We start from the raw sequence: 57,671 nt of genomic DNA on the forward strand, positions 1-57,671 counted from the left end.
CGCGTGGCAAATTTATCGGACAGCCTCGCGCCGCTCCAGCAGATGGGCGACAAGTCCTTGCGTGGAGGCGTCGCGCCCCTCGGCGGATTTTTCCCCCGAGACCACAGGCAGAAGCTCTGTCGCCAGTTCCTTGCCGAGTTCCACGCCCCATTGATCGAACGCATTGATGCCGAACAGCTGCGCCTCGACGAAGACGCGATGTTCGTAGAGCGCCACCAGCCGGCCGAGCGCATAGGGGTCGAGCAGATCATGGACGATGGTGAGCGACGGCCGGTTGCCGGAGAAGACGCGGTGCGGTGCCAGCCGGTCGACCTCCGCCTCATCCATGCCCTTGGCGGCGAGCTGCGCCTTGGCTTCGGCCAGGGAGCGGCCCTTCATCAACGCTTCCGACTGCGCCAGGCAATTGGCGAGCAGCATCTGATGCTGATGAACGAGATGCGGCTCGTGCCCCTTCACCGCGACGATGAATTCCACCGGAATGACATCCGTTCCCTGATGCAGAAGCTGGAAAAAGGCATGCTGGCCATTGGTGCCGGGCTCGCCCCACACCACTGGACCCGTTGGGCCCGACACCGGCCTGCCGCCCAGCGTGACGCTCTTGCCGTTCGATTCCATGTCGAGCTGCTGGAGATAGGCTGGAAGCCGGGCGAGGCGCTGGTCATAGGGAATGACGGCGCGGCTGCCATAGCCTGAGATGGCGCGGTGCCAATAGCCGATCAGGCCGAGCATCACGGCCAAGTTCTTATCGAGCGGCGCATCGCGGAAATGCACGTCCATCGCATGAGCCCCCTCAAGGAAGCGGCGGAAATTCTCCGGTCCGATGGCGATCATCAGCGGCAGGCCGATGGCCGACCAGATGGAGTAGCGTCCGCCGACCCAATCCCAGAAGCCGAACACCCGGTCCGGTGCGATGCCGAAAGCCGCCACTTTGTCGAGTGCCGTGGAAACGGCGGCGAAATGCGCCCCGACCGCCGTCTCGCCCAGCGCTTCGGCCACCCATTTGCGCGCCGTCTGCGCGTTGGTCATGGTCTCGATGGTGGTGAAGGTCTTGGACGCGACGATGATCAGCGTCGTCGCCGGATCGAGGGCTTGAAGCGTGTCGGCGATATGGGCGCCATCGATATTGGAGACGAAATGGGCGCGCGGACCGTCATGATAGGGAGAGAGCGCCAGCGTCGCCATCACGGGGCCGAGATCCGAGCCGCCGATGCCAATATTGACGATATCGGTGATCGGCTTGCCGGTCGCGCCCTTTATCGAGCCGTCGCGGATGCCATCGGCGAAGACGGCCATGCGGTTCAGCACTTCCTGAATGCCGGGCAGCACGTTCTCGCCGTCGACGAGAATTTTTTCGGAGGTCGAGTCCCGAAGAGCAACGTGCAGGACGGCACGGCCTTCCGAATTGTTGATCGGCTCACCCGCGAACATGGCAGCGCGGCGGCCTTCCACATCGGCGGCCACGGCCAGATCCCTCAGAAGGCGCATCGTCTCGTCATTGACCAGGCATTTCGACCAGTCGAGCAGCAGATCATCGAGATTAAGGGAATAGCGCGAGAAGCGCTTGGGATCAGAAGTGAAGGCGGCGCGCATATCCTTCGGCGCGCCACTTTGCCAATGGTCTTTCAATGCGGCTACGGCTTCGTCGACTTGCTGCTCGTTCCTGCTCATGACGCATACTCCCGAATCGAAAAGGTTTCGCGACACTAGATCAATATGCCTGAAAACGGGAAGGCCGAAGCGAGGAAATCTCCCCGCCCCGGCCTTTCGCTGAATAGTGCGGCGGAGCACTCCACCGCGAGATCGGTTCAGTGATTATCGCGCGGCAGGCCCATGTTCTGGGCGATGCGCTGGTATTTGACCGCAGGCTTCAGCACCATGCCTTCGGAAAGCTGGTCGATCATGCCGCGCTGGATCTCCTGCCATGGCGTCTGATGGGCGGGATACTGATAGCCGCCTGCGGCCATGAGTTCGGCACGGCGCTGCGCCAGTTCCTCGTCGGAGATGAGGATGTTGGCTGCGCCCTTTTTCAGGTCGATGCGGATGCGATCACCCGTCTTCACCAACGCCAGCCCGCCATTGGCGGCGGCTTCGGGCGAAGCGTTGAGGATCGACGGCGAACCCGAGGTGCCGGACTGGCGGCCGTCACCCACGCATGGCAGGGCGTGCACGCCCTTCTTGATGAGGTGGGCGGGCGGCTGCATATTGACCACTTCCGCGCCGCCGGGATAGCCGATCGGGCCGGAACCGCGCATGATCAGAATGGAATTCTCGTCGATGCCGAGCGCCGGATCGTCGATCTTGGCATGATATTCCTCAGGCCCGTCGAAGACATGCGCGGTGCCCTCGAAGGCATCCGGGTCTTCCGGGTTCGACAGATAGCGGTCGCGGAATTCCGGCGAGATGACGCTGGTCTTCATAATCGCGCTGTCGAAGAGATTGCCCTTCAGGTTGATGAAGCCGGCCTTCTCCTTCAGCGGATCGGCGAAGGGGCGGATGACCTTGGTATCAAGATTTTCCGCGTTGCGGCAGTTTTCGCCGATGGTCTTGCCGTTGACCGTCAGCGCACCCGGATGTGGCAGCTTCCCGGCCATCATCAATTCGTTGACCACCGCCGGCACGCCGCCGGCATGGTGGTAGTCCTCGCCCAGATATTCACCGGCCGGCTGGAGATTGACCAGCAGCGGGATCTCGTGGCCGACCGCCTGCCAGTCGTCGTTGTCGAGCTTGACGCCGAGATGGCGGGCGATGGCGTTCAGATGGATCGGCGCGTTGGTCGAGCCGCCGATGGCCGAGTTGACGACGATGGCGTTCTCGAAGGCCTCGCGCGTCATGATATCGGAGGGGCGCAGGTTCTCCTGCACCATCTCGACGATGCGCCGGCCCGTCTCATAGGCGATCTGGCCGCGCTCGCGATAGGGCGCGGGAATGGCCGCGCCACCCGGCAGCTCCATGCCGAGCGCCTCGGCGAGCGAGTTCATCGTCGTTGCCGTGCCCATCGTGTTGCAATAGCCGACAGAGGGGGCGGAAGAGGCGACGATATCAATGAATTCCTCATAGTCGATCTCGCCGGCGGCAAGCCGCTCGCGCGACTTCCAGACGATGGTGCCCGAGCCAGTACGCTCGCCGCGATGCCAGCCATTGAGCATTGGGCCGACAGAAAGGGCGATGGCCGGGATGTTGACGGTGGCCGCGCCCATCAGCATGGCCGGCGTCGTCTTGTCGCAGCCGACCGTCAGCACCACGCCGTCGAGCGGATAGCCGTAAAGCACCTCGACAAGGCCAAGATAAGCCAGGTTACGATCCAGCGCGGCGGTAGGGCGCTTGCCGGTTTCCTGGATCGGATGGACCGGAAATTCCAGCGCCACGCCGCCGGCGGCCGCGATGCCGTCGCGCACGCGCTTGGCGAGTTCCAGATGGTGGCGGTTGCAGGGCGAGAGATCGGATCCTGTCTGGGCGATACCGATGATCGGCTTTCCCGAGCGCAATTCATGGCTCGTCAGCCCGTAATTCAGATAACGCTCGAGATAGAGCGCGGTCATGCCCGGATTGTCGGGATTATCGAACCATTCCTGCGAACGGAGCGTTCTGGTCTTCTTTTCACTCATGATTTTTGCTTTCCTCACCCGCCGTTTCCCGGCCTCGCCTTTGCCGCCATGGATAGGGCAAACGGCGTCAATCGGCAACAAGTATTACTAAATGACTTTTGGATCACCGCGCGCCATTTGGACGCGCCGGAGACGCCGCGAGACCGGTACATGGCAAAATTCGGCCGGAAATTCTACATTACCCGTCATGACTGAACCCAGCATGGACTTGACAGGAGAAGAGCGGATCGCCGCGCCGCGCGAGGCGGTCTGGCGGGCGCTGAATGATCTCGAGACGCTGAAAGCCTGCATCCCGGGATGCGAATCGCTGGAAAGGCGCTCATTCACCGAAATCGACGCCGCCTTGGGCATGCGATTCGGTCCGCTAAAGGTGAGGTTCCAGGGCGAACTGGAGCTCTCCAATCTCAACCCGCCTGTTTCCTACACGATCTCAGGCGCGGGCAAGGGCAGCATCGCCGGCTTCGTCCATGGCAGCGCCGATGTGATGCTGATCGAGGAGGGCAGCGAAACGGTGCTGACCTATGTGATCAGAGGCAATGCCGGCGGCAAGATCGCACAGCTCGGCACGCGGCTCATCAGCGCCAGCTCGCGGAAGCTGGCGGACCGGTTTTTCTCCAATATCGGCAAGGCGGCGAGCAATGGCTGGTCCAAGACATAGATGTCATTCTTGACCAGTTGATAAAAAATTTGACCTTTTGAGAAAATATGTCATCCTGCCCATAACGGACAAGGCGAAAGAATATCGCCACCGGGAAACAGAGCGCAGCGCTTCAAGGAACGGCGCGGCTCAAGCAAATGGGAGATGCACCTCATGGCATCAGCAGGACCCGGACTAACCGAACGGGGGGTGGCGGAATCGGCCAGCTTTGAAACCGAAGCCCCGGATATCAGAGCGGGCAGGCTAAACGCTGCCGCCTATGACCAGGTCTTCGACGATCTGCACCCGCCGCTGACGCGGCATGAAGCCTTCGTCGAGGCGGACCGCTGCTATTTCTGCTATGACGCACCGTGCATGAATGCCTGCCCGACGGGCATCGATATCCCCCTCTTCATCCGCCAGATCGCCGCCGACAATCCGACCGGTTCGGCCAAGACGATTTTGGCCGAAAACATTCTCGGCGGCATGTGTGCCCGCGTCTGCCCGACCGAGACGCTGTGCGAGCAGGCCTGCGTGCGCGAGGCGGCGGAAGGCAAGCCGGTGAAGATCGGCCTCCTGCAGCGCTACGCGACCGACCATCTGATGGCGGAAGACAAGCATCCCTTCACCCGCGCAGCTCCGACGGGCAAGCACGTCGCCGTGGTTGGCGCCGGGCCAGCCGGATTGTCGGCGGCGCATCGCCTTGCCCAACACGGCCATGAGGTGACGATTTTCGAGGCGCGGCCGAAAGGCGGCGGGCTCAACGAATACGGCATCGCCGCCTACAAGACCGTCGACGATTTCGCCCAGAAGGAACTCGATTTCATCCTGAAGATCGGCGGCATCACCATCGAGTACGACAAGGCGCTCGGCCGCGACATCAGCATCGAAGCGCTGAAGGCCGGCTATGACGCGGTGTTCCTCGGCATGGGCCTGCCCGAGGTCAACGATCTCGGTCTGGAAGGCGAGGATGCGGATGGCTGCATCGACGCGGTGGACTATATCGCGGCACTGCGCCAGAGCGATGATCTTTCCGCCCTCCCCGTCGGCCGCAACGTGGTGGTGATCGGCGGCGGCATGACGGCCATCGACATCGCCATCCAGATCAAGCTGCTGGGTGCGGAGAACGTCACCATCGCCTACCGGCGTGGGCGCGAAAGCATGAACGCCAGCGCCTATGAGCAGGAGCTGGCGCAGACGCATGGCGCCATCATCCGCCACTGGCTGCAGCCAAAAGCGCTGAAGCACAATGCTGCGGGCGCCATCTGCGGCATCGAACTCGAATATACGGCCCAGCCGAACGGTAAGCTCACCGGCACGGGCGAGACGCTGACGCTTCCCGCAGACCAAGTGTTCAAGGCGATCGGCCAGAGCTTCGACGCCCATCCCCTCGCCGGTTCCGGCATCGGCCTGGCGAAGGGTCGCATCAGCGTCGATGCGGAACGCCGCACCTCCGTGGAAGGCATCTGGGCCGGCGGCGATTGCGTGGCGGACGGACAGGATTTGACGGTGGCTTCCGTGCAGGACGGCAAGCTCGCGGCGGAATCCATTCACCGCGCCCTGATGCGGATTCCCGATCAGATCGACGGATTTGCCGAAGCGGTGCTTGCCGGCGGTATCAGCAGCCCTGCCGAACACTTGCCTCAACCGGACGGCTCCGCCCGTCCGACGGCGCGCTAGAAACGGAGAAGGACCACAATCATGGCTGATCTCTCCTGCAATTTCCTCGGCATCAAATCCCCCAACCCGTTCTGGCTCGCTTCCGCGCCGCCGACCGACAAGGCTTATAATGTCGAGCGCGCCTTCAAGGCCGGTTGGGGCGGCGTCGTCTGGAAGACGCTCGGCGAACAGGGCCCGCCGGTCGTCAATGTCAATGGGCCGCGTTATGGCGCGATCCATGGGCCGGACCGCAGGCTCCTCGGCCTCAACAATATCGAGCTCATCACCGATCGGCCGCTGGACGTGAATTTGCGGGAGATGAAGGAGGTGAAGATGCGCTGGCCGGACCGTGCGCTGGTCGCCTCCATCATGGTGCCCTGCGAGGAGCGGGCCTGGAAGGCGATCCTGCCGCTGGTCGAGGAGACGGGCGCCGACGGGATCGAACTCAATTTCGGCTGTCCGCACGGGATGAGCGAGCGCGGCATGGGCGCCGCCGTCGGCCAGGTGCCGGAATATATCGAGATGGTAGTGCGCTGGTGCAAGCAATATACGCGCATGCCCGTCATCACCAAGCTCACGCCCAACATCACCGATATCCGCAAGCCGGCGCGTGCGGCGCATGCCGGCGGCACGGATGCGGTATCGCTGATCAACACGATCAATTCCATCGTCTCCGTCGACCTCGACGATTTTTCGCCCGTTCCCGCGATCGACGGGCGCGGCTCGCATGGCGGCTATTGCGGCCCGGCGGTAAAGCCGATCGCGCTCAACATGGTGGCGGAGATCGCCCGCGATCCGGAAACGCGCGGCCTGCCGATCTCCGGCATCGGCGGCGTCACCACCTGGCGCGACGCGGCCGAGTTCATCGCGCTCGGCTGCGGCAATGTGCAGGTCTGCACCGCCGCAATGACCTATGGCTTCAAGGTCGTGCAGGAGATGATCGACGGCCTCTCGGATTGGATGGACCGCAAGGGCTTCCGCTCCATCGAGGAGTTCCGCGGCATGGCGGTGCCGAACGTGACGGACTGGCAGTATCTCAACCTGAACTACGTCACCAAGGCGCGGATCGACCAGGATCTCTGCATCAAATGCGGTCGCTGCCACATCGCCTGCGAGGACACCTCACACCAGGCGATCACCGCGACGATCAATGGCGCCAGGCATTTCGAGGTAATCGACGAGGAATGCGTCGGCTGCAATCTGTGCGTCAATGTCTGCCCGGTCGAGGACTGCATCACGATGGAGCAGATCGCCGGCACCGACCCGCGCACGAAAGCGCCGATCCATCCGGATTACGCCAATTGGACGACGCACCCGAACAACCCGATGGCGAAGCTGGCGGCGGAGTAGGGATTTGGCCTTTCCCGTCAGTCGCGTGGTTTGATGCCGTTGAGGATGATGCCGATCACGGCCTGCGCCGTCTGCTCGTGGAAGCCGGGGCGGTTGACCTGCGAACCGAGGATAGCACGCACCTGCACGTCGAAATCCGCATAATGCTGGGTGGTCGCCCAGATCATGAAGATGAGATGATAGGGATCGACGGGCGCAAGCTTCCTCTCATCCACCCAGCGGCGGATAACGGTGGCCTTTTCATCGACGAGCTTTTTCAGATGGCCTTTGAGAAAATCGGAAATCGCCGGCGCGCCGTGCAAAATTTCATTGGCGAAAAGCCGGGAGGCCTCCGGCTTTTCCTCCGACATCTTCAGCTTGAGCGTGATGTATTTGCGCAACTCCTCGACCGGGTCGCCATCGGGATCGATGTCGTCCAGCGGGCGCAGCCATTCCTCCAGCGTATCCTCGAGAACCGTCACATAGATGTTCTGCTTGCGCGGAAAATAATAGAGCAGGTTTGGCTTCGACATGCCCGCCTTGGTGGCGATCTGGTCGATGGTCGAGCCGCGAAAGCCATAAGCGGAAAAAACCTCCAGCGCGGCATCGAGAATGATGCGCCGGTTGATGCCCTGGATACGGGTCGTGCCCTCGGATTTCGATCCACCCTTGCGTTTCAGCGCTGTGGCCATTTGACACCTTTCAATCGGCGGAGCACCTTCCGAAAGCGCTTGACCGCACCCCACCGCTCTTCTAGCCTGCATTTTGACCAAGTAGTCAAGTTTTTGATTGCGCGCCGCCCCCGCGCGGCGGGTCACGGGAACATAACAAACACAGCGGATAAATGCCGCAACCAGGAGGCAGGGCGCATGTCGGCTACGGCATCGAGCACCAATCATTTCGGCGCATCCCGGATGCCGTTCCCGGCCAATCGCCAGTTCCCAAAGATCATCTTAGAAAGCCGTATCGACCAGCTTTTTGGGATGCTGGGGGATAAGCTTCCACAGGATTAACCGCAAACATACCGGAGGGAATTCGATCATGGCGCTCAATGGCAATCTCAGGATCAACGGCGATCGGCTCTGGGAAAGCCTGATGGAGATGGCGAAGATCGGCCCGGGGGTGCGCGGCGGCAACAACCGCCAGACGCTGACTGACGCGGATGCGGAGGGGCGGCGTCTCTTCCAGACATGGTGCGAAGCGGCGGGCATGATGGTCACCGTCGACAAGATGGGGACGATGTTCGCCACCCGCCCCGGCACCGACGCGGAAGCCCTGCCCGTCTATGTCGGCAGCCATCTCGACACGCAGCCGACCGGCGGCAAATATGACGGCGTGCTGGGGGTGCTGAGCGGGCTCGAACTGGTGCGGACGTTGAACGACCTCGACATCAGGACGAAGCACCCGATCGTCATTACCAACTGGACCAATGAGGAAGGGGCGCGCTTCGCCCCGGCCATGCTCGCCTCTGGCGTCTTCGCCGGCGTGCACACGCTCGACTACGCCTATGCCCGCACTGACCCCGAGGGCAAGACCTTCGGCGAGGAGCTGAAACGCATCGGCTGGGTGGGCGAGGAGGAGGTCGGCGCGCGCAAGATGCACGCCTATCTCGAATATCACATCGAGCAGGGGCCGATCCTCGAAGCCGAGGACAAGCAGATCGGCGTCGTCACCCATTGCCAGGGTCTCTGGTGGCTGGAGGTGACGCTGACGGGCAAGGAGGCGCATACCGGCTCGACCCCGATGGACATGCGGGTCAATGCCGGGCTGGCCATGGCGCGCATCCTGGAGATGGTGCAGGCGGTCGCCATGGAGAACCAGCCGGGCGCTGTCGGCGGCGTCGGACAGATGTTCTTCTCACCCAATTCGCGCAACGTGCTGCCGGGCAAGGTGGTGTTTACCATCGACATCCGGACTCCTGATCAGGCGAAGCTCGACCGCATGCGGGCCAGGATCGAGGCGGAAGCACCTGCGATCGCCGAAGCACTCGGCGTCGGCTGCTCGATCGAGGCGGTCGGGCATTTTGACCCCGTCACGTTCGATCCGGTGCTGGTCGGCCGCGTCCGCGACGCCGCCGAGCGCCTCGGCTACAGCCATATGAACATTATCTCCGGCGCGGGCCACGACGCCTGCTGGGCGGCCAAAGTGGCACCCACGACCATGATCATGTGCCCCTGCGTCGACGGCCTCAGCCACAATGAGGATGAGGAGATTTCCAGGGAATGGGCGGCCGCGGGCGCGGATGTGCTCCTCCACGCGGCAGTCGAGACGGCGGAGATCGTGGAGTAGAGATGCTACCGTTGGCGCATGCCCCCTCACCCGTCTCGCTGCGCGAACCACCCTCTCCCCGGCGGGGAGAGGAGGTCGCCGGCATCACCGCTGCGCTCTTCTCCCCAGCGGGGAGAAGGTGGCCCGAAGGGCCGGATGAGGGGGGCTTTCCAGTGCGCAATTCAAGACAACCAGTTCCCAAGCGGAGACCGGGGGTCACACAGAAGGCCCGGGCACTCAGGGAGAACGAAACTGAAGCTGAGTACCGTCTTTGGGGTTACCTCCGGAACCGCTTGTTGAATGGGTACAAATTCTCTCGCCAGATCCTGCTCGGACCTTACATCGTCGATTTTGTTTGTCGGAAACAACGTCTCATCATCGAGCTGGATGGTTCTCAGCATGCAAACAGTCAGCATGACGTTATCAGGACCAACTGGCTAAACGCTCATGGCTATTCGGTTCTCCGCTTCTGGAACGATGAAGTTCTGAAAGAGCGCGGTGCGGTGCTAGACACGATCTGGACCGCTCTTGAAGGGCGCCTTTTCGCCAGATGTGAGGCTATGCGATTTTATCCTGCTCCGCAGTCCGAGAATGCCGCAAAAAGGGAGAAGCAATCATGACAAAGGTCATCAAGGGCGGCACGATCATCGCCGCCGACCGCAGCTACAAGGCGGATGTGCTGATCGATGGCGAGCGGATCGCGGCGATCGGCGACGATCTCACCGGTGACGAGGTGATCGACGCGACCGGCTGCTATCTGATGCCGGGCGGTATAGACCCACATACACATCTGCAGATGCCGTTCATGGGCACCTATTCCTCCGACGATTTCGACACGGGCACGGCGGCGGCGCTGGCCGGCGGCACGACGATGGTGGTCGATTTCGTGCTGCCCGGCGCGGAAGGCGGGCTGCTCGACGCGCTGCAGGAATGGTTCCAGAAGGCGGGCAAGGCGCGCACCGACTATTCCTTCCACATGGCGATCACCGGCTGGAACAAGCAGATCTTCGACGAGATGCCTGAGGTGGTGGAACGCGGGATCAATACCTTCAAGCATTTCATGGCCTATAAGGGCGCGCTGATGGTGAACGACGACGAGATGTTCGCCTCGTTCCAGCGCTGCGCCGAGATCGGCGCCATGCCGCTCGTCCATGCCGAAAACGGCGATGTCGTCGCGCATCTCCAGCAGAAGCTGCTTGCGGAGGGCAATAACGGTCCCGAGGCGCATGCCTATTCCCGCCCGCCGGAGGTGGAAGGCGAGGCCACCAACCGCGCAATCATGATCGCCGATCAGGCGGGCGTTCCGCTCTATGTGGTGCATGTCTCGTGCGAGGAGAGCCATGAGGCGATCCGGCGCGCGCGGCAGAAGGGCATGCGGGTCTTCGGCGAGCCGCTCGTCCAGCACCTGACCCTCGATGAAAGCGAATATAAGAACGAAAACTGGGACTATGCGGCGCGGCGCGTTATGTCGCCACCGTTCCGCGACAAGCGGCATCAGGACGGGTTGTGGGCGGGGCTCGCCGCCGGCAGCCTGCAGGTGGTGGCGACGGACCATTGCGCCTTTACCACCGAGCAGAAGCGCTTCGGCCTTGGCGATTTCACCAAGATTCCCAATGGCACGGGCGGGCTCGAGGACCGGCTGCCGGTGCTATGGACCAAGGGCGTGCGCACCGGGCGGCTGACGCCGAACGAGTTCGTCGCCGTCACCTCCACCAATATCGCCCACATCCTCAATATCTATCCCCGGAAGGGTGCGATCCTGCCGGGATCGGACGCGGATATCGTTATCTGGGATCCGGAAGCGAAGAAGACGATCTCGGCGAAGACGCAGAAATCGGCGATCGATTACAATGTCTTCGAGGGCATCGAGGTGACCGGACTGCCGCGCATGACGCTGTCGCGCGGGCGGATCGCCTATCGGGATGGCGAGGTTCTGGCGGAAACCGGCGACGGCCGCTTTATCGAGCGCGAGCCGCACGCGCCGGTCAATCGCGCTCTTTCGACGTGGAAGGAACTGGTGGCGCCGCGCAAGGTGGAACGCAAGCCCGAACATATGCCGGCGGGGGTCTGATGAATGTCGCTGCCGTCATCACGCGAGGGGATATGAACACCGCCGCTTCCGGCCTGAAACCCGATGGCCCGGTGATCGATGCGCGCGGATTGTCGCTTGTCTTCCAGACCAGCGACGGCCCGGTCCACGCGCTGTCCGATATCGATCTGACGGTCCAGCGTGGCGAGTTCGTCTCCTTCATCGGCCCGTCGGGCTGCGGCAAGACCACACTGCTCCGCGTCATCGCCGATCTGGAGCAGCCGACATCGGGCACGATAACAGTCAACAGCGTCTCGCCAGAGGAAGCGCGAAGGAAGCGCGCCTATGGCTATGTTTTCCAGGCGGCCGCGCTCTATCCCTGGCGCACGATTGCCGCCAACATCTCGCTGCCCCTCGAGGTGATGGGCGTGCCGAAGGCGGAGCGCGCCGCTCTGATCGAGAAGAACCTGGCGCTGGTCAACCTCACCGGCTTCGGCAAGAAATATCCCTGGCAGCTTTCCGGCGGCATGCAGCAGCGGGCCTCCATCGCCCGGGCGCTCTCCTTCGACCCCGACATGCTTTTGATGGACGAACCGTTCGGCGCGCTCGATGAGATCGTCCGGGACCATCTGAACGAGCAACTCCTGAAACTATGGGCGAAAACGCGGAAGACGGTGATCTTCGTCACCCATTCCATTCCCGAAGCGGTGTTCCTTTCGACGAAAATCGTCGTGATGAGCCCACGTCCCGGTCGCATCCACGAGATCATCGATTGCGATCTCGGCCCCGACCGTCCGCTTGAAATCCGCGAAACGCCGGCGTTTCTGAAAATCGCCCACCGCGTGCGGGAAGGCTTGAGGCTGGGGCATAGTTATGAGCAGTAGGGCGGGACAGGTTTCAGAGGGGAGCGCAACGTGACCTTCCTGCGCGACAAGTTCTTTCCGGTAACGACCGTTCTCATCATCATTGTCGCGCTCTGGTATCTGCTGGCGATATTCCTGAACGCGCCTTTCGAGCGCGACCAGGCGGCGCGGGCCAATACCACTATTTCGACCGACCAGCTCATCGCCAATACAATGCACCAGGAGCGACCGGTGCTGCCGGCGCCGCATCAGGTGGCGGAAGAGATCCGCAAGACTGTCTTTGACATCAGGCCGACCTCGAAACGCAGCCTTCTCTACCATGGCTGGGTCACACTTTCCTCGACGCTTCTGGGCTTCGTTATGGGCTCGCTCCTGGGCGTCCTGCTTGCCGTCGGCATCGTCCATTCGCGCACGCTCGACAAGAGCCTGATGCCGTGGATCATCGCCTCACAGACCATTCCCATCCTGGCGATTGCGCCGATGATCATCGTGGTCCTGAACGCGGTCGGTCTGACCGGCCTGCTGCCGAAGGCGATGATCTCTACTTACCTGTCGTTCTTTCCCGTGGCTGTCGGCATGGTGAAGGGCTTGCGCTCGCCCGAGATCATGCATCTCGACCTGATGCGCACCTATAACGCCTCGGCCTCTCAGATCTTCTGGAAACTGCGCTGGCCGGCGGCGCTGCCCTATCTCTTCACCTCGATGAAGATCGCCGTCGCCATCAGCCTCGTCGGCGCTATCGTCGGCGAGTTGCCAACCGGCGCGGTGGCGGGGCTGGGCGCACGGCTCCTCGCCGGCTCCTATTATGGCCAGACGGTGCAGATATGGGCCGCACTCATCGCCGCGTCGCTGATGGCCGCCGTGCTGGTGTCGCTGGTCGGGCTCGCCGCCCATCTGGTCAACCGGCGCATGGGCGCACGGGCGGAGGGGGCAAGGCCATGATCCAGCCGCTGCTTCTCGTCGTCGCCATCGGGCTCGTCGCCTGGTTTTCGGTGAGAAGCCTCGCGGGCCTGCGGCTTGCCTCGCCGCGCGGGCAACGGCTCGTCGATCTCGCCATTCCCATCCTTTTCGGCATCTGGCTGCTGGTGCTGTGGGAACTGATTGTCCGCGCCTTCGAGATCCCGTCCGTGCTCCTGCCGGCGCCATCGATGATATGGGCGCGCATCGCCTCGTCGGTGCCGACGCTTTGGGCCGATTTCCGCCAGACCTATCTCAAGGCCGTGCTGGCCGGCTATGCGCTCGGCTGCGGGCTGGGCTTCATCACCGCCATCATCGTCGACCGGGTGCCGTTCCTGCGCAAGGGGCTGTTGCCGATCGGCAATCTCGTCGCCGCCCTCCCCGTCGTCGGCATCGCGCCGATCATGGTGATGTGGTTCGGCTTCGACTGGCCGTCCAAGGCGGCCGTTGTCATCATCATGACCTTCTTCCCGATGCTGGTGAACACGGTGGCGGGGCTCGCCGCCTCGGGCGACATGGAGCGCGATCTGATGCGCACCTATGGCTCGAATTATTGGCAAACGCTCCTGAAGCTCCGCCTGCCCGCGGCGATGCCTTTCATCTTCAATGCGCTGAAGATCAACTCGACGCTGGCGCTTATCGGCGCCATCGTGGCGGAGTTCTTCGGCACGCCGATCGTCGGCATGGGCTTCCGCATATCGGCGGAGATCGGGCGGATGAATGTGGACATGGTCTGGGCGGAGATCTTCGTCGCCGCTCTTGCCGGCTCGCTTTCCTACGGACTGATCGCGCTTGTCGAGCGCGCCGTCACATTCTGGCATCCGTCATACAGGACATAAGAACACGGACTCCGTTCACATAAGGCGGAGCCGCCAACCAGAGGAGAACCGCAATGAAAAGAACAATCGCACTATCGCTCGGGCTTGCAATGACACTGACGGCGGGCACGGCGCTCGCAGCCGACAAGCTGACGCTGCAGCTCAAATGGGTGACGCAGGGCCAGTTCGCCGGCTACTACGTCGCCAAGGACAAGGGCTTTTATGAGGCGGAGGGTCTCGATGTCGAAATCAAGCCGGGCGGCCCGGATGTCGCCCCGCCGCAGGTGATCGCCGGTGGCGGGGGCCGACGTGATCGTCGACTGGATGCCCTCCGCGCTCGCCACCCGCGAAAAGGGCGTGCCGCTCGTCAACATCGCCCAGCCGTTCAAACGCTCCGGCATGATGCTGACCTGCCGCAAGGAGACCGGCATCACCAAACCCGAGGATTTCAAGGGCAAGACGCTCGGCGTCTGGTTCGGCGGCAATGAATATCCCTTCCTCTCCTGGATGAACCATCTCGGCATCAAGACCGATGGCGGACCGGAAGGCGTGACCGTCCTGAAACAGGGCTTCAATGTCGATCCGCTGATCCAGAAGCAGGCCGACTGCATCTCCACCATGACCTATAATGAATACTGGCAGGTGATCGACGCCGGCATTCCGGAGGACCAGCTCGTCGTCTTCAAATATGAGGATCAGGGCGTGGCGACGCTGGAGGACGGGCTTTACGTGCTCGAAAAGAGCCTGGACGACCCGGCTATGGTGGACAAGCTCGCCCGCTTCGTCAAAGCCTCGATGAAGGGCTGGGACTATACGAGGGAAAACCCGGACGAGGCAGCGGAGATCGTGCTCGACAACGATGCCTCGGGCGCACAGACCGAGAAGCACCAGAAGCGGATGGTGGGCGAGATCAACAAGCTGACCGAAGGCTCCGACGGCAAGCTCGACGTCGCCGCTGCCGACCGGACGGTGGAAACGCTGATGAGCGGCGGCTCCGACCCCGTGATCACGAAAAAGCCGGAAGGCGCCTGGACCACCAAGGTGATGGACGCGGTCAAGTAAGAAAAAACCTGTCCATCCCCTCGTCCTTCGAAGCTTCTTCGGAAACATACGCGATGCTGCGCTCGGCCTGAAAAGCCGGCGTTGAAGGTGCATTCCCCAAAAACGTCGTGGCAACCTTTGAGACGCAAGTGGTCTCCGGGGGAACCTTCGGGGATGCGTTGACATTGGCGGGATCGCTCTGCAAGATGACGTCTTCACCAGGGGTGTCCCGTCAAGGGGCTGAGATGCTGCTAGGCCGAGAAGGCAGTGCAGGGACCCTATGAACCTGATCCAGTTCATACTGGCGTAGGGACGGTGCGGATGTCCGGTGGCTACCTGGCTGCCATCTCTTCGGGTGTCCTTTCCCTCTTCCAGTCGGTGCTGGGTCTCCAATGCTTGCAAAGCGAGGAGCCTTACAATGACGTCTGCAACCACTCCGACGGTGACCACCGGGCCGTTGCCCGCCTCGACGAAAGTGCTCAAACCGGGGACGATCTATCCCGACATCCGTGTTCCCATGCGCGAGATCGCAGTGCATCCGACCGCCGGGGAGATGCCGGTGACCGTTTATGATTCCTCCGGCCCTTATACGGATAGAAGCGTCACGATCGACATCGAGAAGGGGCTGCTGCGCCTGCGCGAGCCGTGGATTGCCGAGCGGGGCGACGTGGAGCGGTATGACGGCCGCATCGTCAAACCGGCGGATAACGGCTTTGTCTCAGGCGAAAAGCTGACGCCGGAATTTCCAGTGCGCAACCGGCCGTTGCGGGCCAGGAACGGAAAGGCCGTGACGCAGCTTGCCTATGCGCGGGCAGGCATCATCACGCCGGAAATGGAATTCGTCGCCATCCGCGAAAATCTCGGCCGCGAAAAACTGAAAGGGACGCTTGCGCGCGACGGGGAAAGCTTCGGGGCTGCGGTTCCCGATTATGTGACGCCGGAGTTCGTGCGCGACGAAGTCGCGCGGGGCCGAGCCATCATCCCCGCCAACATCAACCATCCCGAATCCGAGCCGATGATCATCGGCCGCAATTTTCTGACGAAGATCAACGCCAATATCGGCAATTCCGCCGTCACCTCCTCCATGGCCGAAGAGGTGGAAAAGCTGGTATGGGCGACGCGCTGGGGCGCAGACACGGTGATGGATCTTTCCACCGGCCGCAACATCCACAATATCCGCGAGTGGATCATCCGCAATTCGCCTGTGCCGATCGGCACCGTTCCGATCTACCAGGCGCTGGAGAAGGTGCGCGGCATCGCCGAGGACCTGACCTGGGAGGTCTTTCGTGACACGCTCATCGAACAGGCGGAACAGGGCGTGGATTATTTCACCATCCATGCCGGCGTGCGGCTGCATTATGTGCCGCTGACCGTCGACCGCGTGACCGGCATTGTCAGCCGTGGCGGGTCGATCATGGCCAAGTGGTGTCTGGCCCACCACAAGGAGAGCTTCCTCTACGAGCATTTCGAGGAGATCTGCGACATCTGCCGCGCCTATGATGTCTCCTTCTCCCTTGGCGACGGTCTTCGTCCCGGCTCGATCGCTGACGCCAACGATGCGGCGCAGTTCGCGGAGCTGGAGACGCTAGGCGAACTGACCAAGATCGCCTGGGCCAAGGACTGCCAGGTGATGATCGAGGGGCCTGGCCATGTTCCCATGCACAAGATCAAGGAGAACATGGACAAGCAGCTCGAAATCTGCGGCGAGGCACCGTTCTACACGCTCGGGCCGCTCACGACCGATATCGCGCCCGGTTACGACCACATCACTTCCGCGATCGGCGCTGCCATGATCGGCTGGTTCGGCACGGCGATGCTCTGCTACGTCACGCCGAAGGAGCATCTGGGCCTGCCGAACCGCGACGACGTGAAGACCGGCGTCATCACCTACAAGATCGCCGCGCACGCCGCCGACCTCGCCAAGGGTCATCCGGCGGCGAAGGTGCGCGACGACGCGCTTTCCCGCGCGCGTTTCGAGTTCCGCTGGGAGGACCAGTTCAACCTCTCGCTCGACCCCGAGACGGCGCGGGCGCTGCACGACGAGACCTTGCCCAAGGAGGCGCACAAGGTGGCGCATTTCTGCTCCATGTGCGGCCCGAAATTCTGCTCCATGCGGATTTCGCATGACATTCGGGCGGAGGCCCAGAAAGAGGGTATGGCAGCGATGGCGGCGAAATACCGCGAAGGGGGCGATCTCTACGTGCCTGCGCAAGCGGAGACCTGAGCAACGACCCCTTACACACCCTATGCGAAAAGCTCGAATGACGTGAATTCGATACCTTGCAGCGCCTTGCGTCTCGATCGGACGCACGGCGCTGCAAGGCTATTCGACATTCAGATCAGCGACTGGTGCACGCCGGGTGGCGAGGCTTCTCGGCTGATCTGCGTGAATGCGGCATCAGCCTTGGACATGCCGCGCTACTCCGCCGGCGAAGGCCTTTGCGCTGCCTGCTCCAGCTCGCGCTGCAGACGGGCGTGCTCTTCGGCCTTCGGCTTGGTGAAACGGCCGAGCAAGAGATAGGCGACGGGCGTGACATAGAGCGTCGCTATGGTGGCAAGGCCGAGGCCGCCGACGATGACCCAGCCAAGTGCGATACGCGCCTCAGCGCCGGCGCCGCTCGCCAGGACCAGTGGCACGCCACCGAGCACGGCGCAGATCATGGTCATCGTCACCGGACGCAGGCGGATATTCGCCGCTTCCTCGATCGCCTCGCGCACGCTCAGTCCCTTGTCTCGCAGCTGATCGGCAAACTCGACGATGAGAATGCCGTTCTTGGCCATGATGCCGACAAGGAGAACGAGGCCTATCTGGCTGTAGACGTTAAGGCTCGTTCCGGTCATCAGCATGGCGAAGACGGCGCAGCCGAGGCCGAGCGGCACGGTGGCCATGACGATGAGCGCGCTGATGAAGCTTTCGAACTGGGCCGCCAGGACGAGCAGGATGATGACGATGGCGAAACCGAAGGTGATCGCAAGACCGTGCGAGGTTTCGCCCAGCGTCTGCGCTTCCGCCAGCGGGATGATACGCGCGCCGGAAGGCAGGAAGGGCGCGGCGATCTCCTGCGCGGCCTCATAGGCATTGCCGAGCGCAAAGTCCGGCCTCAGGCCCGAGGTGATGGCGACGGAGCGCATCCGCTGCTCGCGATCGAGTTGCGGCGGAACGGCTTTCTCGACCACTGTGGCGATGGAGGACATCGGGACATAGCGGCCGTCACCCGTCTTCATGAAGATATTCTCAAGATCGGTCGGATCGTTGATCGGGTTCGTCGTGGAGACTAGCTTCACATCGAAACTGCGATCGCCGATATAGACGGAGCCGATCTTGCGCCCGTCGAGAACGGACTGGATGGCGTTGGCGAGCCCGGTGATGTCGATGCCGAGGTCGGAGGCGCGCTCGCGGTTGATATCGACGGAAAGCTGCGGCTGCGTCGGCTCGACCGAAAGGCGCGGCTGCTGGAAACGAGGGTCCTTTTCCATCGCCGCGACGACATTCTGCGCCGCTGCCTGGAGCTTCTCGTAATCATTGCCGACGATCGCGAATTGCAGCCCATTGCCGGCGCCGCGGATACCGAGGCTGTTCGGCTGGGCGGCGAAGATGCGTATGCCGGTGATGGGCTCCAACCTCTTCTGCACGTCGGCCATGATCTCCTGCTGAGTGCGGCTGCGCTCGTTCCAGGGCGCAAGCCGCAGAACGGCGAAGCCGTTATTCGATGTGCCACCACTACCGGCAATGGCGAAGATACTATCGATTTCGCCGGAATCGCGCAGCGGCTGAAGCAGCGCTTCGATACGGTCGATCTGCGATTGCAGGAATTCGATGCTGATGCCCTGCGGCCCATTCAGGCGCAGGAAGGCGATGGAACGATCCTCGGTCGGCGTCAGTTCCTGGCGGATGAGCCCGTAAGCGCCATAGGAGGCGGCAGCGAAGAGGAGCGCCGCAATGACGACGATCAGCGGAGCCGAGAGGCAGGCATGGAGGCTCGCCCGGTAGAGGCGGGCAAGCAGACCACCGAAGCGCCTTATGGCGCCGGGTGAATGATCGATGTCTTCATGATGGACGGCGGCTTCGGTGAGGAAGCGCGAGGCAAGCATGGGGCAGAGCGTCAGCGCGACAACGGAGGAAAGCAGAACCGCCATCGCCAAGACAAAGCCGAATTCGCGGAAGAGCCCGCCCGTCTGCCCCGGCAGGAACGAGATCGGCACGAAGACGGCGACGAGCGTCAGCGTCGTGGCGATGACGGCGAAGAACACCTCCTCGGTGCCGAGCACGGCGGCGGCGCGCGGTCCCATGCCAAGGTTACGGCGGCGCACGATATTTTCGAGCACAACGATGGCGTCATCCACCACGAGGCCGGTAGCGAGCACGAGCGCCAGGAGCGTCAGGATGTTGATCGAAAAGCCCGCGAGATAGATGGCGGCGACCGTGCCTATCAACGCGACCGGCAGGGAGATAGCGGGGATCAGCGTGGCACGGATATCCCAGAGGAACAGGAAGATGATCGCCACCACGATCAGCACGGAGGCGATGAGCGCGATCTCGACCTCATGGATCGCGCCGTTGATGAAAGTGGCGTCATCGCTGGTAATGCGCAGTTCGACGCCTTGCGGCAGGTTGCTCTGCAGCCTGTCGACCGCGGCACGAATGCCTGTGGAGATTTCCAACGTGTTCGACTGCGCCTGCCGGATGATGCCGAGACCGATCGCGGAGCGGCCATTGGCCCGCACGGAGGAGGATTCGATATCAGGCCCCAGCGTCACATTGGCGACATCGCCTACCTTGGTGTGGCCGTTGATGAAGATATTCTCGAAGGCCTCGGGCGTCGTGATCGTGGCCGCGGCGCGTACGACGATCGATTGGTCGTTGCTCTTCAGCGAGCCCGCGGGGGTATCGAGCGCCATGGTGGACAGGGCATTGGTGACATCGGCGATGGTGAGGCCATAGCTCGCAAGCTTGGCCTGATCGATATCGATGCGGAAAATCTTGTCGCGCTCGCCGAACACCTGCACGTCGGCGACGCCGGGAACGGCGGCGAGGACGTCCTGTATCTCGTCCTCGACCAGCACCGTCATGTCCTGGACGGGCATGGTGTTGGACATGACCGCAAGCCGTACCACCGGATCGGAATTGGGATCGGCCTTGATGATGCGCGAGGCGTCCGCTTCCTCAGGGACATCGTTAGCGACGCGCGAAATGGCGTCGCGCATATCGGCTGCGGCGACATTCAGATCGACGCCGTCGTTGAACTCGACCGTCACGCGGCTGCGCCCGAATGACGAGGTGGACGAGATCGACTTCACGCCGGAGACGCGCGCCACGGCGTTTTCCAGAACCTGCGTCAGCTCGCGGTCGATGGTTTCCGCCGACGCGCCATCGAATGTGGTGCTGATCGAGACCACCGGGCGATCGACATCCGGCAGCTCGCGGATGCTGACGCCGGTAAAGGCGGCAAGGCCGGCGACGACGATCAGGACATTGATGACGAAGGCGAAAACCGGGCGACGAACGAAAAGCGCGGTGAAACCACCTTCATTGGAAACCGGGGAAGCCGGAGGGGCGGAGGGGCGATCATTCATCGCGGGCTCATCCGGCTCGATTTATGGGAGAGCCAAGGGGCTTTACTTCCGAGCCCTCGGGCGCGCCGCTCTCATCCCTCGTCATACGGACCGGGTTGCCGGCGCGCACGCTCTGCACACCCTGCGTGACGATCATGTCGCCTTCATGCACCTGCGCATCGACCAGAACGCTGGCGGTGTTGCGCTGGATGATCTGCACGGGAACCTTCTCGGCCACGCCGTCGACGACACGCCAGACATAGGCGCCGTCCGCACTCCATTGGATAGCCAGCGGATCGACCGATGGATAGCTATCGCCGGGGAAAAGGATCGTCACCTCGAAGGACATGCCGGCGCGCAGCATATCCCTGGGATTGGCGATCCCTGCGCGCACGCGCAGTGTCCGGCTCGCAGCGTCGATCATATTGTCGACGGCGCTGATCTTGCCCTCGAAAACCTGCCCCGGCATGGCGATGGCCGTGGCGGTGAGCGGCTGGCCGACCTTGATCTGCGGCGCATAGCGCTCCGGCACCCAGATATCGATCAGGATCTGCGACCGGTCATCGATGGTGGCGATCGAGGTCTGCGTGGTGACGAAATTGCCGGCATTGACCGGCAGGATGCCGATGATGCCTGAGATCGGCGCGGTCACCGTCCGACGGCTGAGCGCAAGGCTGGCCTCCTCCTGAGCAAGCTTGGCGTTGGCGACGGCGAGCTGCGCATCGACCATCTGCACCTCGGTGGCCGTATTGGTCGAGCGCAGCGTGGTGATGCGGCGCAAGGTGTTTTCGGCATTCTGCAGGGCGATCTTCGCCTTGTCGGCGGCGATCTGCTCGTTTTCGGCATCGAGCTGGGCGATAGGCTCGCCCGCCTTTACCCGCGCTCCGGCCTTGACCAGAAGCTTGGTCATCATGCCGCTTGTAAAGGGCGTCACTGAAACCGTCTCCAGCGCGCGGCCCGTGCCGATGGCGGTCAGCCGGTTGTTGATCGTTTCGCGTCCCGCGGGCTCGGCCACAACCAGCGTGGCAGGCCTGGAGCCACCATTGCGCTCGGCGTCTTCCTGCCGGCTTGCAGTCTGCGGCGCAGATCTCTGCGGCAGCCAGTCGATACCGACGCGCGCGAGAACCTGATTTGCGCCGGGGTAGAAATAGGCCCAGCCGGCGAGAGCAGCCAGAAGGAGAAATACAGTCAGGACCAGCTGTTTCCAGACTTTCATCGGCCACTCCGGTTGTGGGGACGCATAGGGCAACGCAACGCGTCGCCATCCAATTCGGCGCTGGCAATCATACTTCCAAAATTCGGTAGGGGATATGCGGTAAATGGCAGGGAAATTAATAGAGTATGATCGTGATCAATCAAGGGGCGCGGCCTTCTCTCATCGGTCGGAGCCTCATGGCAGCCTCGTTCAAATCATTCTGGGGCCGGGGCAATGTGACGGCAGCGACCCGACGCGTCCAATTAAATTTATGTAATCAAACGCCGCAGCCAAAGAAGCCCCTTGATATTGCTCATATAGTATGACTTTTAGATGCGCGACATGATAGGGCACCCGAAAGGGCGATAGCCGCGAAATTGGGAGGATGATGTGAATCTGGTTCAACTGGTCAGCGAAAAGGGCAAGAGACAGGTTGCGGCGCGGACGGAAGACGGCTTCCGGGTGGTCCGCCGTACCCGTTCGGTGCTGGAACTCGCCCATGCGGCAATCGATGCCGGCACGACGGTTGCCGCCGTCGCCGAAGAACGCGGTCTCGGCAAGGCGGTCGACGTGGACGCCGCTTATAATGAAGGACGCCTGCTGCCGCCGATCGATGCGCCCGATCCGGCCCATATCCATCTGACCGGAACCGGCCTCACACATCTCGGCTCCGCTGCGACGCGCGACGCCATGCACAAGAAGGTTTCGGCTGAGAAAGAGGAAAACCTCACCGACTCCATGAAGATGTTTCAGATGGGGCTCGAGGCGGGCAAGCCCGAAAAGGGTAAGACCGGCGTCCAGCCCGAATGGTTCTACAAGGGCAATGGCACGATGCTGGTCGCGCCCGGCGCCGCGCTCCTGTCACCGGCCTTTGCCGACGATGGCGGCGAGGAACCCGAGATCGCCGGCATCTATGTGATCGGCCCCGATGGTACGCCTTTCCGGCTCGGCTTCGCGCTTGCCAACGAGTTTTCCGACCACATCATGGAGCGGGTCAACTATCTCTACCTCGCCCATTCGAAGCTGCGCCCCTGCGCCATCGGACCGGAACTTCGGACAGGCAAGCTGCCGGCCCATGTCAGCGGCACGTCACGCATATTGCGCAAGGGCAAGACGCTCTGGGAAAAGCCGTTCCTTTCGGGCGAGGACAACATGTCCCACACCGTCGCCAATCTGGAGCACCATCACTTCAAATATGAGGTGTTCCGCCAGCCGGGCGATATCCACATCCACATGTTCGGCACGGCGACGCTTTCCTTCGCCGACGGCATCCGCACCGAGCCGGGCGATGTCTTCGAGATAGAAGCCGGCGAATTCGGCCTGCCGCTGCGCAACCCCTTGCGCAATTCCAAGGCGGAGAAGGTGAAGATCAAGGCGCTTTAAGCGCCGATCGGCACATTCTTGTCGTCCTCGCCACAAGGCGAGGATGACAAACGCGCTACGCGATTTTATACCCTCTCGCCCGCAAGGCTGCTCTTCTCCCGTTCAGCCTGCGCGACGCGCTCCGCGCCCTCGAAGATGACGAGCCGCATGGCGGTGCGAGCGGCCTCCGGATCCTGCCTGGCGATGGCGTCGGCAATGGCGCGATGCTTCTTGGCGGACGCCACGTGCCGTTCCGGGTCGGGAATGGGAGAACTTAATGTGAAGGCGGTGACCAGCGCCACCTCGATAAGCCCGCTGAGCGAGCGCATGAACGGATTGCCGGATGCTTCCGCAATCGTCAGGTGGAACTGCAGATCGCTATGGACGAAATCCTGCGCCGTATCGCTGCGGTCGCCCATGCGGTCGACCCAGCGGTAGAGCTCGGCAAGCTGCTTTTCGGTGCGCCTTTCCGCGGCGAGCGCGGCCGCTTCGGGCTCCAGCGCCAATCGCATCTCGGCCAGGCTCTCCATGAATTTCAGATCGACGCCCGCTTCGAAATGCCAGATCAGGATATCGGGATCGAACAGGTTCCATTGCGAGCGTTCACGCACCCGGGTGCCGATCTTGGCCTTGGGCTGGATCAGCCCCTTGGCGGCAAGCGTCTTCAGCGCCTCGCGCAGAACGGTGCGCGAAACACGGAAACGCTCCAGAAGCTCAGCGTCACCGGGCAGGATGCTGTTCTCGGCATAAAGCCCCTTGACGATGCCGAGCCCCAGATCATGCATGACATGCGCATGGTGGGTGCGCGACTGCGCCGACGAGCTGAAATCATACTGGCCAAGCTGCATCTTGTTGGTCACCCGGTGCTCCTTGCTTAATTTTGCAGCATGATCTTATCCGAAAAATCCACAATTTTTTGCTGCCGCTGACCTTCGGTTCAGGATCATGCCCTGGCTCCCCCCGCTATGCGCCTTTCCGACACAAACACAAGAACGCGTTGCAATGCAATGAACGCGAAAAGCAGTATCCCCACCACAATCTTGGTCCACCAGCTCGAAAGCGTGCCGTCGAAGACGATGTAGGTCTGGATGATGCCCTGGATGAGAACACCGAAGAAGGTTCCCGCGACATAACCGACGCCGCCCGTCAGAAGCGTTCCGCCGATGACGACGGCGGCGATCGTATCGAGCTCTACGCCGACGGCCGACAGCGAATAGCCGGCGGAGGTGTAGAGCGAGAAGACGATGCCGGCGAGACCGGAGAGAAAGCCGGACAGGGCATAGATGCCGATGGTGGTGCGCGCGACCGGAACGCCCATCAGCTCGGCGGACGTACGGTTCCCGCCGATGGCATAGACGTAGGACCCGAACTTGGTGAAATGAGCGATGATAATGCCGGCCACGAACACCGCCAGCATCAGGCCGCCGATGAAGGTCAGCCTGCCGCCGCCGGGCATGCGCCAATAGAGCCCCTGCAGGGCGGTGTAGAAGGGATGGTTGATCGGAATGGATTGCGTCGTCAGGACGAAGCAAAGTCCGCGCGCGAGAAACATGCCTGCCAATGTGACGATGAAGGCGGGCACGTTGAGATAATGGATGATGGCGCCCATGGCCGCGCCGAAGACAGTCGCGAAGACAAGCGCGATGGCAAAGGCCGGCAGCGGATGCATGCCGTGCTGGGTCACCAGAACGGCGATGAGCACGCCGGTGAAGGCGATGACCGAACCGACCGAAAGATCGATACCGCCGGATATGATGACGAAGGTCATCCCGACCGCGACGATGCCGAGGAAGGCATTGTCCGTCAGAAGATTGCCGAGAACCCGCGTCGACAGCATGTTTGGAAACTGGATCACGCAGACCGCATAGAGCAGCACACAGATCAGAAGCGTCGCGTAGAAAGGCAGAAGTCTGGTGTTCATGGGCTGATTTCCTGCCGTTCCGTCTTGTTTTCGGCCGGTGCCACCGGCCTCAGTTCGCGCTTCAGGAATATGCCGAAACCCGATGCCGAGGCGGACTGCGCCAGCAGGATCATGATGATGACCGCGGCTTTCAGGATGAGGTTATATTCCGGCGGAAAGCCCGAGATCAGGATGCCGGTGTTCATCGCCTGAATGATGATGGCGCCGAGGATCGACATCAGGATCGAGAAGCGGCCGCCGAGCAGCGAAGTGCCGCCGATGACGACCGCCAGAATGGCATCGAGCTCCAGCCAGAGCCCGGCATTGTTGGCATCCGCCCCGCGGATATCGGCGGCAACGATGATGCCCGCCAGCCCCGCGCACAGGCCACTGAAACCATAAACCATGAAGATGATGAGGCGGCTGTTGATGCCTGAGAACGTGCTGGCGCTGCGGTTGACGCCGATCGCCTCGATCAGGAGCCCGAGCGCGGTGCGCCGCACCAAGAGGATGGCGGCGAGCCCTACCACCGCCGCTAGAATGACGGGCATGGGAAAGCCGAGAAAGGCGCCGGTGCCGAAGAAGATGAGGCCGGGATCGTTGAAGGTGACGATGGTGCCCTCGGTGATGAGCTGGGCTATTCCCCGCCCCGCCACCATCAGTATCAGCGTGGCGACGATGGGCTGCAGGTCAAAGAAGGCAATGAGCAGGCCGTTCCACAGGCCGCAGGCGAGGCCGACGCCGAGCGCAGCCAGGATAATGACCGGCAGCGGATAGCCTTCGACGGCCAGCGTCGCCGCCACGGCGCCCGCCACCGCCATCACCGCGCCGACGGAAAGGTCGACGCCCTTGGAGGCGATGACAGCCGTCATGCCGATGGCAAGGATCGCCACCGGCGCACCACGATTGAGCACATCGATCAGACTGCCGAAGAAGCGGCCGTCCTGAAAGCGGATATCGAAGAAGCCGGGGAAAGCCAGATAATTGAAGAACAGGATGACCGCCAGCGACAGAAGCTGCGGCATGGCCTTTCCGAGGGAACCGGACATGAAACGGCTCATTGCGGAAACCTTTCATGTTCAGACGGAAACGCCAGCGGGACCGTACCCCCCTCTGCCCTGCCGGCCATCTCCCCCTCAAGGGGGGAGATTGGCTGACACTGCCCGCGGCCTTCATTCTGAGACGTCTGAGATTGGTCCCACGCGTCAATGACAGCGTGATCTCCCCCTTTGAGGGGGAGATGGCCGGCAGGGCAGAGGGGGGTGACAAACGGCAGCATTCTAGTGCGCCTTTTCGGTTTCTGCTGCAATCGTCCGCATGATCGTCCCTGCATTGATCTCCTTGCCGGTCAGTTCCGCCGTATGCTCACGATCGCGCAGCACACGGACGCGGCTCGAATAGGCGACGATCTCCTCGATTTCGGAGGAGATCACCAGCAGCGCCATGCCCTCGTCGCAGAGCCGGTTGATGAGCGTGATGATTTCCGCATGTGCGCCGACATCGATGCCGCGCGTTGGCTCATCGAGAATGAGGAAGCGCGGATTGGTGGCAAGCCAGCGGGCAAGGATGACCTTCTGCTGATTGCCGCCGGAGAGGAACTTGATCGGCTTTTCCATGTCGGAGGTGCGGATATCAAGCGCCTTGATGAAGCGATCGGCGAGCTCCGCCTGCTCGCGGCTCGACAGCCGGCGAAGCCAGCCACGGCGCGCCTGCAGCGCCAGGGCGATATTCTCGCGCACGGAGAGATCGCCGATGATCCCGTCTGTCTTGCGGTCTTCCGGACAGAGGCCAAACCCCGCCGCCACCGCCTCGCGCGGCGAATGAATGCGGATTTCCCTGCCGTCGATCGTAGCCTTGCCGCTGTCGGGCACATCGATGCCGAAGAGAAGCCTTGCGGTCTCGGTACGGCCCGAACCGAGGAGCCCGGCAACGCCGACGACCTCGCCCTCGCTGATGTCGAGATCGAAAGGCGCGATGCTGCGCGAAAGGCCGTAGTTGCGGAAGGAAATGCGGCGTGCCGAAGGAGGCGGCGCCGTGCGGTGCGTGGTATGAGTGACCTCAACGAGCGTACGGCCGAGCATCTTGGAAACGAGATCTATCTTGCTCAGCTCCCTGGTCAGCGCTGTGCCGGCAAGCCTGCCATTGCGCAGGATCGTCACGCGGTCGCTGACGGCATAGACCTGATCGAGGAAATGGGTGATGAAGACGATCCCCATGCCCCGCGCCTTGAGCTGGCGCATGACGGCGAAAAGCATCTCCGTCTCGTTTTTATCGAGGCTGGCGGTCGGCTCGTCCAGAATCAGGACCTTGCCCGAGAGATCGACGGCGCGGGCGATCGCGATCAATTGCTGCACGGCCACCGAATAGCGCGACAGATCGGCCGAGACATCGATGTCCATGCCATATTGCGCCAGCAATGCGCGGGCGCGCCTTTCCATTTCGCGACGGTCGACGAAGCCGAAGCGCTTGGGCTGGCGGCCGATGAAGAGATTTTCCGCGACCGGCAGATTGGGCAGGAGATTGACCTCCTGATAGACGGTGCCGATGCCGAGATGCTGCGCCTGCAGCGTGTCGCGCACCGTGATCTCCTGGCCCTCGAAGCGGATCACGCCGGAATCCGGGTGATGCACGCCGGTCAAAACCTTGATCAGCGTCGATTTTCCGGCGCCATTCTCGCCTAAAAGCGCATGAATTTCGCCGGCGCGGACCTCGAAATCGACGCCGGACAGCGCCTTGAAGCCGAGAAACGACTTATGAATATTCTCGACGCTCAGAAGCACATCGTGCTGCGGCGATCCTGGTGCAGCATTGCTCCCGGTAGGCGCGTTTTCCGTCATGCCGCCGCTCCTCCATACAGCATCCCCGCCGATGATCTTCGCCTGATTTCTGGATTCACCAATCGACAACCACTTCCCGACCGTCATCCTCGGGCTTGACCCGAGGATGACGGTGAGTTGGAGTGGCGAAGGTGCCTGGCAGGGCAAAGGGTACTGCCTCGCCAGCGGCTGGAAAAGATCAGTAGCCGAGGCCCTTCTTCTCCTCATAGACCTTCATCGGATCGTCAGCCTGCGTGTAGAGCTTCGATTCCGTCTGGATCCACTTCGGCGGCGCCTTGCCGTTGTCCTTGAATTCCTTCAGCGCATCGAAGGCAGGACCGGCCATGTTCGGCGTCAGCTCGACAGTCGCATTCGCCTCGCCATCGGCCATCGCCTTGAAGATATCGGGAACGGCATCGATGGAGACGACCAGGATATCCGTGCCCGGCTTGAGGCCTGCTTCTTTGATGGCCTGGATCGCGCCGACAGCCATATCGTCATTATGGGCGTAGAGGGCGCAGATATTCTTGCCGCCATTCTCCGCCTTGAGGAAGCCTTCCATCACTTCCTTGCCCTTGGAGCGGGTGAAGTCGCCGGTCTGGCTGCGGACGATCTTCAGATTGTCGTGCCCCGCAATGCCGTCCTCGAAGCCCTTTTTGCGGTTGATCGCCGGGCTCGAGCCGACGGTCCCCTGCAGTTCGACGATGTTGCAGGGCTTGTCGCCGACCGTCTTGACCAGCCAGTCACCTGCGACCTTGCCTTCATGAACGGTATCGGACGTGACAGCCGTCAGGTAAAGATCCGGATCGGAAGTCTCGATGGTGCGGTCGAGCAGGATGACCGGGATTTCGGCGTCCTTGGCTTCTCCAAGCACCGCATCCCAGCCCGTCGCCACGACGGGCGCAACGAAGATGCCGTCAACGCCCTGCGCGATGAAGCCGCGGATGGCCTTGATCTGGTTTTCCTGCTTCTGCTGAGCGTCGGCAATCTTGAGATCGACGCCGCGCTTTTCCGCTTCCTGCTTGGTGACCGAGGTCTCGGCGGCGCGCCAGCCGGATTCCGAACCGATCTGCGAAAAGCCAACCGTCAGATCAGCGGCACCGGCAGCGCCGGCGAATGCAACCGCCGCGGCCGTGGTCATCATCATGCGCTTCAAATACGACATTGTTTCCTCCCTTGTCGTCCTCCGTCCGGCCCCGGCGCACCATGCCCAGGCACGATGCGCGGATGCAAACTTACAGCCCTCCTCCGCACCTCCTCCGGGATGGCGCGGCACTGTAATCCTCCCGAACTCTCTCGTTATTATCATACAGTAATATAAATTGAAAAGGCGCTATTTTAATTTTTCGCACTCGATTGCGATCCCCTGCAAAAACCGGAAGAATAAAACAAGAAGAACGCAAAAACGCAGAAAAGTGGGATGGAAATCGCAATGAACAAGACGGAATTCGGTCATCTGGCGGGCGGGCAGACGGTCCATGCCATCGATATCGGCGGACCGGCACTCACCGCCCGTATCCTCACCTATGGGGCGACGTTGGCCGATCTCACCCTACCGGGCGAAAACGGGCCGCATTCGGTCATCCTGGGTTTCGACAGGCTCGAGGATTATCTGACGCAAACGGGTTATGTCGGCGCAATCGCCGGACGCTGCGCCAACCGCATTGCCGGCGGCCGGTTCACGCTCGACGGGGTCGACCATCAGTTGAGCCTCAACGAGAACGGCCGCACGCATCTGCATGGCGGCGTCGAAGGGTTTTCGCGCAAGCTCTGGAGCATCGCCGATGCCGGTCCGTCATCGGTTACGCTGACGCTCGTCTCGCCGCACGATGACGAGGGCTATCCGGGGGAGGTGCGCACCATCTGCCGCTACTCCATCGAGGGCCAGACGCTGACGCTGGAACTCATCGCCGAGACCGACCGCCCTACCCTCGTCAATCTAGCCGGTCACGCCTATTTCAACCTCGACGGTTCCGACACGATCCTCGACCATCGGCTGACCATTCCTGCCAAGGCCTATTCGCCTGTCGACGGCGATCTCATCCCGACCGGCGAGACCGCCGATGTCGCCGGCACCGCCTTCGATTTCAGCACGCCGCGCCCGATCCGCTCCGGCAGCCCACACGCCGAATACGACCATAATTTCGTCCTCGCCATGAAGCCCGCGACGGCGCCCCGCCCCGCCGCAAGGCTGGAGGGCCCGCAAAGCGGCATCGAGATGGAGATATGGACGACGGAGCCGGGACTGCAGTTCTATGACGGCAATTTCCTGCCGCTGCCGCAGCCCCTGCGTGGCGGACGACAGGGCCAGCGCTTCGGCGGATTGTGCCTCGAACCGCAGCGCTTTCCCGACGCCATCCACCATCCGCATTTTCCAGGATCGGTATTGCGGCCTGGAGAAATCTACCGGCAGGTGACGCAGTATGTGTTCAGCGAGGGGGATTGAGGCAGGTGGGTCGATCCGAGCATGTGTTGCTCAAACCAGATGCGACAACGGCACGGCCAGAATTGGCGTGGCTCGTTTCAATTTCAGATTCGACGGTCGCAAATGATTGTGCAATCTGGCATCCTTTGGGTCGCAATCATGATTGACCATAGGAAACGACAATGAGCGATCACCAAGAACACAACCCATTTGATGGCCCTCAGATGCAGGGAACGCATTACGAGCGGGCTGATATGTCAGGCGCTAATTTCGATGGCGTAAACCTCGCAGGCGCACGGTTTTACGCTGTTTTGACCAAGGCAAGATTCACCGACACCAATTTAAGCGAAGCGGTTTTTGACGATATCAGCCTTGCAGGTGCGCACTTCAACAATGTCAACCTGTCTGGAGCCGCCATCACGAATGCAAACCTATCGCGATTGACCATAAGAGGCGTCACGTTGGCAGATTCGGACATTGAAGATGCCGATTTGACGGGGATGCGGATCAATGGCGTTCTCGTAACCGATCTATTCATGGCCTATGAACAGGCGAAAACCTGAAGGCCATTTACTTCCGAGACAATGCGTAACGTTGCAAAATCAGGATTTCTGCGACAAACACAGCGAGGCGGTTTGGGGGATTGCGAATCTGATGACAGCATCGATCAGCTTCCGTGAGCGTATTGTGCTCTATGCCTGCTCACTTCGCTCACTTCTATTCGCATCGATGCAGTGACAGCGGTCTCATTCCCGCTTCAGCCTGGCAAACGCCACCGCAATCCGCGCCGCGAGGTCGGCATTGTTGAGCACCAGCGCTATGTTGGCCTGGAGGCTCGCGCCGTTCGACAGTTCATTGATACGGGCGAGCAGGAAGGGCGTCAGTTCCTTGCGCCCAATGCCGCGTACGGTCGCTTCCGCCACCGCTTCGGCAATCGTTCCGTCGATGAAGGCGGGGTCAAGCGCGGCGGCTTCGGGGATCGGATTGGCGACGAGGATGCCGGTGCCGGAGCCGAGTTCCCGGTGCAACCGCATGGCGCGGGCGATCTCCTCCGGCGTGTCGAGCCGGTGGTCGGCCTTGCAGCCGCTTGAGCGGGTATAGAAAGCCGGGAAATCATCGCTGCCATAGGCGATGACCGGGACGCGCTGGGTCTCCAGGAATTCCAGCGTCTTTGGGATATCGAGGATCGACTTGACGCCAGCGCAGACGACGGTGGTCGCGGTCTGGCCGAGCTCGGTCAGGTCGGCGGAGATGTCGAAGGTCGCCTCCGCACCCCTGTGCACGCCGCCGACACCGCCGGTGGCGAAGATGTCGATGCCTGCCAGGGCAGCTATGCGCATGGTAGCGGAAACGGTGGTGCCGGCCGAGCGCCCCTGCACGATGCTTGCTGCAAGATCGCGGCTCGATGCCTTCACCGCATCCTTGGCCTGGGCCAGCGTTTCGATTTCCCTATCCGCCAGACCGACGCGGATCCTGCCTTCGACCACAGCGGTCGTCGCCGGCACCGCACCGTGCGCACGGATCACCGCTTCCACTTTCCGCGCCATCTCGAGATTGGCGGGATATGGCATGCCATGGGTGATGATGGTCGATTCGAGCGCGACGAGCGGCGCACCATCGGCAATTGCCGCCTTGACCTCCTCGGTCGGGTGGAGAAGCGATGCGTTCACGGGGTAATCCTTTCTGGCTGAGCATGATCCCAAAAAGTTGAAGACTTTTTGGATGAGATCATGCGGCTAAAAAATGCGGTTCATATGGGCTGCGAGGAAGCGCGGCGAAAGAAGCGGATGGACGCTCGCCTCGCTCTCGGTGGTGAGGGTCGCCAAAAGCGAGCCGGTGCGCGCGCCTTCGGCGAGGCTTGCGCCGGAGAGGAGACGATAGAGCGTGCCGGCGATCATGGCGTCTCCCGCGCCCGTGACATCGACGGGCTCGGCCGGAACGGCTTCGATCTTCGTCATGCCATCGCTGCTCGATAACAGCATGCCGACCGCGCCCATGGTCAGCACCACTTCCGCGACGCCCCTCGCCCGCAGTGCATCCACTGCGGTTTCCGGAGACAGGCGCGGCGCATTCTCACCAAGGTCGAGGACCGCATGGGCTTCATCCAGGTTGAGGAAGAGAATATCCACGCCGGTCAAATCGTCGGGCAGCCGCCGGGCCTTGGGCGATGACACGGCGTCGATGGCGAGCCTGAAGCGCGCGGCCTGCTTGCGCGCGATCAGCGCGGCAAGCGTCTCTGCCGGCAGATTGCAATCGGCGAACACGAAAGCGGCGGCGGCCAGATGCGGCCAGACGCGGTCGAGATGGGCCGGCTGAAACAGGTCGAAGATGCCCATATCGGCGATGCCCAGCGCCAGCTCGTTCTCCGGCCCCAATATGGCCGCATATTCGGCGGTCGGCGCCTCGCCCGTGACAATGATCTGGCTGGTATCAACGCCAAGATCACGCAGGTGGCGAATGATCGAGCGTCCCGTATCGTCGTCCCCGACAATCGAGACGAAGCTCGTCGTCACATCGAGGCGGGCGAGGTTCTCCGCTACATTGCGCGCCACGCCGCCGAAACTGCGGTGGCCGTCGACCGGATTGGATGTATCTGATATCAGCGGTGCACGGGCATGGTATTTGCGGTCGAAGACAGCGCCACCCAGAACCGCAATGCGCTTCGGCGCGGGCAGGACATAGCCACGCCCCAGGATATAGCCTTTCTGCACGAGCTGGACGATATGGGCCGCCACCGTGGAACGCGCCAGACCCAGCGTGTCGGCGATATCCTGCTGCCCGGCAAAGGGATTGGCCGTTATCAGTTCCAGAACCGCGCGTTCCTGCGCACCAAGGTCATCCATGCCGCACCCGTTCAACAATGTTCGGATGCGCTTATCAACTCTTGACTATTTCCTCAACTATTGTTTTCCAATTCAGTCGGGGCACCGGCATGGAAAAAAGCCCATCCCTGGCGTATATAGTTCCGTATTGCCGCATCCACGGCAGCAATGCTCATCGGATCTGAATAATGGCCGGAAAAGAAGATGGCTCAGTGACGGATGGAGCGGTCGATACCGGTCCGGAATCGGCATGCCGCGCCAGCGCCTGCGAAAAAAACCGCCCGCTGAGCAGATTGCCGCTGCGCCACCGCCTCTCCAGCAAGGTGCTGCTTCTGACAGTCTTCTCCGTTCTAGTGGCGGAAGTGCTCATTTTCGTGCCCTCCGTCGCCAGCATGCGGATGCGCTGGCTTACGACGCGGCTCGACACCGTGGCGGCGGCAAGCATCGTTCTGGCCGACAGCGAGAGCCCCATCGTGCCCCGGTCGGTGCAGGACAGCGTGCTTCTGGCGACGGGAACGAAGGCCATCGCCTTGCGCGAAAAAGGCGCTTCGCGCCTGCTTGCGATGTCGGAAATGCCGCAGAAGGTCGACCAGCATATCGACCTTGCCCATACCAGCGAGGCGGCGGCGATATGGGATGCCTTCGACACGCTCTTTACCGGCGGCGACCGCACGTTGCGGGTCTATGGTCCGATCGGCGACAGCGGCAAGGTCATCGAACTCGTCACCTCGGATGCGCCGCTGCGCCAGGCGATGTTGCGCTATGCGCGCAACGTGGCGCTGCTGTCGCTGGTCATTTCGCTGATCGCGGCGAGCCTTGTCTATCTCGCCATAAACGAGTTGCTGCTGCGCCCCGTGCGGCGCATGCACCGCAACATGATCAATTTCGCGCAGGCGCCCGATGATCCGACGCGCATCATCATCCCCGACGACCGCAAGGACGAATTGGGCGTGGCGCAGCGCCAGCTGGCGGCGATGCAGAGCGACCTGCAACGCACCTTCTCCGAGCAGAAGCATCTCGCCGATCTCGGGCTCGCCGTCTCCAAGATCAACCACGACATGCGCAACATTCTCGCTTCCGCCCAGCTGATGTCCGATCATCTGGCGGATGCCAGGGACCCGGTGGTGCAGCGTTTCGCGCCCAAGCTCATCCGCACGCTCAACCGGGCGATCAGCTATGCCGAAAGCGTCATCGCCTATGGCCGCACGCAGGAGGCGCCGCCGAAGCGGCGTCGCGTGTTGCTCTATACCATCATCACCGATGTCGAGGAAACGCTGGCGATCGAGCCAGACAGCGCGATCGAGTTCCGCAATCTCGTGCCGCAGGATTTCGAGATGGATGCGGATACGGAACAGTTCTTCCGCATCATCACCAATCTCTGCCGTAACGCCGTGCAGGCGATGAGCGCCGACCGCCCCGGCGATCAGAGCGTCGTCAAGCGGCTGACGGTGACGGCAGGACGCATCGGCTCGGTGGCGATCATCGGCATCGAGGATACCGGGCCCGGCCTGCCGCAGAAGGCGCGCGACAACCTCTTCACCGCGTTCCGCGGCTCGACACGCAGCGACGGCACGGGCCTCGGCCTCGCCATCGCGCATGAGCTGGTGCGCGCGCATGGCGGCTCGATCGAATTGCGCGAAGACAGGACATGCGGCACGCATTTCGAAATCCGCATTCCCGATATGCCTGTCTCGCTGGCCAACTGGCGCCGGCAGAAGGAGGCGGCGGAAGCAGACAAGAGCGCCTGAGCCAAGCAGCAACGAGCCCGCCGCAACGCAAAGGCGCCCTGCCCCGGCTTTCCTTTCGCAATACGATACCTAGCGCGTTATCCGGCATAAAAAGAAATTGCAGATGGCTTACAGTTTTTTGTCATAAGCGCTTGCAATTGGAGACCGAACCCATTAGGAACCGCGCTGCGCTTGATGAGCGCACATCAATTGGCAAGCGCCCGTAGCTCAGCTGGATAGAGCACCAGACTACGAATCTGGGGGTCAGAGGTTCGAATCCTTTCGGGCGCGCCATTTCAGTACAGAATTATGAACTTCAGAGACCACCGATTGCGGCACTGGTTGTGCTGTAATAAATTGAGTGGAGAGGCTGCGCGTCGCTAGCGCCAGGATCGTACCCTTGTTCGATTCGGTCTTCGCATAGCCGCGTCCCGGCCTTGCTTCAGGCCCGGGCCTGGTAGTCAGCGGCGGTCGTGGATGTCGGCTGCCGCACACGCTCCTGCCACAGGGGTGGATGGCCTTCATCTGGCATGGCTGAGCAGAAAGACGATGGCCCCGACAAACACGTGATGAAAGCTCAGCGGGGCATATCCAAGCCGCCGCGGAGCGGCGCATCGTCCGAAGGCAGGAGCGGTCCCTGGCTACCCTCGATACCGGCGGCAATGAAGCGCCGGGGGGGTCCTTTTGAGCACACAAAGGACGTTGCAGTTTCTTGAATCCACATATCGGCCCGAAAGCCAGTTCCGGTTTTCGGGCCGATACTGTAGGCGCCACACGCCCGGATCGCTCTGCACCTATCGGCGATAAAGGATCATGCCGGCATGGTGCAGAATGCCGTCGACGAAGTCGCCGTCGGCGGTGAAGCCGGTGTCGTCCCAATATTCGATATGGTCTCCGGTGACTTCATAACGCCCTTCATAGGCGCGTTCGCGGGTGCCGCGTGCCTCGACATAGCGGCCGTTCGGCAGCAATTCGTGCCGGATATGGCCGTCTTCCGTGACCCAGAGGCCCACATAGGGGTGATCGGCTTGCATTTCAGTTTCCTCGGCGTGAAGGGCCGATCCCATCAGGACAACGGCCAACAGAGTTGTGGTAATTCTTCGCATGATCGGTCTCCTTGCGGTTGGGAGCGTCGGACTTCAGAACAATCCGCACATGCCGGACGCTCAGTCACTGCGCGGCTCGTTGCGGTCGACGACCTCCTGGTAGGCGGCGAGATCCAGGAAAGCTTCGGCCTCGGTGACGGCGCCGTCTTCCATCCGGAAAATCCAGACGAACTGGTTTCGGTAGGGATTGCCGGACGTCGTGGTGGACGACGCGCCGAAGCGGATAATGACCGTGTCGCCGGATGCCCAGATATGATGAAGGTCCGGAACAAGCGGCGCGGCAAGGCGGCTGACGAGGGGCCCCGAAGCGCGCTGCGCGAAATCCTCGACGCCACGATAGGTGCCGGCCACCGGTCCTGATCCATGGATGGTCCAGACCACGTCCGGCGCCAGGATATCGAAGACGCTGCCGCCGGCTGCCCATCCTTCAAAGGCTTCGCGAACGATCCTTTCGTTGCTTGCCTGGGCCTCGGCGTGCGGCGAACATGTCTCGGCATGAGCCGGGATTTCGGCGGCTACGAGCGCGAAGGCGAGCAGCAACGCAGAGCCGGAATGGGCACGACGATTTGTCGGGATAAACATCATGGGTTTTCTCCTTTCGTTGAATGGTCTGCAGGAAGGATTGTGGTGAGGGGAACAGCCCCGGGCAGACCGGGGCCGTCGCCCTTCAGTTTGCCGACGCGGTCGGACGGATGGTGATCTCTGTCGTGTCGACGCTCTCGGGCGCCTCGATCACCTGCCGTACCGCCCGCGCGATATCGGCTGGCTGGAGCGCGATCGCGCGATAGGCCGCTATCACTTCCTTCGTCCCTTCGTGCGTGATCGAGGCGGCGAGTTCGCTCTCGACCACGCCCGGATTGACGCAGGTCACGCGGATATTGTCGTGCTCCTGCCGCAGCCCGTCGGAGATGGCGCGGACCGCGAACTTCGTCGCACAATAGACGGCCGCCGTGGGCACCACCGACAGCGCACCGATGGAGCCGATATTGATGATCTGCCCGCTGCCCTGCCTCTCCATGACAGGCAGAACCGCGCCGATGCCCCAGAGCACGCCCTTGATGTTGACGTCGACCATGCGCTCCCACTCGTCATGCTTGCCGGCGGCGAGCGGGGAAAGGGGCATCACGCCGGCATTGTTCACGAGGACGTCGATGCGCCCCCAATCATCGAGGGCGGCCTGCGCGAAGGCCTGCATCGAGCGGCGATCCGTCACGTCCAGCGCACGGGCTTCGGCGATGCCGCCTGCCGCGCGGATCTCTGCCGCGAGTGTCTCGACGCGATCGACGCGTCGCGCACCAAGCAGCAACCTTGCGCCCGCGGCGCCGAGTTCGCGCGCGATCCCTTTGCCTATGCCGCTGGAGGCGCCGGTAATGAGAATGACCTTGTCCATGATCGTCTCCCTGGTTCGAGTTTCAGGAAGAAGATGGACTCCAGCGGTCAGTAGGGGTAGCTATCCCCTGCTGAACTCGTTGGTTAGCAAGGCTGGACAATGAAGCTCGACATGAACCTGCTTCCGCTCTTCCTGGCCGTGGCCGAGGAAGACAATTTCCGCGCCGCCGCCGACCGGCTGGGCGTGACGCGCTCTGCCGTCAGCCAGGGAATTCGGCGGCTCGAGGATGCCTTCGGCACGCAGCTTGTCTCGCGCACCACCCGCTCCGTCCGCCTGACGGAAGCGGGCGAACGCCTGCGCGAGGCCCTTGCACAGCCAATGTCCGATATCTCCGCGGCCCTCGATATGGTGGCGGCGGAAGACGCGCCGCGCGGGCTTTTGCGGATCGCCGTCACCTCGATCGCCGAACAATTCCTTTCCGGCCCGCTTATCGCCGCCTTCGCGGAGGCGTATCCGGCCGTGACGATCGACATCACGGTCACCGACGAGGAGTTCGACATCGTTGCCGCCGGGTTCGACGCCGGCGTACGGCTCGGCGAAGTGATCGAACAGGACATGATCGCGATACCGGTCACCGGGAACCAACGGGAGACCGCCGTTGCATCCCCCGCCTACATCGCGGCACGCGGAATGCCTGCTCATCCGCGTGACCTTCTCGCGCACCGCTGCATCGGCTGGCGACCGGCCCTGAATGTCGCGCCCTACAGGTGGGAATTCGAGGAGAACGGCATTCCCTTCGACATCGCGGTTCATCCGCAGATCACGACCAACGATCTTCAACTGATGCTCCGCTCGGCGCTGAGCGGAGCAGGCATAACCTTTATGACGGAAGAGACCGCGCGCCCGTATATCGAGGCAGGCGAACTCGTGCCCCTCTTGCAGGAATTCCTGCCGCCGTTCCCCGGGTTCTATCTCTATTATCCGCAACGGCGAAACGTAGCGCCCAAATTGCGGGCATTGATCGACCATGTGAGGCAATGGCGTGCACGCGCAAACTCTGCAGCCTGACGAGCCGCAGGGAGCACACTCACCTCTGCAGGATGACGGCTATTTCCCCTGCCGCGCTTTCACGAACCGATCCATCGCCGCGAAGGAGAAGGCATCGATCGGCAGGTGCGTGCCACCGTCGAGCGCCAAATCCGCGAGGATCTCGCCGACGACACTGGTGAACTTGAACCCGTGCCCCGAGCAAGGCGAGGCCACGACGATACGGGGATCGGACGGCAGGAGGTCCATGAGGAAATCCTCGCTCGGCAGCATCGTATAGCGGCAGGTGATGGCATTGACGCGCAAGCCGGCCGCAGCGGGAAGACGGCGGGCGATGAAATCGTCAAGCAACGACAGATCGGCATCGTTGACTGGCGGATTGGGCTGGTTCGGGTCGATCTCCTCGAGGAAATGGGCGTGCTTGCCGATCTTGACGCCATCAGGCCCGATGACGGGGAAGCCGAAGAAGGAGCCGACCTTACCCTCATCGCGGATGAAGGCCGGCATACGGCCGAGCGCGGTGGCGAAGCCGTCGCGCGGCTGATACCACGCCACGACCTGGCGGATCGGCACGGCGAGCCCGCGCAATTGCGGCACCAGCTCGGTGATCCATGAGCCGGTGGCGACCACCACCTTGCCGACGCGATAGCGCGCCGTTTCTGTGGCGATCTCGACGCTACCGTCACCGGGCTCGATTGCCGTCACCTTCTCGCCGAAATGCAGGGCCGCGCCGTCCGTTGCCGCCAGCCGGAGATAGCCGAAGATCGCCGCTTCCGGCTTCAGGAACCCGCCCTCGGGATCGAGGACCGCGATCTCGTCAGCATCGAGCGCAAAGGCGGGAAAGCGCCTCAGCATCGCCTCCCGGTCGAGCACCTCCGAGGCGAGCCCGTGCAGCTCGGCGGAGGCCCGCGTGCCCTTGACGATCTTATCCTCGGGGCGACCGATCTGGAGCACGCCGGTGATGGTGAGCACTTGTTCGCGCAGGCGCTGCTCCATCGCGCGCCAATTGGCATAGGCGCGCTGCAGCAGCGGCACATAAGACGGGTCCTCGAAATAGCCGAGCCGGATCAGCCTGGAATCACCATGGGAGGAGCCCTGCGCATGGGCGGGAAAGGCGGCCTCCAGGCCGATCACCCTGACGCCGCGCGCGGCCAGATGCGCGACCGCGGCGCTGCCCATGGCGCCAAGGCCGATGACGGCCACGTCGAATTGATTGGACATGTTCACCCCCCAAGGATTCGTCGGCTAAGTCGGTCAATCAGCGCCGGGCGCCGCAGAGGCGGCCAGAAGATCACGCGCCGCGGCCATATCCTTAGCCAGCGGCCGGTCGTCGGCATAGCGGGGCAGGATGTCGCGCAGGGCGCGATAGACTACATCCGTGCCCTTGGCGCGTGAAACCTTGCCGGGATGGAGATCCTGCGCCTGCGCCGCCGCCAAAAGCTCGATAGCGAAGATCTGCTCGGCATTGTCGAGCACGGCCAGAAGCTTGTTCGCCGCCGCCGTCGGATGCGCCAGGAAATCTTCCTGCAGGGCGGAGGTGACGCCGCCGTCGAGGCTGGCCGGCGCGCCGAGGCGGCGGTTTTCATTGCTGAGTGCGGCGGCCGTATATTGCGCGATCATGAAGCCGGAACCGGCACCCGGATCATCGGCGAGGAAAGCCGGCAGGCGGCTCACCAGCGGATTGACCAGACGGTCGATGCGACGCTCGCTCATGCCGGATATCTGCGCGATAGCGACCACCAGCATGTCGAGCGCCTGCGCCAGCGCCGGTGCGACGGCATGCGCCTCGGACCAGACGAGCGGCTCCTCCGGCGTGCCGGCAACAGCGGGATTGTCGGTGACCGATGCAAGCTCGCGATCAACGGTCTTGGCGGCGAAATCGAAGCCGTCGCGCGCCGCGCCATGGGCATGCGGGATGGCACGCAGGCTGAGCGCATCCTGCGTGCGCGCGCCGGCATCGGCCGCGACGAGCCCGCTTCCCTCAAGCCTTTTCCGCAAGGCGCTGCCGACGGTCTCGATGCCCTTCGAGGGCCGAAGCGCCAGCACGTCCTCGCCAAAGGCGGGCATCTGTGCGCCGAAGGCCTCAAGCGTCAGCGCGGCGATGGCATCCGCCCATTCGAGCAGGCGCTCGGCGCGGGAAAGCGCGACGCAGGCAAGGCCGGTGGAGCATGAGGTGCCGTTGACGAGGCTCAGGCCTTCCTTCGCCTCCAGCACGAGAGGCTGAAGGCCGATCGCGGCCAGCGCCTCGGTGCCGCCCATCTGCCGACCGGCCAGATGTGCCGTCCCCTCGCCGATCAGCACCAGCGCGATATGCGCCATATGGGTGAGATAGCCGGCGGAGCCTTTCGAAGGGACATCGGGAATGCAATCATGATCGAGCAGCGCCAGCAGGGCGCGAACGATCTCGGGCCGGATGCCGGAATGGCCGTGGGTGAAATTGTTGATCTGGGCGGCGATGATGGCGCGCACCTCGCGCGGCGGCAGAAGCGGGCCGACGCCGCAGGCATGGCTCATCAGGATATTGCGCGAAAGGCGGCGCTGCGAGGCGCGGTCCACCACCGTATCGGCGAGCGCGCCGACGCCGGTGTTGACCCCATAGGCGCGGATGCCACGGTCAACCAGCGCGGCCACGATCCGCGCCGCATGATCGATCCTCTCCCACGCACCGGCACCAAGCTCCAGCCGAGCGCCCCCGGCAATGGCGGCGATCGCTCGCCAATCGAGCGTCTTTTCCAGCGTGATCGTGCGCATCATCACTTCCCGAACGTGCCGATGAACTGCCGGAAGGCGGGCGATCCGCCCTTGCCGAAAAGCTCTTCGGGTGGGCCGTCGCTGTCGATCTCGCCGGAGCGCATGAAGATGACGCGGTTGGAGACATTGCGGGCGAAGCCCATCTCGTGGGTGACGACCAGCATGGTCATCCCCTCCTCCGCGAGGCTGCGCATGACGCGCAGGACCTCGCCGACGAGCTCGGGATCGAGCGCCGAAGTGGGCTCATCGAAGAGCATCACTTTCGGCTTCATTGCGAGCGCACGGGCGATCGCCGCGCGCTGCTGCTGGCCGCCCGAGAGGTGGGCGGGATAGGCGTGGCGCTTTTCGGCGATGCCCACTTTTTCAAGAAGCGCCTCGGCTTCAGCGATACACTCGGCTCGCGGCCTTTTCAGCACATGCACCGGGCCCTCGATGACATTATCGAGAATGGTCATGTGAGACCAGAGATTGAAGGACTGGAAGACCATGCCGAGCTCGGCCCGGATGCGGTCGACCTGCTTGCGGCTGGCCGGTACAGCGTGGCCGTTCTTCATCGTCATCTCGATGCGCTCACCATCGACGACGATCTCCCCCTGATCAGCGATCTCCAGAAGGTTGATACAGCGCAGGAAAGTGGACTTGCCCGAACCGCTGGCGCCGAGCAGCGAGATGACGTCGCCATCATGCGCGTCGAGCGAAATGCCGCGCAGCACCTCATGGGCGCCAAAGCTCTTGTGGATGTTGCGGACGGATAGCCGGGTGGCCGCAGCCATGTTCCCCTCCATTTTGCTGATGGGCGTCGTCATCGGGATACCGGAAGGCCGCCGGGAACGAGAGGCGCGGCGGCGCGCCGATGCGGCGAAAGATAATGCTCGAGCAGCGCCATCGCCTGCAGGATCAGGAAATTGAGCACGAGATAGATGATCGCCGCGCAGAGAAAGACTTCCATCGTGCGGTAGGTCTGCGAGATCAGCCGCTGCGCGACGCCGGTCACCTCCCAGACGGTGACGAGGCTGGCGAGCGCGGTGGATTTCACCATCATCACGATCTCGGTCGAATAGGCCGGCAGCGCATGACGGAAGGCGATCGGCGCGATGATGCGGCGCACCAGCAAGAAGCCGGACATGCCGATGGCGCGTGCCGCCTCGATCTCGCGCGGCGGGACGGCGCGCAGGCCGAAGCGGAAGATTTCCGCCGTGTAGCCTGCCGTGCAGAGCGCCAGCGACAGGACGGCGCAGACGAAGGGCTCGCGCAGCGCCGGCCAGACGAAAGAGTGGCGGATGAAGCCGAACTGGCCGAGACCATAGAAGACGAGGAACATCTGGATGAGCAGCGGCGAACCGCGAAAAACGAAGATATAGCCCCGTGCGAACCGGCTGAGGATGGGATTGCCGCCGACCCGCATCCAGACGATCAGGATGGCGAGAAAGCCGCCGAACAACACCGAGAGGGAGAACAGGCCAAGCGTCACCGGCAGGGCGGCCAGCAGGGTTTTCATGGTCTGGAAAAGGAAAGGAAAATCCACCGTATCCTCCTTCAGATCTGGCCGATGCCGGCCGGCATGCTGCGGCTGGCGCGCCGTTCGGCACGCGCGAACAGACGGTCGGACATGCTGGTCAGCACCAGATAGAGACAGCCGCCGGCGATGAAGAACAGGAAATATTGCCGCGTGGAACCGGCGGCGACCTGGCTGGTGCGCATCAGATCGGCGAGGCCGGTGACGGACACCAGTGCGGAATCCTTGAGACTCAACTGCCAGACATTGCCGATACCCGGAATGGCGAAACGCAGGACCTGCGGCATGATGATCCGGCGGAAGCGCAGGAACCGGTGCATGCCGATCGCCTCCGCGGCCTCCAGTTCCCCCTTCGGGATCGCCAAAAAGGCTCCGCGATAAACCTCCGCCTGGTAAGCGCCGCAGATGAGACCCACAGCCAGGGCGCCGGCGATGAAGGACGGCATGCCCAGAAATCCCTCGAAGCCGAAATAGGCGCCGATGGCGGTGACGGCGCTGGAGCCGCCGAAATAGACGAGATAGATGATGAGCAGCTCGGGCACGCCGCGAAAGATGGTGGTGTAGACGCCGCCGGCTGTTCTGATGGCCCGGCTCTGCGAAAGCTTGGCGGCGGCAACGATGGCACCCAGCACGGCGCCGAGCAGGAGTGCCGCAAGCGTGACGCACAGCGTCATCAGGGCGCCCATCAGGAGAAGCCCGCCCCAGCCGGTCTGCCCGAAACCGAGTGTCTCGACTAACCACATATCAGAGTTCCCATGTTGCCGGAGCAGTTGACGCTTTGATGAACCGTCGAGCGGAATAACAGCCCCCTTTGCCCCGCCGGGCATCTCCCCCACAAGGGGGGAGATTAATCCATGATTTTCGCTTTCGCTAATCACCACCGCTGCAAATGAGGCACCGCCGTCAATGTCAGCCAATCTCCCCCCTTTGTGGGGGAGATGGCCGGCAGGCCAGAGGGGGGTGTCGGTGCCACAGTGCCAGCTAATCAGAAGACAGACCCTTAAGGCGTCACGTCCGTCTTGAACCACTTCATCGACAGCTCCTTGACGACGCCGTCGGCAAGGGCGGCCTTGATGGCGTCGTCGAGCATCGCCTTGAGCTCGGGATCGGACTGGCGCACGCCCAGCCCCTCGCCGATGCCGAAGATGGTGCCGCCGATTTCGGGGCCGCTGAAGGCCAGCTCGCCATTGGCCTTCTCGAAAGCGGAGTTCAGATAGACCGCGTCGTCGAAGGCGAGATCGATGCGGCCGGTTTCCAGATCGAGATCGCGCTCCGCGCCGGTCTTGTATTCGCGGATCGTGGCGATATCGCCGAAATTGTCATAGATGAACTTGGCATAAACGGTCGCCGCCTGGATGCCGATGGTGGCGCCCTTGAAGGCGGTACGCATGGCTTCGACGCTATCCTTGCCGCCGCTCAGGTCGGGCTCCATCTTGACCACCGTCCCCGTGCCGGGCGCATTGGTGTAGGAGCTATCCTTCGATGCGGCGAAGGCCGCGTGGGTGTGAGCGTAGGGAATGGAGAAGTCGATGATCTTCTTGCGCTCCTCGGTGATCGACAGCGCATCCATGATGACGTCGAACTTGCCGGCGTTCAGGCTGGTGATCATGCTGTCCCAATCGGAGGCGACCAGCTTGCACTCCACCTTCATGTGATCGCAGAGATATTTAGCCAGCTCCGGCTCGAAGCCGCCGAGCGTGCCATCCGGATTGGTCATATTCCACGGGGCGTAGGCGCCTTCCAGCGTGATGGTGACGGTCTTCCACTCCTTGGCCTGAGCCGGAGACCATGCACCCGCGGCCAGCGCAACGGCGCCAGCCAGCAGCATCTTACAGGCATTCATCGATATTCTCCTCTTGGTGGTTCGGAAACTTCCTTGATGCGCCGATCTGCGCCGGCTTGGCAGCGACTGGGGAAGCCCGGTCGGGTGCTTGAACTTGTATAGGGTACCATATGTCAATTATTATGGTATGCAAGAGCAAAGTATCGGATGGGAGCAGATTCTGCTTCTGCTCAAAAATCAGGCGGCGAGGAAACCGGGGAGCGGCGGCGCGAGGCAATTTCCGGGCACCGATCGGGATAACAGGAGGAAGAAATCCATGCCGAACGAGAGGGGTAGCGAGAAGACCGGGGATGGCGCTCCGCTCTACGCCGGCGTGAAGCAGATGATCCTCGACCGCATTCACAGCGGCGAATGGCCTCCGAAGCATCGCGTCCCCTCGGAGAACGAGCTCGTCGCGGAACTGGGCGTAAGCAAGATGACCGCCAACCGCGCGTTGCGCGAACTGGCGAGCGAGGGCGAACTCGTCCGCATCCAGGGCGTCGGCTCCTTCGTGGCAGAGCGCAAGGGTACTTCGGCGCTTTTCGAGGTGCGCAACATTGCCGACGAGATCGCGGAAAGGGGGCATTCGCACCTCGCCTCGGTGGTTCTGCTCCGGGAAGAAGACGCCTCCCCCTCCGTCGCGGATGCGCTGGATCTGCCGATCGGCGCAAAGGTCTTCCATTCCCTGATCGTCCATAGCGAGAACGACGTTCCCGTGCAGATCGAGGACCGCCATGTCAATCCGGAAGCCGCGCCCGCCTATCTCGAGCAGGATTTCACCGCCATCACACCCAATGCCTATCTGACGCAGGAGGCCCCGCTCAGCGGATCCGAACATATCGTCGAGGCCACCCTGCCCGAGCCCTGGGAATGCAAGCTCCTGGTCATCCCGCGCAACGAGCCATGCCTGACGATCCGCCGGCGCACATGGTCCTCGAAACAGGTGGTCTCCTTCGCCCGCCTCGTCTATCCCGGCACGCGCTACCGGCTGGAGACGCGCAGCGGCAAGGCCGTGGAGGAGTGAGCGGCGGCCGGACGGCGGCAGACTTGTCGCGCAAATATCGGCTCAGTTGTATAGGTAACCTTTGGTGCTGGCCCGCGGGAGCGGCAGCGACATCCGGCATATCCAGCGGGAACTCAACCTGATCCATATTGTTCGGTAACCGAAGCGTGTCCGGCTACAGCGATTGTCAAAGACCGGTTTTGACTGCCATCATGGCGATGCGGGTGATGCCTTAAAGAACAGTTTGGACGCAACGCTCAACATGCAATTCTCAAGGAGATTGGCTTTGTTGATAAATCTTACCGCAATTCTCTTCCTCATCATCGCAATTGCCCTTGGTATCGGTGGCTCGTGGCTCGTGGCCCTCGGCGGAAGCTGGTATTACATCATTGCGGGCATTGGCTTTTTTCTGACGGCAATTTTCCTCTTCAGGAGAAGCGCCGCCGCCTTGTGGATCTATGCGCTCGTCATCCTGGGCTCGCTCGGCTGGGCGATCTATGAAGTCGGCTTCGACTGGTGGCAGTTGGGCACGCGTGGCGGCGTCATCGTGCTGCTTGGTCTCTGGCTGTTAATCCCATGGATTTGGAGGAGGACGGGCGGCGTCCTACCGCTTGCGATCGCCGTGCTCGCCTCGCTGGCGGTGGCCGGATATTCCATATTCCAGGATCCCTACGATATCGAGGGATCGCTGCCGACGGAGCAGGTGGCTGCCAATCCGGACCTCGGCGGCAATGTGCCGCCCGGCGACTGGCATCAATATGGCCGCACGCCCTATGGCCAGCGCTATTCCCCGCTCAACCAGATCACGCCGGAGAATGTCGGCGGGCTGCAGGTCGCCTGGACCTACCAGACCGGCGACATCAAGCAGCCGGAGGATGTCGGCGAGACCACATATCAGGTGACGCCACTGAAAGTGCGCGACACGCTCTATCTCTGCACGCCACACAACTGGGCGATCGCCCTCGATGCGGCGACCGGCAGGGAAAAATGGAAATACGACCCGAATGTCGGCTTCAACCCGGATCGCCAGCACCAGACCTGCCGCGGCGTCACATATTATGCCGATCCGGCGGCAACGCCTGGCCAGCCCTGCGCCGAGCGCGTCTATCTGCCGACCTCGGACGCGCGGCTGATCGCGCTCGATGCGGCAAACGGCCAGGTCTGCACATCCTTTGCCGACAATGGCGCGCTGCATCTCGAAGAGGGCATGCCGTACAATCCGGCCGGCTATTATTATTCAACCTCGCCGCCCGTGGCGGTGGCGGGCAAGATCATCGTCGGCGGCGCCGTCAATGACAATTATTCGATCCATGAGCAGTCCGGCGTCATCCGCGCTTTCGATATCAACACGGGTGCATTGATCTGGAACTGGGATTCGGGCAATCCGGAGCAGACAGCGCCATTGCCTCCCGGCCAGAAATATACCGCCAACTCGCCCAACAGCTGGTCTGTATCGAGCGTGGACGAGAATCTCGGGCTCGTCTATGTGCCGCTCGGCAACAAGGTACCCGACCAGCTCGGCATGGACCGCAGCGAGAATGTAGAGAAATATTCCTCCTCCATCGTCGCGCTCGACATCAACACCGGCCAGGTGCGCTGGGTGAGACAGACGGTGCATCACGATCTCTGGGACATGGACGTGCCGGCCCAGCCGGTGCTCCTCGATATCACCGGGGAGGACGGGACGGTGGTGCCGGCGCTGGTCGGCCCGACGAAGCAGGGCGACATCTATGTGCTCGACCGGCGAACCGGCGAGCCGATCATCCCGATCAAGGAAGTCCCCGCCCCCGGCGGCGCGATACCGGAGGATTTCACCGCTCCGACGCAACCTGTCTCCGGCCTCAGCTTCGAACCGCCGCCGCTGACGGAGAAGGACATGTGGGGCATCACGCTGTTCGACCAGCTCGCCTGCCGGATAGAGTTCCACCGGCTGAAATATGAGGGCCGCTATACGCCGCCCTCGCTTGAGGGAACGATCGTCTATCCCGGCAATTTCGGCGTGTTCAACTGGGGCAGCGTGGCGGTCGATCCCGTGCGGCAGGTGATGTTCGGCATGCCGACCTATCTCGCCTTCACCTCGAAGCTGGTGCCGCGATCCGAGGTGCCGCCGCCCAGCGAAGGCACCAAGGGCAGCGAACAGGGGCTCAACCGCAATGAGGGCGCACCCTATGCCGTACTCCTCAATCCCTTCCTGTCACCTCTCGGCATTCCCTGCGAGGCGCCGCCTTGGGGCTATGTCGCCGGGGCGGATCTGAGAACCGGCAAGATCGCCTGGAAGCACAGGAACGGCACGACGCGCGACATGACGCCGATCCCGCTGCCGTTCAAGGTCGGCGTCCCCGGCATCGGCGGCCCGATGATCACGGCGAGCGGCGTCGTCTTCCTCGGCGCAACGGTGGATGACTACATCCGCGCCTATGATCTGACGACGGGCAAGCAGCTATGGGAGGCGCGCCTGCCGGCGGGTGGCCAGGCGACACCAATGACCTATGCCATGGAAGACGGCCGGCAGTATGTCGTCATCGTGGCGGGCGGCCATGGCTCTGTTGGCACCAAACCGGGCGACTACGTCATCGCCTATACGCTGCCGGACAACCAATAAAACTCGGCCCCGGAGGTCAATCCCTCCGGGGCTTTCAGCTTTCCGGCGACAGGCCTCGAGGTGATGGCAACCTTGGCGATGGGGTCAAGACATCGCAATTGCGTCATACTCGGGCCCCGACCCGAGTATCCATTCCGGACCATCGAAACTATATCCATCGTCTGATATGCGGGGGCACTACATCGCCGTTCCGGAATGGATCATCGGATCAATTCCGATGATGACGTCAGTGGGGCGTGCCCGCCTCCCCACTGCGTCGGCTGTACGGAACGGCTTGCAGGTTGAGCGATTCATCAAAACATGAAAGACTCTAAAAAGCCGCTTCTTTACAGCAGCCCGCGCGCGGCGAGGTTGCGCATCAGGGCAGCGGTGCCGAAGGTCCAGGGCGGGCACTCGGTCGAAAGACGCACCGTATTGGTCAGGCTGCCGAGCTCCGGATTGGAGATGGTGACGACATCGCTCTTCTTGTGCGTGAAGCCTTCTCCGGCCACGTCGCGGTCCTCGACCGGCGCGAACAGTGTTCCCATGAAAAGCATGAAACCGTCGGGGTATTGATGGTGTGTGCCGATGGTCTGGGAGACGAGGTCGAGCGGGTCGCGGCTGATCTCCTTCATGGTGCTATGGCCCTTGAGCTCGAAACCGTCTTCACCCTTGATCATGAGATCGAGATCGGCATTGCGGACATCATCGATCGAATAGGTCTCGTCGAAAAGGCGGATGAACGGACCGATGGCGGCGGAAGCGTTATTGTCCTTTGCCTTGCCGAGCAACAGGGCGGAGCGGCCCTCGACATCGCGCAGATTGACGTCATTGCCGAGCGTGGCGCCCTTCACCCTGCCGGAGCTGTCGACCGCCAGCACGATCTCCGGCTCGGGGTTGTTCCAGTTCGAGATCGGATGCAGCCCGACCGACGCGCCCCAGCCGACGGCGGAAAGCACCTGCGCCTTGGAAAACACCTCCGCATCCGGGCCGATGCCGACTTCCAGATATTGCGACCAGACATTCTCCTCGATCAGCGCGGCTTTCACCTTCGCCGCTTCCTGTGAACCGGCCTTCAGATTGCGCAGGCTGTCACCGATGATCGCCGTCACGCGCTCGCGGATCTTCAGGGCAAGCGCCGGATTGCCGGCGGCCTTCTCCTCGATCACGCGCTCGATCATCGAGCGGGCGAAGGTGACGCCGCAGGCCTTTACCGCCTGCAAATCGCAAGGCGCCAGAAAATGAAACTGCGTGAGAATGCCCGTCGCCTCGACCGACTGCTCCGCCAGGTCTTCGAGAGACAGAAGCGCCTCGCCGTCTTGCGCACGGACGAACGCCGCCGGGTCGTCGCGCTCCAGGAGGTCGCGCATGGTCGGGGTCTCTTTCGAGGTGATGTCGTAAAGCACGCCGTCGCGCAGCACGACGAGGGCCGGCCCCTCCACATCCGGCCGCCAAACGCGCCCGACAAAGGTTCCGTTCTCAAATGTTTCCGCCGATATGGTCACTGGCAGCGCTCCTCGAATGCCATGATTGAACCCTCCTCGATTTGAGCCTCAGTTCCAGCTCAAATCGGGACTTGTCATCGCAGAGGATACCGCTTCATTCAATCCCTGGCGGTGAGAAACACCTTTCCCTTTTCCGAAATGAAGGCCGCGACTTTGCCCGCCGGCATCGGCCTGCCGGTGAGATAGCCCTGCACCTCGCCGAACTGCTCGTTCTTCAGCCGGTGGAGTTGCTGCGCCGTTTCCACGCCTTCCGCCGTGGTGGTGATGTTGAAGGCAGCGCCCAGCACCGCGACGGCCTGGATGATGGCGAGATTGCGCGTATCGACCTCAATGCCGGAGACGAAGCTGCGGTCGATCTTGATCTTGTCGAAGGGAAAAGATCTGAGATAGGAGAGCGAGGAATAGCCGGTGCCGAAATCGTCCATGGCGATACGCACGCCGAGCTCGCGCAAGCCGTAAAGCAGCTGGATATTCTGCCGGCTGTTGGACAGGAAGATCGATTCGGTGATCTCCAGCTCCAGACGATGCGGTTCGAGATCGGCTTCCTCGAGCGCCGTAACCACGCTGTCGAGCAAGCCGGGCTGGCCGAACTGCGCCGGCGAAAGGTTGACCGATATCTTGACCGATTTCGGCCAGCGCGCCGCAGTCTTGCAAGCCTCGCGGAGCACCCACTGGCCGATCCCGGCAATCAGCCCCGTCTCCTCCGCCACGGGGATGAATTCGGCGGGCGAAACCATACCGCGCTGCGGATGATGCCAGCGGATGAGCGCCTCGAAACCGGAAATGCTGTCGTCGGCGAGCGTGAAGATCGGCTGGTAATAGAGCTCGAACTGGCCTTCGGCGAGCGCCTGCCGCAGTTCGAGCGTCATGATATGGCGCTTTTCGGCCGCCAGCCGCATGGAATGCTCGTAGAAGCGGAAGGTCGAACGGCCATCGCCCTTGGCGGCGTGGAGCGCCAGATCGGCATTGCGCAACAGGAGGTCGACCTCATCGCCATGCTTCGGCGCCAATGCTATGCCGATGCTGCAGCAGACATGCTCCTCATTGTCGCCCAGACGGAAAGGCCTGGCGAAGGTGGCCATCAGCTTTTCGGCAAAGATGCTTATCTCGCTGGTATCGCCGCCCATGAAGACCAGGGCGAACTCGTCGCCATCGATGCGGGCGATGAAATCGTCAGGCGAGATCAGTTCGCGCAGTCGTGCGGCGACCTCGCGCAGCAGCAGATCGCCGGCCGGATGGCCCATGCTGTCATTGACCTGCTTGAAATGATCCACATCGATATAAAGCAGAGCGAAGGGTTCCGCCTCGTGCTCCTCTTTCAAGAGTTTGCCGACATGGCTGGTGAAATAGGCGCGATTGGCGAGGCCGGTGAGGGCGTCATGCATGGCGACATGCTCGATCCGCGAGAGGATTTCCCGCTTCTCCGTCACGTCCTCCGAAAGGCCGATGAGATAGCGCGGGCGCGAACCGTCGCTGGCCGGGATGCGCCGCTTTATGCTGCGGATGATGCGTGTCTCACCGTCGGGCCGCACGATTTTCTGCTCCAGCGAGAGCACTTCGCTGCGGCGCATCGCCACCTGGTCCTGGCGATTGAGGCGGATCGCCTCGCGCTTGGGGAAAATGGCACTGGTTGTCCTGCCTAGCACCTCCGCCGGCGTGCGGCCGCTGATTTCACCGGCCGCCTCGTTGAAGAGCACGTAGCGCCCATCATCCTCCATGTCCTTGACGAAGACGCCAAGCGGCAGATTGCTCACCAGATTGTCGAGGAGCGAGCGGGTGTGATGCACCTGCTTATAGGCCTGGTTGACCTCGGTGCGGTCCTGCACGATGGCGAGAACGGCCTCGCGGCCCCTGAAGCGCACCTGCCGGCCATAGGTCAGCACGTCGATGATCTCGCCATCGGCCTTCAGATGCTGCCAGCGCTGGGGCCGGTCGAGATCCGATTTCTCCCTGATCGCATCGAGCATGCGATCGCGCTCAGCGGGAGGGCGGATGTCGAGGACGGTCAGCTGCCGGAACTGTTCACGATCATAGCCGTAAAGCTCGATTGCCGCCTGATTGATGATGAGAAACTGCAGGGTTTGCGGATCATAAACCCACATGGGCGTGGGATGAGTGGTAAAAAGTACCCGGAAATCCTCGTCGGTTTCTGCCGCGTCAGCCGATTCGCTGCTGCCAAGAGATTCAGAATCCATCATCTGGTTCTGTCCTCTTATGCATTCCCATTGTTGAACCCAGCATTCGATCGCCCCCTGCCAAATGCGTTTATGAAAACCCGCGAAGCAAAACATCAATTTCTAAATAAATAATGTTATGCTTTGATTTTGCTTGTCTTTGTCCCTTTCGCCCATCTTTGCCGGCGAGCGGCAATGCCGGACCGGGCGACAGCGGATCACATTTTCCGGGCAGGCGCCAGCGCAAGAATCAGTGATCGGAGGCGGCTTGGAGGCCGCTTGACCTTCCCCGGTTTTGGGCCTATCTCGTCAACAGCAAAATTCGTTGGGGTGCCGAAAGGCTGAGAGGTGCTCACGCGCCAACCCATTGAACCTGATCCAGGGTAATACCTGCGTAGGGAACGGAGTTTGGCACGTCGTGGACCGGGGATCATTCCCCTTTTGGAAGCATCATTCCATCCCGGTTCCCAGCGTTTCGAGTTCCGTTCGGGATGAGAAACGCCATGACGAGAACACAGACTGCACGCTCCTTTTCCGTATCGGCCATACCGATCTGCGCTACCATCGCGGGATCGGATTCGGGCGGCGGCGCCGGCATCCAGGCCGACCTCAAGACCTTTTCCGCGCTTGGCGTCTATGGCGCGAGCGTTATTACCGCTATCACCGCGCAGAACACGAAGGCGGTCACCGCCGTCCACGACATTCCGGCCGATATCGTCACGGCGCAGATCGAGGCCGTGTTCAGCGATCTCGCCGTCGATGCCGTCAAGATCGGCATGCTGTCGGTACCGGCAACGATCGAAGCCGTGGCGGCGGGGCTTGCCGCCTTCGGCAAGCCCGTCGTGCTCGACCCCGTCATGGTGGCGAAATCCGGCGATAGGCTGTTGAGCCCGGAAGCGGTATCCACCCTGCGCGAAAGGCTCTTACCGCTGGCGACGCTTCTGACGCCGAACCTGCCGGAAGCCGCCTGCCTGCTCGATTGCGATGTTGCGCAAAACGAGGGCGAAGCGATCGAACAAGGCAAGGCGCTGCTGGCGCTTGGGGCGGACGCGGTGCTGATGAAGGGCGGGCACGCGGATGGCGGAGACTGCACCGACCTTCTGATCCACGACGGTCTGCCGCCCTTCAGGCTGACGGCGCCCCGCATCGCCACCCGCAACACCCATGGCACGGGCTGCACGCTCTCCTCGGCAATCGCCGCGGGACTTGCGAAGGGGCTTTTACTGGAAGAGGCCTTTACCGTGGCGCATGGCTATCTGCAGGGTGCGATCATTGCCGCCGACCGCCTCAGCGTCGGCTCAGGCAACGGCCCCGTGCACCATTTCCATCAGATGTGGGGCTGAAGCCATGCGGATCACCATCATCGGCGCGGGCGTTGCCGGCTTGACTTGCGCCACGGAATTTTCCGAACGGGGTTTCGATGTCACCGTCGTCGCGCGCAGCGAGCGCATCGGCGACAACAGCTGCTCGTGGTATGCGGGCGGGATGCTCGCGCCCTGGTGCGAGGGCGAAAGCGCCGAGGAGCCTGTGGTGCGGCTCGGGCAGCAGGCGATCGACTGGTGGGATGCACATGTCGATTGCGTCGAGCGTCAGGGCACGCTCGTCCTTTCGCACACGCGGGATGCCTCGGAGCTCAGGCGCTTCTCCCGCCGCACCAGCGCCTATGCGACCGTGGATGCAGAGCGAATCGAGGCGCTTGAGCCTGATCTGGCAGGCCGTTTCCGCCAGGGGCTTTTTTTTCCGGGTGAAGGTCACCTCGATCCGCGCAGGGCGCTTGAGCAACTGGCCGACAAACTCCGCCAGCGTGGCGTGCGGCTGCAGCTCGGCACGAACTGGAACGAGGCTGCCGCCGACAGCGACCTCATCATCGATTGCCGTGGCCTCGCGGCGAAGGACATGCTCACTGATCTGCGCGGCGTCAAGGGCGAGATGCTCGTCATCCGCTCGAAAGAGGTGATGCTCCACCGTCCGGTGCGCCTGCTGCATCCGCGCATCCCGCTCTATATCGTGCCGCGCGGCGACGGCGTCTTCATGGTCGGCGCGACGATGATCGAGAGCGGCGCAGGCAATCGCATTTCCGTACGCTCGGCGCTGGAACTGCTCGGCGCGGCGTTCGCGCTCGATCCGGCTTTCGCCGAGGCGGAAATCCTGGAAATGGGCGTCGATGCCCGCCCGGCCTTTCCCGACAATCTGCCGCGCATCCGCCGGCGCGGCCAAACCCTCTATGTCAACGGGCTCTACCGCCACGGCTTCCTGCTGGCCCCCGTGCTCGCCCGCATGGCCGTCGAGGCCGTGACCGATCCCACCAAAACACCGGAGCTGATGGATGAAAATTATCCTGAACGGCAATCCGCATGAGACCCAAGCCCCCACGCTGGACGCGGTGCTCGTCGAACTCGATTTCGCCGACGCGGTGGTCGCCACCGCCGTCAACGGCACGTTCGTGAACGCCGCAGAGCGGGCCGAAACCCGGCTTGCCGATGGCGATCAGGTGGAAATTCTCGCGCCGATGCAGGGAGGCTGACATGTTCGAATTCTATGGAACGCCTGTTGCGAGCAGGCTCTTGCTCGGCACGGCGCAATACCCCTCACCCGCCATCCTTGCCGATGCAGTGCGCGCCTCCGGCACGGGTATCGTCACCGTGTCGCTCAGGCGCGAATCGGCAGCTGAGCGCGGCGGACAGGATTTCTGGGCGCTGATCAAGGCGCTCGGCGTGCGGGTGCTCCCCAACACCGCCGGCTGCCACTCGGTGCGCGAGGCCGTCACCACGGCGCATATGGCGCGCGAGGTGTTCGGCACACCCTGGATCAAGCTGGAGGTGATCGGCGAGCAGGACACGCTGCAGCCTGATGTGTTCGGTTTGGTGGAGGCCGCCCGCATCCTCTCCGATGATGGTTTCGAAGTCTTCCCCTATACGACCGAGGATCTGGTGGTCGCCGAACGGCTCATCGAGGCGGGCTGCAAGGTGCTGATGCCGTGGGGCGCGCCGATCGGCTCGGGCCGCGGGCTCAACAACGCCTATGGTCTGAGAACGCTTCGGGCGCATTTCCCCGATATTCCGCTGGTGATCGATGCCGGCATCGGCCTGCCCTCCCATGCGGCTGAGGCGATGGAGCTCGGTTACGACGCGATCCTGCTCAACACTGCAGTCGCCAAGGCTGGCGACCCGGTGATGATGGCGCGGGCCTTCGCCGGGGCGATCGAAGCCGGGCGCCTTGGCTTTGAAGCCGATCCGATCGAGGCGCGCGACATGGCCGCGCCATCTACCCCGCTCATGGGAAAGGCGTTCCTGTGATGGCGCTCGATCCGTTCTATCCGATCTTCGATTCCGCCGACTGGCTGGAGCGGCTTCTGCCGCTGGGCGTGAAGCTCGTGCAGTTGCGCATCAAGAATAAGGACGAGGAGACGCTGCGTATGGAAATTCGCCGCGCCCGCGATCTCTGCGCGGCCCACCAATGCCAGCTCATCGTCAATGACTATTGGCGGCTCGCCATTGAGGAGGGTTGCGATTTCATCCATCTCGGCCAGGAGGATCTGGATGAGGCCGATCTCACTGCCATCCGCAAAGCAGGGCTGAAGCTCGGTGTTTCTAGCCATGACGGGGCGGAACTCGATCGCGCGCTGGCGGTCAGGCCGGATTATATCGCGCTTGGGCCGATCTACCCGACCATCCTGAAAAAGATGAAGTGGAGTGAGCAGGGGCTGGAGCGGCTCACCGAATGGAAGGCGCAGATCGGCGACATTCCGCTGGTCGCGATCGGCGGAATGACCGTCGAGCGCGCGCCCGGCGCCTTCGCCGCCGGAGCCGATATCGTCTCGGTCGTGACCGACATCACCCTTAATGCCGATCCGGAAGCGCGGGTCAAGGAATGGATGGCGGCGACGCGGGGGCATCTCCGATGAATCGTTATGCACGCCAGGAAATCCTGCCCGAGGTCGGTGCAGAGGGTCAGGCAAAGCTGCGAAAGGCGCATGTGCTTGTCGTCGGTGCGGGCGGGCTCGGTTGCCCGGCGCTGCAATATCTCGTCGGCGCCGGCATTGGGCGGATCACGCTGGTGGACCCTGACATCGTCGATCGCGGCAATCTGCATCGCCAGCCGCTCTATGGCGAAAGGAGCCTTGACCAGCCCAAGGCGTTGGCGGCGCGCGATGCGTTGCGCGATCTCAACCCGGAAACGGAGGTCACACCCGTCGTCGCCGCGCTCGATCCGGCGAATGCGGAAAGGCTGGTGGCGCAAGCCGATATCGCGATGGATTGCGCCGACAGCTTCGCCGCCAGCTATATCCTGTCCGACACCTGCCATGCGCTCGGCAAGCCGCTGATCTCGGCTTCGGTCCTGGGCCTCTCGGGCTATGTCGGCGGCTTTTGCGGCGGCGCGCCGTCGATGCGGGCCGTCTTCCCGGACCTGCCGAAGACGCTTGCCACCTGCGCCACCGCCGGCGTGCTCGGCCCTGTCGTCGGCACATTCGGCGCGCTGCAGGCGCAGATGGCGCTGGCCGTGCTGCTCGGCCTCGAGCCATCGCCGCTCGGCAACATGATCTCCATCGATCTCAAGCGCTTTTCGTTCCGCAGCTTCCGCTTTGACAATGCGCCGGAGCCGGAGCGCATCCCCTTCCCGTTCATAGCGCCAGCCAGCCTTCGCGATGACGATCTGCTGGTCGAGCTGCGCGGCACCGAAGAGGCGCCGCGCTCGCTGCGCGGCGATGCCGTGCGCACCAGTGTTGATGCCTTCCGCGAGGAAAGCATCGTTCCGCCTAACGGCCGGCGGGTGGTGATGTGCTGTCGCAGCGGGCTTCGCGCCTGGCGCGCGGCCTCCGCCCTCAAGCGCTACTGGGCGGGCGAAATCGCATTGATCGCGGCTGGTGACGCCGGCTGAACCGTTCCCCTTATCCCACCGGAGGAGATATCCCTTGAAGTTCGTTTGTTTCCTGCTTGCACTCCTGACTGCCTCGCCGGCGCTCGCCGCCGACAAGCTTTCGCTCATTCTCGACTGGTATGTGAACCCGGACCACGGGCCGATCATCATCGCCAGGGAAAAGGGCTTCTTCCGCGAGGAAAACCTCGAGGTGGATATTGTCGCGCCGGCCGATCCATCCGCCCCGCCGAAAATGGTGGCGGCGGGACAGGCGGACCTCGCCGTCTCCTATCAGCAGCAGATCCATCTCCAGGCGCATGAAGGCCTGCCATTGCTGCGGGTCGGCACGCTGGTCGGTTCGCCGCTCAATTGCCTGCTCACCCTTGCCGACGGCCCGGTGAAATCGATCACCGATCTCAAAGGCAAAAAGGTCGGCTTCTCCGTCGCAGGCGTTGAGGAATCGATCCTCCAGACGATCCTCGCCAAGAACGGCCTGAAGATGAGCGATGTGGAGCTCATCAACGTCAACTGGTCGCTCGCGCCTTCACTGATGTCGAAGCAGGTCGATGCTGTCATCGGCGCCTATCGCAATGTCGAGCTGAACCAGATGGAGGTCGAGGGCGTGAAGGGCCGCTGCTTCTATGTCGAGGAGGAAGGCGTGCCGCCTTATGACGAGCTGATCTATGTCGCCAATTCCAAGACCATGGACAAGGACAAGATCTCCCGCTTCCTCGCCGCCACGGAGAAGGCGACGCAGTTCATCCTGAACCATCCACAGGAGAGCTACGAGATCTATGCCTCGACCGGCAAGGAGTTGCAGGACGAGCTCAACAAGCGCGCCTGGTTCGACACGCTGCCGCGCTTCGCGCTCCGGCCCGCGGCGCTCGATATCGGACGCTACCGGCGCTACGAGGCGTTCCTGAAGGAACACGGCCTGGTGCCGTCTATCCTGCCCGTCGAGAAAATTGCCATC

At 62.6% G+C, this 57,671-nt stretch carries 48 protein-coding genes, 1 tRNA gene, 1 pseudogene and 2 riboswitches (1 of these 52 running past the window's edge); of the genes and pseudogenes, 27 read left to right on the plus strand and 23 right to left on the minus strand.

From position 1 onward, the window contains the following. Positions 1 to 12 precede the first annotated feature (12 nt). Together pgi and ATN84_RS02925 are read right to left on the minus strand one after the other, a co-directional pair. Entirely contained in the window at positions 13 to 1,668 is a 1,656-nt protein-coding gene (pgi, locus tag ATN84_RS02920) for a glucose-6-phosphate isomerase (RefSeq protein ID WP_068880013.1), read from the minus strand. 137 nt (positions 1,669 to 1,805) lie between these two features. Next, on the minus strand, positions 1,806 to 3,605 hold the full coding sequence (locus ATN84_RS02925; protein ID WP_068880014.1) for an IlvD/Edd family dehydratase: 1,800 nt from the start codon (positions 3,603 to 3,605) through the stop codon (positions 1,806 to 1,808). A gap of 202 nt (positions 3,606 to 3,807) precedes the next feature. On the opposite strand from ATN84_RS02925, the gene ATN84_RS02930 reads away from it, so the two are divergent. The 3 genes from ATN84_RS02930 to preA all read left to right on the plus strand — a co-directional run bounded on the left by ATN84_RS02930 (position 3,808) and on the right by preA (position 7,251). Next, positions 3,808 to 4,263, plus strand: a complete 456-nt coding sequence (locus tag ATN84_RS02930; RefSeq protein ID WP_068880015.1) for an SRPBCC family protein — start codon at positions 3,808 to 3,810, stop codon at positions 4,261 to 4,263. Positions 4,264 to 4,416: 153 nt separating this feature from the next. Continuing rightward, entirely contained in the window at positions 4,417 to 5,922 is a 1,506-nt protein-coding gene (locus tag ATN84_RS02935; RefSeq protein WP_082766065.1) for an NAD(P)-dependent oxidoreductase, read from the plus strand. 21 nt (positions 5,923 to 5,943) lie between these two features. Further along, positions 5,944 to 7,251 carry an NAD-dependent dihydropyrimidine dehydrogenase subunit PreA gene (gene preA, locus ATN84_RS02940; RefSeq protein WP_068880017.1) on the plus strand — a complete coding sequence of 436 codons (1,308 nt, stop codon included), beginning with the start codon at positions 5,944 to 5,946 and terminating at the stop codon, positions 7,249 to 7,251. 17 nt (positions 7,252 to 7,268) lie between these two features. Here preA and rutR read toward each other — a convergent pair whose 3' ends face one another. After that, on the minus strand, positions 7,269 to 7,922 hold the full coding sequence (gene rutR, locus ATN84_RS02945) for an HTH-type transcriptional regulator RutR (protein WP_068880018.1): 654 nt from the start codon (positions 7,920 to 7,922) through the stop codon (positions 7,269 to 7,271). Positions 7,923 to 8,099: 177 nt separating this feature from the next. Between rutR and ATN84_RS27210 the strand changes: the two genes are divergently transcribed. The 9 genes and pseudogenes from ATN84_RS27210 (at position 8,100) to thiC (ending at position 17,430) form a co-directional block, all read left to right on the plus strand. Further along, on the plus strand, positions 8,100 to 8,243 hold the full coding sequence (locus ATN84_RS27210) for a hypothetical protein (RefSeq protein WP_161939551.1): 144 nt from the start codon (positions 8,100 to 8,102) through the stop codon (positions 8,241 to 8,243). Between the two features lie 28 nt (positions 8,244 to 8,271). Then, positions 8,272 to 9,519, plus strand: coding sequence for a Zn-dependent hydrolase (locus tag ATN84_RS02950; RefSeq protein ID WP_068880019.1), 1,248 nt, complete (start codon positions 8,272 to 8,274; stop codon positions 9,517 to 9,519). A gap of 2 nt (positions 9,520 to 9,521) precedes the next feature. Further along, the gene (locus ATN84_RS02955; RefSeq protein ID WP_244490968.1) at positions 9,522 to 10,118 is read left to right on the plus strand and encodes an endonuclease domain-containing protein; all 597 of its coding nucleotides are present in this window, start codon (positions 9,522 to 9,524) and stop codon (positions 10,116 to 10,118) included. Further along, positions 10,115 to 11,569 (plus strand): dihydropyrimidinase, encoded by a 1,455-nt coding sequence (gene hydA, locus ATN84_RS02960; protein ID WP_068880020.1) that lies wholly within the window; start codon positions 10,115 to 10,117, stop codon positions 11,567 to 11,569. Before ATN84_RS02955 ends, hydA begins: the two co-directional genes overlap by 4 nt. Positions 11,570 to 11,601: 32 nt before the next feature. Further along, complete coding sequence (locus ATN84_RS02965; protein WP_201026327.1) at positions 11,602 to 12,411, plus strand: ABC transporter ATP-binding protein; 810 nt, start codon at positions 11,602 to 11,604, stop codon at positions 12,409 to 12,411. A gap of 30 nt (positions 12,412 to 12,441) precedes the next feature. Then, positions 12,442 to 13,332: an ABC transporter permease gene (locus ATN84_RS02970; RefSeq protein WP_068880022.1), complete on the plus strand. Its 891-nt coding sequence runs from the start codon at positions 12,442 to 12,444 to the stop codon at positions 13,330 to 13,332. Further along, entirely contained in the window at positions 13,329 to 14,186 is an 858-nt protein-coding gene (locus ATN84_RS02975) for an ABC transporter permease (RefSeq protein WP_068880023.1), read from the plus strand. Before ATN84_RS02970 ends, ATN84_RS02975 begins: the two co-directional genes overlap by 4 nt. Before the next feature lie 53 nt (positions 14,187 to 14,239). Further along, positions 14,240 to 15,227: pseudogene (locus tag ATN84_RS02980) on the plus strand (ABC transporter substrate-binding protein). Between the two features lie 189 nt (positions 15,228 to 15,416). Continuing rightward, positions 15,417 to 15,537: riboswitch (TPP riboswitch) on the plus strand. A gap of 87 nt (positions 15,538 to 15,624) precedes the next feature. Further along, positions 15,625 to 17,430: a phosphomethylpyrimidine synthase ThiC gene (gene thiC / locus ATN84_RS02985; RefSeq protein WP_068880024.1), complete on the plus strand. Its 1,806-nt coding sequence runs from the start codon at positions 15,625 to 15,627 to the stop codon at positions 17,428 to 17,430. A 194-nt stretch (positions 17,431 to 17,624) separates the two neighbouring features. Here the strand turns inward: thiC and ATN84_RS02990 are convergent, their stop codons facing one another. Together ATN84_RS02990 and ATN84_RS02995 are read right to left on the minus strand one after the other, a co-directional pair. Beyond that, positions 17,625 to 20,780, minus strand: a complete 3,156-nt coding sequence (locus ATN84_RS02990; RefSeq protein ID WP_068880025.1) for an efflux RND transporter permease subunit — start codon at positions 20,778 to 20,780, stop codon at positions 17,625 to 17,627. Between the two features lie 7 nt (positions 20,781 to 20,787). Then, positions 20,788 to 21,975: an efflux RND transporter periplasmic adaptor subunit gene (locus ATN84_RS02995; RefSeq protein WP_068880026.1), complete on the minus strand. Its 1,188-nt coding sequence runs from the start codon at positions 21,973 to 21,975 to the stop codon at positions 20,788 to 20,790. A 369-nt stretch (positions 21,976 to 22,344) separates the two neighbouring features. Here ATN84_RS02995 and araD1 point away from each other — a divergent pair, with 369 nt between their 5' ends. Beyond that, on the plus strand, positions 22,345 to 23,337 hold the full coding sequence (gene araD1, locus ATN84_RS03000; protein ID WP_068880027.1) for an AraD1 family protein: 993 nt from the start codon (positions 22,345 to 22,347) through the stop codon (positions 23,335 to 23,337). A 65-nt stretch (positions 23,338 to 23,402) separates the two neighbouring features. On the opposite strand, the gene ATN84_RS03005 is transcribed toward araD1, so the two are convergent. The 5 genes from ATN84_RS03005 to ytfQ all read right to left on the minus strand — a co-directional run bounded on the left by ATN84_RS03005 (position 23,403) and on the right by ytfQ (position 29,179). Further along, positions 23,403 to 24,164: a FadR/GntR family transcriptional regulator gene (locus ATN84_RS03005; protein WP_068880845.1), complete on the minus strand. Its 762-nt coding sequence runs from the start codon at positions 24,162 to 24,164 to the stop codon at positions 23,403 to 23,405. A 95-nt stretch (positions 24,165 to 24,259) separates the two neighbouring features. After that, positions 24,260 to 25,237, minus strand: a complete 978-nt coding sequence (gene yjfF, locus ATN84_RS03010; RefSeq protein ID WP_068880028.1) for a galactofuranose ABC transporter, permease protein YjfF — start codon at positions 25,235 to 25,237, stop codon at positions 24,260 to 24,262. Further along, the gene (locus ATN84_RS03015) at positions 25,234 to 26,277 is read right to left on the minus strand and encodes an ABC transporter permease (protein ID WP_068880029.1); all 1,044 of its coding nucleotides are present in this window, start codon (positions 26,275 to 26,277) and stop codon (positions 25,234 to 25,236) included. Before ATN84_RS03015 ends, yjfF begins: the two co-directional genes overlap by 4 nt. 219 nt (positions 26,278 to 26,496) lie before the next feature. Then, on the minus strand, positions 26,497 to 28,053 hold the full coding sequence (ytfR, locus tag ATN84_RS03025; RefSeq protein WP_068880846.1) for a galactofuranose ABC transporter, ATP-binding protein YtfR: 1,557 nt from the start codon (positions 28,051 to 28,053) through the stop codon (positions 26,497 to 26,499). Between the two features lie 178 nt (positions 28,054 to 28,231). Continuing rightward, positions 28,232 to 29,179: a galactofuranose ABC transporter, galactofuranose-binding protein YtfQ gene (ytfQ, locus tag ATN84_RS03030; RefSeq protein WP_161939557.1), complete on the minus strand. Its 948-nt coding sequence runs from the start codon at positions 29,177 to 29,179 to the stop codon at positions 28,232 to 28,234. A gap of 285 nt (positions 29,180 to 29,464) precedes the next feature. Here ytfQ and ATN84_RS03035 point away from each other — a divergent pair, with 285 nt between their 5' ends. Together ATN84_RS03035 and ATN84_RS03040 are read left to right on the plus strand one after the other, a co-directional pair. Beyond that, entirely contained in the window at positions 29,465 to 30,478 is a 1,014-nt protein-coding gene (locus tag ATN84_RS03035; protein WP_068880847.1) for an aldose epimerase family protein, read from the plus strand. Between the two features lie 161 nt (positions 30,479 to 30,639). Then, positions 30,640 to 31,020, plus strand: a complete 381-nt coding sequence (locus ATN84_RS03040) for a pentapeptide repeat-containing protein (RefSeq protein ID WP_068880032.1) — start codon at positions 30,640 to 30,642, stop codon at positions 31,018 to 31,020. A 183-nt stretch (positions 31,021 to 31,203) separates the two neighbouring features. On the opposite strand, the gene ATN84_RS03045 is transcribed toward ATN84_RS03040, so the two are convergent. Both ATN84_RS03045 and ATN84_RS03050 read right to left on the minus strand, forming a co-directional pair. Then, positions 31,204 to 32,127: a pseudouridine-5'-phosphate glycosidase gene (locus tag ATN84_RS03045; RefSeq protein WP_068880033.1), complete on the minus strand. Its 924-nt coding sequence runs from the start codon at positions 32,125 to 32,127 to the stop codon at positions 31,204 to 31,206. 66 nt (positions 32,128 to 32,193) lie between these two features. After that, the gene (locus ATN84_RS03050) at positions 32,194 to 33,300 is read right to left on the minus strand and encodes a carbohydrate kinase (RefSeq protein WP_068880034.1); all 1,107 of its coding nucleotides are present in this window, start codon (positions 33,298 to 33,300) and stop codon (positions 32,194 to 32,196) included. Positions 33,301 to 33,467: 167 nt separating this feature from the next. Here ATN84_RS03050 and ATN84_RS03055 point away from each other — a divergent pair, with 167 nt between their 5' ends. Beyond that, positions 33,468 to 35,027, plus strand: coding sequence for a sensor histidine kinase (locus ATN84_RS03055; protein WP_068880035.1), 1,560 nt, complete (start codon positions 33,468 to 33,470; stop codon positions 35,025 to 35,027). 196 nt (positions 35,028 to 35,223) lie between these two features. After that, positions 35,224 to 35,300: transfer RNA gene (locus tag ATN84_RS03060), tRNA-Arg, on the plus strand. A gap of 500 nt (positions 35,301 to 35,800) precedes the next feature. Here ATN84_RS03060 and ATN84_RS03065 read toward each other — a convergent pair. The 3 genes from ATN84_RS03065 to ATN84_RS03075 all read right to left on the minus strand — a co-directional run bounded on the left by ATN84_RS03065 (position 35,801) and on the right by ATN84_RS03075 (position 37,502). Further along, entirely contained in the window at positions 35,801 to 36,073 is a 273-nt protein-coding gene (locus ATN84_RS03065; protein ID WP_068880848.1) for an Atu4866 domain-containing protein, read from the minus strand. Positions 36,074 to 36,172: 99 nt separating this feature from the next. After that, the gene (locus ATN84_RS03070; RefSeq protein WP_068880036.1) at positions 36,173 to 36,697 is read right to left on the minus strand and encodes a nuclear transport factor 2 family protein; all 525 of its coding nucleotides are present in this window, start codon (positions 36,695 to 36,697) and stop codon (positions 36,173 to 36,175) included. Positions 36,698 to 36,779: 82 nt separating this feature from the next. Beyond that, entirely contained in the window at positions 36,780 to 37,502 is a 723-nt protein-coding gene (locus tag ATN84_RS03075) for an SDR family oxidoreductase (protein WP_068880037.1), read from the minus strand. A 99-nt stretch (positions 37,503 to 37,601) separates the two neighbouring features. Here ATN84_RS03075 and ATN84_RS03080 point away from each other — a divergent pair, with 99 nt between their 5' ends. Then, a complete protein-coding gene (locus ATN84_RS03080) occupies positions 37,602 to 38,510 on the plus strand; it encodes a LysR family transcriptional regulator (protein ID WP_068880038.1) in 909 nt (302 codons plus the stop codon). Positions 38,511 to 38,549: 39 nt separating this feature from the next. Here the strand turns inward: ATN84_RS03080 and solA are convergent, their stop codons facing one another. The 6 genes from solA to ATN84_RS03110 all read right to left on the minus strand — a co-directional run bounded on the left by solA (position 38,550) and on the right by ATN84_RS03110 (position 44,599). Then, positions 38,550 to 39,710: an N-methyl-L-tryptophan oxidase gene (gene solA / locus ATN84_RS03085; protein WP_068880039.1), complete on the minus strand. Its 1,161-nt coding sequence runs from the start codon at positions 39,708 to 39,710 to the stop codon at positions 38,550 to 38,552. Between the two features lie 33 nt (positions 39,711 to 39,743). Beyond that, entirely contained in the window at positions 39,744 to 41,240 is a 1,497-nt protein-coding gene (locus tag ATN84_RS03090; RefSeq protein ID WP_068880040.1) for an HAL/PAL/TAL family ammonia-lyase, read from the minus strand. Between the two features lie 2 nt (positions 41,241 to 41,242). Further along, on the minus strand, positions 41,243 to 42,013 hold the full coding sequence (locus tag ATN84_RS03095; protein WP_068880041.1) for an ABC transporter ATP-binding protein: 771 nt from the start codon (positions 42,011 to 42,013) through the stop codon (positions 41,243 to 41,245). A gap of 29 nt (positions 42,014 to 42,042) precedes the next feature. Next, positions 42,043 to 42,765 carry an ABC transporter permease gene (locus tag ATN84_RS03100; RefSeq protein WP_068880042.1) on the minus strand — a complete coding sequence of 241 codons (723 nt, stop codon included), beginning with the start codon at positions 42,763 to 42,765 and terminating at the stop codon, positions 42,043 to 42,045. Positions 42,766 to 42,776: 11 nt separating this feature from the next. After that, positions 42,777 to 43,499 (minus strand): ABC transporter permease, encoded by a 723-nt coding sequence (locus tag ATN84_RS03105; RefSeq protein ID WP_068880043.1) that lies wholly within the window; start codon positions 43,497 to 43,499, stop codon positions 42,777 to 42,779. Positions 43,500 to 43,756: 257 nt separating this feature from the next. Continuing rightward, on the minus strand, positions 43,757 to 44,599 hold the full coding sequence (locus ATN84_RS03110; RefSeq protein WP_068880044.1) for a transporter substrate-binding domain-containing protein: 843 nt from the start codon (positions 44,597 to 44,599) through the stop codon (positions 43,757 to 43,759). A 256-nt stretch (positions 44,600 to 44,855) separates the two neighbouring features. Between ATN84_RS03110 and hutC the strand changes: the two genes are divergently transcribed. Next, entirely contained in the window at positions 44,856 to 45,602 is a 747-nt protein-coding gene (hutC, locus tag ATN84_RS03115) for a histidine utilization transcriptional repressor HutC (RefSeq protein WP_068880849.1), read from the plus strand. A 265-nt stretch (positions 45,603 to 45,867) separates the two neighbouring features. Further along, positions 45,868 to 48,183, plus strand: a complete 2,316-nt coding sequence (locus tag ATN84_RS03120; RefSeq protein ID WP_068880045.1) for a glucose/quinate/shikimate family membrane-bound PQQ-dependent dehydrogenase — start codon at positions 45,868 to 45,870, stop codon at positions 48,181 to 48,183. A 326-nt stretch (positions 48,184 to 48,509) separates the two neighbouring features. Here the strand turns inward: ATN84_RS03120 and ATN84_RS03125 are convergent, their stop codons facing one another. Then, a complete protein-coding gene (locus tag ATN84_RS03125; protein WP_161939552.1) occupies positions 48,510 to 49,667 on the minus strand; it encodes a fumarylacetoacetate hydrolase family protein in 1,158 nt (385 codons plus the stop codon). 98 nt (positions 49,668 to 49,765) lie between these two features. Next, positions 49,766 to 51,862 carry a putative bifunctional diguanylate cyclase/phosphodiesterase gene (locus ATN84_RS03130; RefSeq protein WP_068880851.1) on the minus strand — a complete coding sequence of 699 codons (2,097 nt, stop codon included), beginning with the start codon at positions 51,860 to 51,862 and terminating at the stop codon, positions 49,766 to 49,768. 295 nt (positions 51,863 to 52,157) lie between these two features. Continuing rightward, a riboswitch (TPP riboswitch) is annotated at positions 52,158 to 52,259 on the plus strand. A gap of 85 nt (positions 52,260 to 52,344) precedes the next feature. Between ATN84_RS03130 and thiD the strand changes: the two genes are divergently transcribed. The 7 genes in view from thiD to ATN84_RS03165 are tightly spaced (at most 34 nt apart) and all read left to right on the plus strand, a layout consistent with a single transcriptional unit that may run on beyond the window. Continuing rightward, complete coding sequence (gene thiD, locus ATN84_RS03135) at positions 52,345 to 53,184, plus strand: bifunctional hydroxymethylpyrimidine kinase/phosphomethylpyrimidine kinase (RefSeq protein ID WP_068880046.1); 840 nt, start codon at positions 52,345 to 52,347, stop codon at positions 53,182 to 53,184. 4 nt (positions 53,185 to 53,188) lie between these two features. Beyond that, positions 53,189 to 54,199 (plus strand): glycine oxidase ThiO, encoded by a 1,011-nt coding sequence (thiO, locus tag ATN84_RS03140; protein ID WP_068880047.1) that lies wholly within the window; start codon positions 53,189 to 53,191, stop codon positions 54,197 to 54,199. Further along, the gene (thiS, locus tag ATN84_RS03145; protein WP_068880048.1) at positions 54,168 to 54,365 is read left to right on the plus strand and encodes a sulfur carrier protein ThiS; all 198 of its coding nucleotides are present in this window, start codon (positions 54,168 to 54,170) and stop codon (positions 54,363 to 54,365) included. Before thiO ends, thiS begins: the two co-directional genes overlap by 32 nt. 1 nt (position 54,366) lies before the next feature. Beyond that, complete coding sequence (locus ATN84_RS03150; RefSeq protein ID WP_068880049.1) at positions 54,367 to 55,137, plus strand: thiazole synthase; 771 nt, start codon at positions 54,367 to 54,369, stop codon at positions 55,135 to 55,137. Beyond that, positions 55,134 to 55,745 carry a thiamine phosphate synthase gene (locus ATN84_RS03155; RefSeq protein WP_201026303.1) on the plus strand — a complete coding sequence of 204 codons (612 nt, stop codon included), beginning with the start codon at positions 55,134 to 55,136 and terminating at the stop codon, positions 55,743 to 55,745. The genes ATN84_RS03150 and ATN84_RS03155 overlap by 4 nt, the downstream gene beginning before the upstream one ends. Then, positions 55,742 to 56,719, plus strand: coding sequence for a HesA/MoeB/ThiF family protein (locus ATN84_RS03160; RefSeq protein ID WP_068880852.1), 978 nt, complete (start codon positions 55,742 to 55,744; stop codon positions 56,717 to 56,719). The genes ATN84_RS03155 and ATN84_RS03160 overlap by 4 nt, the downstream gene beginning before the upstream one ends. 34 nt (positions 56,720 to 56,753) lie before the next feature. Beyond that, positions 56,754 to 57,671 carry the 5' portion of an ABC transporter substrate-binding protein gene (locus tag ATN84_RS03165; RefSeq protein WP_068880051.1) on the plus strand. The gene runs 30 nt beyond the window's last position, so the window shows 918 of its 948 coding nt (coding positions 1–918); the start codon lies at positions 56,754 to 56,756; its stop codon lies off the right edge, out of view.

Origin of the sequence: Paramesorhizobium deserti, assembly GCF_001558695.1 — a bacterium.
GTDB classification, from domain to species: domain Bacteria; phylum Pseudomonadota; class Alphaproteobacteria; order Rhizobiales; family Rhizobiaceae; genus Paramesorhizobium; species Paramesorhizobium deserti.

Coding starts and splice junctions, on each gene's coding strand:
- thiO (WP_068880047.1), top strand. CDS start 53,189: ATGCGGATCACCATCATCGGCGCGGGCGTTGCCGGCTTGACTTGCGCC.
- ATN84_RS03015 (WP_068880029.1), bottom strand. CDS start 26,277: ATGAGCCGTTTCATGTCCGGTTCCCTCGGAAAGGCCATGCCGCAGCTT.
- ATN84_RS03080 (WP_068880038.1), top strand. CDS start 37,602: ATGAAGCTCGACATGAACCTGCTTCCGCTCTTCCTGGCCGTGGCCGAG.
- ATN84_RS03070 (WP_068880036.1), bottom strand. CDS start 36,697: ATGATGTTTATCCCGACAAATCGTCGTGCCCATTCCGGCTCTGCGTTG.
- ATN84_RS02935 (WP_082766065.1), top strand. CDS start 4,417: ATGGCATCAGCAGGACCCGGACTAACCGAACGGGGGGTGGCGGAATCG.
- ATN84_RS02955 (WP_244490968.1), top strand. CDS start 9,522: ATGCTACCGTTGGCGCATGCCCCCTCACCCGTCTCGCTGCGCGAACCA.
- yjfF (WP_068880028.1), bottom strand. CDS start 25,237: ATGAACACCAGACTTCTGCCTTTCTACGCGACGCTTCTGATCTGTGTG.
- ATN84_RS02965 (WP_201026327.1), top strand. CDS start 11,602: ATGAACACCGCCGCTTCCGGCCTGAAACCCGATGGCCCGGTGATCGAT.
- ATN84_RS03075 (WP_068880037.1), bottom strand. CDS start 37,502: ATGGACAAGGTCATTCTCATTACCGGCGCCTCCAGCGGCATAGGCAAA.
- thiC (WP_068880024.1), top strand. CDS start 15,625: ATGACGTCTGCAACCACTCCGACGGTGACCACCGGGCCGTTGCCCGCC.
- ATN84_RS02975 (WP_068880023.1), top strand. CDS start 13,329: ATGATCCAGCCGCTGCTTCTCGTCGTCGCCATCGGGCTCGTCGCCTGG.
- ATN84_RS02930 (WP_068880015.1), top strand. CDS start 3,808: ATGGACTTGACAGGAGAAGAGCGGATCGCCGCGCCGCGCGAGGCGGTC.
- thiD (WP_068880046.1), top strand. CDS start 52,345: ATGACGAGAACACAGACTGCACGCTCCTTTTCCGTATCGGCCATACCG.
- thiS (WP_068880048.1), top strand. CDS start 54,168: ATGAAAATTATCCTGAACGGCAATCCGCATGAGACCCAAGCCCCCACG.
- ATN84_RS03095 (WP_068880041.1), bottom strand. CDS start 42,013: ATGGCTGCGGCCACCCGGCTATCCGTCCGCAACATCCACAAGAGCTTT.
- preA (WP_068880017.1), top strand. CDS start 5,944: ATGGCTGATCTCTCCTGCAATTTCCTCGGCATCAAATCCCCCAACCCG.
- ATN84_RS02990 (WP_068880025.1), bottom strand. CDS start 20,780: ATGAATGATCGCCCCTCCGCCCCTCCGGCTTCCCCGGTTTCCAATGAA.
- ATN84_RS03040 (WP_068880032.1), top strand. CDS start 30,640: ATGAGCGATCACCAAGAACACAACCCATTTGATGGCCCTCAGATGCAG.
- ATN84_RS02925 (WP_068880014.1), bottom strand. CDS start 3,605: ATGAGTGAAAAGAAGACCAGAACGCTCCGTTCGCAGGAATGGTTCGAT.
- ATN84_RS03160 (WP_068880852.1), top strand. CDS start 55,742: ATGAATCGTTATGCACGCCAGGAAATCCTGCCCGAGGTCGGTGCAGAG.
- ATN84_RS03090 (WP_068880040.1), bottom strand. CDS start 41,240: ATGCGCACGATCACGCTGGAAAAGACGCTCGATTGGCGAGCGATCGCC.
- pgi (WP_068880013.1), bottom strand. CDS start 1,668: ATGAGCAGGAACGAGCAGCAAGTCGACGAAGCCGTAGCCGCATTGAAA.
- solA (WP_068880039.1), bottom strand. CDS start 39,710: ATGTCCAATCAATTCGACGTGGCCGTCATCGGCCTTGGCGCCATGGGC.
- hydA (WP_068880020.1), top strand. CDS start 10,115: ATGACAAAGGTCATCAAGGGCGGCACGATCATCGCCGCCGACCGCAGC.
- hutC (WP_068880849.1), top strand. CDS start 44,856: ATGCCGAACGAGAGGGGTAGCGAGAAGACCGGGGATGGCGCTCCGCTC.
- ATN84_RS03130 (WP_068880851.1), bottom strand. CDS start 51,862: ATGGATTCTGAATCTCTTGGCAGCAGCGAATCGGCTGACGCGGCAGAA.
- ATN84_RS03105 (WP_068880043.1), bottom strand. CDS start 43,499: ATGTGGTTAGTCGAGACACTCGGTTTCGGGCAGACCGGCTGGGGCGGG.
- ATN84_RS03005 (WP_068880845.1), bottom strand. CDS start 24,164: ATGCAGCTTGGCCAGTATGATTTCAGCTCGTCGGCGCAGTCGCGCACC.
- ATN84_RS03065 (WP_068880848.1), bottom strand. CDS start 36,073: ATGGGATCGGCCCTTCACGCCGAGGAAACTGAAATGCAAGCCGATCAC.
- ATN84_RS03110 (WP_068880044.1), bottom strand. CDS start 44,599: ATGAATGCCTGTAAGATGCTGCTGGCTGGCGCCGTTGCGCTGGCCGCG.
- ytfR (WP_068880846.1), bottom strand. CDS start 28,053: ATGACGGAAAACGCGCCTACCGGGAGCAATGCTGCACCAGGATCGCCG.
- ATN84_RS03050 (WP_068880034.1), bottom strand. CDS start 33,300: ATGGATGACCTTGGTGCGCAGGAACGCGCGGTTCTGGAACTGATAACG.
- ATN84_RS27210 (WP_161939551.1), top strand. CDS start 8,100: ATGTCGGCTACGGCATCGAGCACCAATCATTTCGGCGCATCCCGGATG.
- ATN84_RS02950 (WP_068880019.1), top strand. CDS start 8,272: ATGGCGCTCAATGGCAATCTCAGGATCAACGGCGATCGGCTCTGGGAA.
- ATN84_RS02995 (WP_068880026.1), bottom strand. CDS start 21,975: ATGAAAGTCTGGAAACAGCTGGTCCTGACTGTATTTCTCCTTCTGGCT.
- ytfQ (WP_161939557.1), bottom strand. CDS start 29,179: ATGATGATGACCACGGCCGCGGCGGTTGCATTCGCCGGCGCTGCCGGT.
- ATN84_RS03035 (WP_068880847.1), top strand. CDS start 29,465: ATGAACAAGACGGAATTCGGTCATCTGGCGGGCGGGCAGACGGTCCAT.
- rutR (WP_068880018.1), bottom strand. CDS start 7,922: ATGGCCACAGCGCTGAAACGCAAGGGTGGATCGAAATCCGAGGGCACG.
- ATN84_RS03150 (WP_068880049.1), top strand. CDS start 54,367: ATGTTCGAATTCTATGGAACGCCTGTTGCGAGCAGGCTCTTGCTCGGC.
- ATN84_RS03055 (WP_068880035.1), top strand. CDS start 33,468: ATGGCCGGAAAAGAAGATGGCTCAGTGACGGATGGAGCGGTCGATACC.